General features: G+C 70.0%; 41 protein-coding genes and 1 pseudogene (1 of these 42 running past the window's edge). 23 read left to right on the top strand and 19 right to left on the bottom strand.

All coding sequences use genetic code 11. From position 1 onward, the window contains the following. The 3 genes from aspS to bla form a co-directional block, all read right to left on the bottom strand. A protein-coding gene (gene aspS, locus ABE487_RS13370) for an aspartate--tRNA ligase (RefSeq protein ID WP_346447253.1) crosses the window boundary here: on the bottom strand, positions 1-1,424 show its 5' portion. 337 nt of this gene lie to the left of the window's left edge; only the first 1,424 of its 1,761 coding nucleotides appear in the window; the start codon lies at positions 1,422-1,424; its stop codon lies beyond the left edge, outside the window. A gap of 121 nt (positions 1,425-1,545) precedes the next feature. Further along, entirely contained in the window at positions 1,546-1,875 is a 330-nt protein-coding gene (locus tag ABE487_RS13365; protein WP_346447254.1) for a zinc ribbon domain-containing protein, read from the bottom strand. 137 nt (positions 1,876-2,012) lie between these two features. Continuing rightward, on the bottom strand, positions 2,013-2,924 hold the full coding sequence (gene bla, locus ABE487_RS13360) for a class A beta-lactamase (protein ID WP_346447255.1): 912 nt from the start codon (positions 2,922-2,924) through the stop codon (positions 2,013-2,015). A 169-nt stretch (positions 2,925-3,093) separates the two neighbouring features. Here bla and ABE487_RS13355 point away from each other — a divergent pair, with 169 nt between their 5' ends. Further along, a complete protein-coding gene (locus tag ABE487_RS13355) occupies positions 3,094-3,981 on the top strand; it encodes a LysR substrate-binding domain-containing protein (protein WP_346447256.1) in 888 nt (295 codons plus the stop codon). A gap of 27 nt (positions 3,982-4,008) precedes the next feature. Here the strand turns inward: ABE487_RS13355 and ABE487_RS13350 are convergent, their stop codons facing one another. Then, entirely contained in the window at positions 4,009-4,701 is a 693-nt protein-coding gene (locus tag ABE487_RS13350; RefSeq protein WP_346452099.1) for a hypothetical protein, read from the bottom strand. A 59-nt stretch (positions 4,702-4,760) separates the two neighbouring features. After that, entirely contained in the window at positions 4,761-6,620 is a 1,860-nt protein-coding gene (locus ABE487_RS13345; protein ID WP_346452100.1) for an ABC-F family ATP-binding cassette domain-containing protein, read from the bottom strand. Between the two features lie 154 nt (positions 6,621-6,774). On the opposite strand from ABE487_RS13345, the gene ABE487_RS13340 reads away from it, so the two are divergent. Both ABE487_RS13340 and ybaL read left to right on the top strand, forming a co-directional pair. Beyond that, complete coding sequence (locus ABE487_RS13340) at positions 6,775-9,171, top strand: TonB-dependent receptor (protein WP_346452101.1); 2,397 nt, start codon at positions 6,775-6,777, stop codon at positions 9,169-9,171. 187 nt (positions 9,172-9,358) lie between these two features. After that, a complete protein-coding gene (gene ybaL / locus ABE487_RS13335; protein ID WP_346441605.1) occupies positions 9,359-11,083 on the top strand; it encodes a YbaL family putative K(+) efflux transporter in 1,725 nt (574 codons plus the stop codon). 13 nt (positions 11,084-11,096) lie between these two features. Here the strand turns inward: ybaL and ABE487_RS13330 are convergent, their stop codons facing one another. Both ABE487_RS13330 and clpB read right to left on the bottom strand, forming a co-directional pair. Further along, on the bottom strand, positions 11,097-11,996 hold the full coding sequence (locus tag ABE487_RS13330; RefSeq protein ID WP_346441606.1) for a TIGR01777 family oxidoreductase: 900 nt from the start codon (positions 11,994-11,996) through the stop codon (positions 11,097-11,099). Between the two features lie 226 nt (positions 11,997-12,222). Beyond that, positions 12,223-14,808, bottom strand: a complete 2,586-nt coding sequence (gene clpB / locus ABE487_RS13325) for an ATP-dependent chaperone ClpB (RefSeq protein ID WP_346452102.1) — start codon at positions 14,806-14,808, stop codon at positions 12,223-12,225. 191 nt (positions 14,809-14,999) lie between these two features. Here clpB and ABE487_RS13320 point away from each other — a divergent pair, with 191 nt between their 5' ends. Genes ABE487_RS13320 through otsA form a run of 4 tightly spaced genes read left to right on the top strand, consistent with a single transcriptional unit; the run spans position 15,000 to position 19,741 of the window. After that, on the top strand, positions 15,000-15,725 hold the full coding sequence (locus tag ABE487_RS13320; protein WP_346452103.1) for a glutathione S-transferase: 726 nt from the start codon (positions 15,000-15,002) through the stop codon (positions 15,723-15,725). 52 nt (positions 15,726-15,777) lie between these two features. After that, the gene (gene otsB / locus ABE487_RS13315; RefSeq protein WP_346452104.1) at positions 15,778-16,587 is read left to right on the top strand and encodes a trehalose-phosphatase; all 810 of its coding nucleotides are present in this window, start codon (positions 15,778-15,780) and stop codon (positions 16,585-16,587) included. After that, complete coding sequence (locus tag ABE487_RS13310; RefSeq protein WP_346452105.1) at positions 16,584-18,374, top strand: glycoside hydrolase family 15 protein; 1,791 nt, start codon at positions 16,584-16,586, stop codon at positions 18,372-18,374. Before otsB ends, ABE487_RS13310 begins: the two co-directional genes overlap by 4 nt. Continuing rightward, positions 18,371-19,741 carry an alpha,alpha-trehalose-phosphate synthase (UDP-forming) gene (otsA, locus tag ABE487_RS13305; RefSeq protein ID WP_346452106.1) on the top strand — a complete coding sequence of 457 codons (1,371 nt, stop codon included), beginning with the start codon at positions 18,371-18,373 and terminating at the stop codon, positions 19,739-19,741. Before ABE487_RS13310 ends, otsA begins: the two co-directional genes overlap by 4 nt. 111 nt (positions 19,742-19,852) lie before the next feature. On the opposite strand, the gene gloA is transcribed toward otsA, so the two are convergent. From gloA to ABE487_RS13285, 4 genes are all read right to left on the bottom strand, one after another. Beyond that, the gene (gloA, locus tag ABE487_RS13300; protein ID WP_346452107.1) at positions 19,853-20,386 is read right to left on the bottom strand and encodes a lactoylglutathione lyase; all 534 of its coding nucleotides are present in this window, start codon (positions 20,384-20,386) and stop codon (positions 19,853-19,855) included. 111 nt (positions 20,387-20,497) lie between these two features. Continuing rightward, the gene (locus ABE487_RS13295; RefSeq protein ID WP_346452108.1) at positions 20,498-21,052 is read right to left on the bottom strand and encodes a DUF4166 domain-containing protein; all 555 of its coding nucleotides are present in this window, start codon (positions 21,050-21,052) and stop codon (positions 20,498-20,500) included. Positions 21,053-21,105: 53 nt separating this feature from the next. Then, complete coding sequence (locus ABE487_RS13290; protein WP_346441613.1) at positions 21,106-22,722, bottom strand: hypothetical protein; 1,617 nt, start codon at positions 22,720-22,722, stop codon at positions 21,106-21,108. 255 nt (positions 22,723-22,977) lie between these two features. Further along, a complete protein-coding gene (locus ABE487_RS13285) occupies positions 22,978-23,457 on the bottom strand; it encodes a DUF3574 domain-containing protein (RefSeq protein WP_346447266.1) in 480 nt (159 codons plus the stop codon). A 239-nt stretch (positions 23,458-23,696) separates the two neighbouring features. Between ABE487_RS13285 and ABE487_RS13280 the strand changes: the two genes are divergently transcribed. Continuing rightward, positions 23,697-26,141, top strand: coding sequence for a TonB-dependent receptor (locus ABE487_RS13280; protein WP_346441615.1), 2,445 nt, complete (start codon positions 23,697-23,699; stop codon positions 26,139-26,141). A gap of 27 nt (positions 26,142-26,168) precedes the next feature. On the opposite strand, the gene pgeF is transcribed toward ABE487_RS13280, so the two are convergent. Both pgeF and rluD read right to left on the bottom strand, forming a co-directional pair. Then, the gene (gene pgeF, locus ABE487_RS13275; RefSeq protein ID WP_346441616.1) at positions 26,169-26,957 is read right to left on the bottom strand and encodes a peptidoglycan editing factor PgeF; all 789 of its coding nucleotides are present in this window, start codon (positions 26,955-26,957) and stop codon (positions 26,169-26,171) included. Then, positions 26,954-27,943, bottom strand: a complete 990-nt coding sequence (gene rluD / locus ABE487_RS13270) for a 23S rRNA pseudouridine(1911/1915/1917) synthase RluD (protein ID WP_346452109.1) — start codon at positions 27,941-27,943, stop codon at positions 26,954-26,956. The genes pgeF and rluD overlap by 4 nt, the downstream gene beginning before the upstream one ends. An 88-nt stretch (positions 27,944-28,031) precedes the next feature. Here rluD and ABE487_RS13265 point away from each other — a divergent pair, with 88 nt between their 5' ends. From ABE487_RS13265 to galE, 7 genes and pseudogenes are all read left to right on the top strand, one after another. Further along, positions 28,032-28,889: an outer membrane protein assembly factor BamD gene (locus ABE487_RS13265; protein WP_346441618.1), complete on the top strand. Its 858-nt coding sequence runs from the start codon at positions 28,032-28,034 to the stop codon at positions 28,887-28,889. 68 nt (positions 28,890-28,957) lie between these two features. After that, a complete protein-coding gene (locus ABE487_RS13260) occupies positions 28,958-29,884 on the top strand; it encodes a lauroyl acyltransferase (protein WP_346452110.1) in 927 nt (308 codons plus the stop codon). Continuing rightward, the gene (locus ABE487_RS13255; RefSeq protein ID WP_346452111.1) at positions 29,881-30,447 is read left to right on the top strand and encodes a PH domain-containing protein; all 567 of its coding nucleotides are present in this window, start codon (positions 29,881-29,883) and stop codon (positions 30,445-30,447) included. The genes ABE487_RS13260 and ABE487_RS13255 overlap by 4 nt, the downstream gene beginning before the upstream one ends. Then, on the top strand, positions 30,434-31,981 hold the full coding sequence (locus ABE487_RS13250) for a PH domain-containing protein (protein ID WP_346452112.1): 1,548 nt from the start codon (positions 30,434-30,436) through the stop codon (positions 31,979-31,981). Before ABE487_RS13255 ends, ABE487_RS13250 begins: the two co-directional genes overlap by 14 nt. Positions 31,982-32,155: 174 nt before the next feature. Continuing rightward, positions 32,156-34,195: pseudogene (locus ABE487_RS13245) on the top strand (TonB-dependent receptor); the annotation flags it as partial. Positions 34,196-34,199: 4 nt separating this feature from the next. Then, positions 34,200-35,333: a PepSY-associated TM helix domain-containing protein gene (locus ABE487_RS13240; protein ID WP_346452113.1), complete on the top strand. Its 1,134-nt coding sequence runs from the start codon at positions 34,200-34,202 to the stop codon at positions 35,331-35,333. Between the two features lie 208 nt (positions 35,334-35,541). After that, entirely contained in the window at positions 35,542-36,519 is a 978-nt protein-coding gene (gene galE / locus ABE487_RS13235; RefSeq protein ID WP_346452907.1) for a UDP-glucose 4-epimerase GalE, read from the top strand. A 77-nt stretch (positions 36,520-36,596) separates the two neighbouring features. On the opposite strand, the gene ABE487_RS13230 is transcribed toward galE, so the two are convergent. The 5 genes from ABE487_RS13230 to def form a co-directional block, all read right to left on the bottom strand. Then, a complete protein-coding gene (locus ABE487_RS13230) occupies positions 36,597-37,748 on the bottom strand; it encodes a glycosyltransferase (RefSeq protein ID WP_346452115.1) in 1,152 nt (383 codons plus the stop codon). After that, positions 37,739-38,740 (bottom strand): glycosyltransferase family 2 protein, encoded by a 1,002-nt coding sequence (locus tag ABE487_RS13225; protein ID WP_346441625.1) that lies wholly within the window; start codon positions 38,738-38,740, stop codon positions 37,739-37,741. Before ABE487_RS13225 ends, ABE487_RS13230 begins: the two co-directional genes overlap by 10 nt. A 105-nt stretch (positions 38,741-38,845) precedes the next feature. Further along, positions 38,846-40,141, bottom strand: coding sequence for a 16S rRNA (cytosine(967)-C(5))-methyltransferase RsmB (gene rsmB / locus ABE487_RS13220; protein ID WP_346441626.1), 1,296 nt, complete (start codon positions 40,139-40,141; stop codon positions 38,846-38,848). A gap of 1 nt (position 40,142) precedes the next feature. After that, positions 40,143-41,087, bottom strand: coding sequence for a methionyl-tRNA formyltransferase (fmt, locus tag ABE487_RS13215; RefSeq protein WP_346441627.1), 945 nt, complete (start codon positions 41,085-41,087; stop codon positions 40,143-40,145). A 112-nt stretch (positions 41,088-41,199) separates the two neighbouring features. After that, on the bottom strand, positions 41,200-41,715 hold the full coding sequence (gene def / locus ABE487_RS13210) for a peptide deformylase (protein ID WP_346441628.1): 516 nt from the start codon (positions 41,713-41,715) through the stop codon (positions 41,200-41,202). Between the two features lie 131 nt (positions 41,716-41,846). On the opposite strand from def, the gene ABE487_RS13205 reads away from it, so the two are divergent. From ABE487_RS13205 to ABE487_RS13170, 8 genes are all read left to right on the top strand, one after another. Next, complete coding sequence (locus ABE487_RS13205; RefSeq protein ID WP_346441629.1) at positions 41,847-43,010, top strand: LysM domain-containing protein; 1,164 nt, start codon at positions 41,847-41,849, stop codon at positions 43,008-43,010. A gap of 109 nt (positions 43,011-43,119) precedes the next feature. Further along, positions 43,120-44,256, top strand: a complete 1,137-nt coding sequence (gene dprA / locus ABE487_RS13200) for a DNA-processing protein DprA (RefSeq protein ID WP_346441630.1) — start codon at positions 43,120-43,122, stop codon at positions 44,254-44,256. Between the two features lie 33 nt (positions 44,257-44,289). Beyond that, positions 44,290-44,763 carry a DUF494 family protein gene (locus ABE487_RS13195; protein WP_241944127.1) on the top strand — a complete coding sequence of 158 codons (474 nt, stop codon included), beginning with the start codon at positions 44,290-44,292 and terminating at the stop codon, positions 44,761-44,763. Between the two features lie 356 nt (positions 44,764-45,119). Further along, positions 45,120-46,094 carry an RDD family protein gene (locus ABE487_RS13190; RefSeq protein WP_346452116.1) on the top strand — a complete coding sequence of 325 codons (975 nt, stop codon included), beginning with the start codon at positions 45,120-45,122 and terminating at the stop codon, positions 46,092-46,094. Between the two features lie 147 nt (positions 46,095-46,241). After that, positions 46,242-48,809, top strand: a complete 2,568-nt coding sequence (locus tag ABE487_RS13185; RefSeq protein WP_346452117.1) for a DNA topoisomerase I — start codon at positions 46,242-46,244, stop codon at positions 48,807-48,809. Positions 48,810-48,828: 19 nt separating this feature from the next. After that, positions 48,829-49,398 carry a Sua5/YciO/YrdC/YwlC family protein gene (locus ABE487_RS13180; protein WP_346441634.1) on the top strand — a complete coding sequence of 190 codons (570 nt, stop codon included), beginning with the start codon at positions 48,829-48,831 and terminating at the stop codon, positions 49,396-49,398. 207 nt (positions 49,399-49,605) lie between these two features. Next, positions 49,606-54,063 carry a glutamate synthase large subunit gene (gltB, locus tag ABE487_RS13175; protein WP_346452120.1) on the top strand — a complete coding sequence of 1,486 codons (4,458 nt, stop codon included), beginning with the start codon at positions 49,606-49,608 and terminating at the stop codon, positions 54,061-54,063. A 64-nt stretch (positions 54,064-54,127) separates the two neighbouring features. Further along, positions 54,128-55,621 carry an FAD-dependent oxidoreductase gene (locus tag ABE487_RS13170; protein WP_346452118.1) on the top strand — a complete coding sequence of 498 codons (1,494 nt, stop codon included), beginning with the start codon at positions 54,128-54,130 and terminating at the stop codon, positions 55,619-55,621. 98 nt (positions 55,622-55,719) lie between these two features. Here ABE487_RS13170 and ABE487_RS13165 read toward each other — a convergent pair whose 3' ends face one another. Beyond that, positions 55,720-57,579, bottom strand: a complete 1,860-nt coding sequence (locus ABE487_RS13165) for a TonB-dependent receptor (protein WP_346452119.1) — start codon at positions 57,577-57,579, stop codon at positions 55,720-55,722. Between the last annotated feature and the right edge of the window lie 92 nt (positions 57,580-57,671).

The following is a 57,671-nucleotide window of genomic DNA, read 5'->3' as shown; positions in this document are numbered from 1 at the left end:
ATGTCGTAGCCGCGCGAGACCGCGGTCGCCGCATTGGTCCGCAGGTCGGCCTCATCATCGACCGCAGGCGCGGTGAAGGGATGATGCAAGGCGACGTAGCGCTGCGCCTCGTCGTCCCATTCGAACATCGGGAAATCGGTCACCCACAGCGGCTTCCAGCCCTCGGCCACCAGGTCGAAGTCCTTGCCGGCCTTGAGCCGGACCGCGCCCATGAAGTCGCTGACGGTCGTGTACTTGCCCGCGCCGAAGAACACCAGATCGCCGTTGCCGGCACCGACATGCGACACCAGCCCGGCGAACGCGGCCTCATCGAAGAACTTCTGGATCGGCGAGCTGATTTCGCCGGACTCGGCGATCTTGATGTACGCCAGGCCCTTGGCGCCGTACTTGCCCGCATGCGCGGCGTACTCGTCGATCTGCTTGCGGCTCAGCGACGCGCCGCCGGGGATGCGCAGCGCGCAGACACGGCCGTTGACCTCGTTGGCCGGGCCGGCGAACACCGCAAAGCCGCAGTCCTTGACCAGGTCGGCGACGTCGACCAGTTCCAGTGCGATGCGCAGGTCCGGCTTGTCGGAGCCGTAGCGGCGCATGGCCTCGGCCCAGGTCATGCGCGGGAACTGTGCGTCGAGTTCGACGCCGGCGACCTCACGGAACACATCGCGGATCATCGCCTCGACCGTGTCCTGCACGTCGCGCTCGGACACCCACGCGAACTCCATGTCGAGCTGGGTGAACTCCAGTTGGCGATCGGCGCGCAGCGCCTCGTCGCGGAAGCAGCGCGCCACCTGATAGTAGCGGTCGAAGCCGGACATCATCAGGATCTGCTTGAACAACTGCGGCGACTGCGGCAGCGCATAGAACTCGCCCGGATGCATGCGTGCGGGCACCAGGAAGTCGCGTGCGCCTTCGGGCGTCGCCTTGGTCAGGATCGGGGTCTCGATGTCCTGGAAGCCGCGCGCGTCGAGCCAATGGCGCAGCGCGCTGACCAGCTTGGTGCGCGTGCGCATGCGGCGCTGCATCTGCGGATGACGCAGATCCAGGTAGCGGTACTTGAGTCGCGTGTCTTCGCCGGGGTTCTCGTGATGATGGAACGGCAGCGGCTCGGCCTTGTTCAACACCTCGATGGTCTGCGCGACGATCTCGACCTGGCCGGTCCGGATCTTCGGATTGACCGAGTGCCGGCGGCGGACGACACCAGTGATGCGCAGGCAGTCCTCGTAACCCACCTGCTCGGCCCGGGCCAGCACGTCCGCGTTGCCCGGCTCGTCCGACGGTTCGGCGACGACCTGGACGATCCCCTCGTGATCGCGCAGATCGATGAAGCAGACGCCGCCGAGGTTGCGGGCGACATCGGCCCAGCCGCACAGGGTGACGGTCTGGTCGATCAGCGCCTCGTCGACGAGGCCGCAGAAATGGGTACGCATGGACACTCCGAACGCGGAAAGACACGGGATACGGGCCGCCCGGCGGGCGGAACCCGATAGTGTAAGGCGTGCGCGGCAGTGCGCGCGCGCCTGCGTTCGCAGCGACGCCGGCCGCGCGGCCTCAGTCGGCCGCGGCGGCGGGCTTGGCGGCCGGCTTGGCCTCTACCTTGGGCGCTTCCGACTTGGCCGCCGGCGCCGGGCTCGCGGCGGCCTCGCCCGCGGGCTTGGCCGACTCGCCGCCTTCGGCCAGGTTGCGCTTCTTGTCGCCGTCCTTCTTGAAGTCGGTTTCGTACCACCCGCTGCCCGCCAGGCGGAACGCAGGCGCGGTGAGCTGACGCTTGACGGCCGCAGCGTCGCAGGCCGGACAGGTCTCGGGATCGGGATCGGAGAGCTTCTGCAGGCGGTCGAAGCTGTGGCCGCAGTCGGCGCAGCGGAAGGCGTAGATCGGCATGATGGAAAGAAGGCAACCTTGACTGGGCGTGGACATGGGGGCGCCGGCGACCGGATCAAGTCCGCCGCATGCGACCGTGGCGCGTTCGCGCCGCTGCCCGACGCCGCGCCTCTCGGTTACCTCGTTCGCGCGCGACGCTACGCACCGCGCGCGTAGGCAAGGGCCAACTCGCTGGCGCGACGGACCACGGCATCGCGGGCCGCGCCGTCGAGCGCCGAGCCCTGCAGATAGCAGGCCAGCAGCCACGGCCGCCCGCCATCGGCGGGCCACAGCACGCCGATGTCGTTGCTGATGCCGCTCGCGCCTCCGGTCTTGTCGCCGACCCGCCAGCCTGCGGGGGCGGCGGCGCGGATGCGTGCATCGCCCGTGCGGTTGCCGATCAGCCAGTCGGTCAACTGCAGACGCGAAGCCGGTGACAGCACGTCGCCGAGCACGAACCGCTGCAGATTGCCGGCCATCGCCTGCGGGCTGGTCGTGTCGCGCGGATCGCCGACCGCGAACACGTTGGCGAGCGGCTCGTTGCGGGCGCAGACCGTCACCGCATCGCCGGCGGCGCGCAGGAACGCGGTGAGCCCGACCGGGCCATCGACCAGCGGCAGCAGCAAGTTCGCCGCCGGGTTGTCGCTCCAGACCATCGTGGCCTGGCACAGGTCGCGCACGGTGAGGTCGCGCCCGACATGCCGGCCGGTCACCGGCGCATGCTCAAGCATGTCGGCCTCACGCACCGCGAGCCGCTGGTCCAGCGACAGCGTGCCGCGATCGACCCGTGCGAGCACCGCCGAGGCCAGCAGGGCCTTGAAGGTGCTGGCCATCGGGAAGCGCTCGTCGACCCGGTGCCCGAACTGCACACCCCAGGCGCCGTCGCGCAGCAGCGCCACGCCGAGCCGGCCACCGCTGGCCGCTTCGAGCGCGGCCAGGTCCGGCGCCGCGGCGATCGCGTCGGGTCTCGTGCCCGCCCCCGCGGCGCGCGCCTGGGCCGGCAATGCGGCCATCGGCAGCGACAGAGCGGACAGGCCGGCGAGTTTCAACAGCGCGCGTCGCGATGCCATCGGGCAATCTCCGAGATTGGGTGAGCGCCGATTCTCGTGCCCGCGCGGCGGCGGCCACCAGCGCGAAGAATCGGGGGCAGCCATGAGCCATATCGATGGCGGAATGGCGATTTGCCCCAATCAGCGCCCGGAATGCGATCATCGATCGATCCCGCTCACCCCTGCCGCCATGTCGCGTCCGCCGCTGCCACTCAACGCGTTGCGCGCTTTCGAGGCCGCAGCGCGCCATCAGAACTTCACCCGCGCCGCGCTCGAGCTGTGCGTCAGCCAGGCCGCTCTCAGCCACCAGATCCGCAGCCTGGAAGATCGCCTGGGGGTGCGCCTGTTCCATCGCCTGCCGCGCGGCGTCGCGCTGACCGACGAGGCGAGCGCGCTGTACCCGGTCCTCAACGACGCCTTCGACCGCATCGCCACCGCGGTCCAGCGTGCCGGCGGCACCGCCGAGCGCCAGGTTCTGAGCCTGGGGGTCGTCGGCACTTTCGCCACCGGTTGGCTGCTGCCGCGGTTGCCGGCGTTCGAGGCCGCGCATCCGGAACTCGAACTGCGCCTGCAGACCCACAACAACCGCATCGACCTGGCCAGCGAAGGTCTGGATGCCGCGGTGCGCTTTGGCGACGGCGACTGGCAGGGCCAGGCCTGCATGCCGATCGTCGACACACTGTTTGCGCCGGTCTGCGCGCCTGCATTGGCACGCCGGCTGGCGAGCCCGCGCGACCTGGATCGCACGACGCTGCTGCGCTCCTACCGCGGCGACGAGTGGCCGCGCTGGCTGCAGGCGGCCGGCGCCGGCACGCTGGACGCGCGCGGGCCGGTCTTCGATTCGTCGCTGGCGCTCGCCAGTGCCGCAGCGGCCGGCGCCGGCGTGGCGCTGCTGCCGCTGGCGATGTTCGAACGCGAACTGCGCGAAGGCCGGCTGGTGCAGCCCTTCGACACCGGTATCGCGCTGGGCCGCTATTGGCTGACCCAGCTGCGCTCACGGCCGGAACCGGCGCCGCTGCGCCAGTTCCGCACCTGGCTGCAGGCACAGCGGGCGCTCACGCCAGCGCCTGCGCCCTGACCCGCCGCTATCGCGGTGTGCCGGCGGTCAGTAACCCCAGGGCGTCGGCGGGGCCGCGACGGTCTTGGTCAGGTCGAACTCGACCTGGAACTTGCGCCCGCCGGGGCGGGTGAGTTCGTAGACGAACCGCTCGCCGGGATGGATTTCCATCGCCCAGGTGTTGGTGACCGAGTCGTTCAGGCCTTCCTTCTCGAACAGCGCGATCGACTCGGCATCGACCGGGAATTCCTGGCGCTGGTCGGTGCCGGCATTCTGGGTCTCGCCGCCGTACATCGTCACCGGGTCCTCGCTGCCATCGGGCTTGCGATGGTCGTGCTTGAGCCGGAGGCCGTGCTCGGTGCGGGTCAGGATCCAGGTGCGCGAATGGTCGTCGCCGACATGGAAAGGAATCCGCAGTTCGTGCGTCTTGTCGCTGCAGCCGCGCACATGCATCACCAGCTCTTTGCCCTCGAACGGATCGGGCGCGGCGTCGGCGGCCGGCGCCGGCTCGTTGGCGACGATACGGCCAGCGAAGGCCTCGCCGCAGTGGCGCGCGATCGCCGCCAGGAACGCGTCGGCGGGCACGTGCTCGCGCGCGGCAGCTTCGGCGGCGGCCGCAGCGGCGGCGTCGGCGGTCGGATTGGCCGGCGGCGGACGGGTGTCGGCGGCCGGTTCGGTGTTACCGCAGGCGGCGAGCACGAGGGCGGCGGCCAGGGCGGTCGGAATCAGGAGTCGGTTCATCGCGCAACCCTACCCGCCCATGCCGCGCAACGGCAACCCGGGGTTGCCCGGGTTGCCGATCAAGCGTCGTAGAGGGCCAGCAGCTCGGCCTCGGCCGTCTCCAGCTCGTCGCGCAGCGCGGCCTGGCGCTGGCCCAGCTCGGCCACGCGCGGGCCGTCGGCATAGGTGGCCGGGTCGGCCAGCGTCGCGTCGATCCGGGCCAGTTCTGCCGCAAGGTCGGAGACCCGCGTCTCCACCTTCTGCAGCCGATGCGGATTGACCTTGGGACGCGGCGCCGGCGAGGCCGGCGGTGCCTCGGCGACGGGCGTGGCGGCCGGGGTGCGCAGCTCGCCGGCATTGCCGCGCGCGCGCAGCCACGCCGCGTATTCGTCGAGGTCGCCATCGAAGGGCACGACCTTGCCATCGGCGACGCGCCAATAGATGTCGCTGACCAGGCCGATGAGGTGGCGATCGTGCGAGACCAGCACGATCGCGCCGGGAAAGTCGCTCAGCGCCTCGGCCAGCGCCTCGCGCATCTCCAGGTCGAGATGGTTGGTCGGCTCGTCGAGCAACAGCACGTTGGGCTGCAGCCAGGCGATCAGTGCCAGCGCCAGTCGCGCGCGCTCGCCGCCCGAGAAGCCGTCGATGCTCTCGAACGCGCGGTCGCCAGGAAAGCTCCATTTGCCCAGGAAGTCGCGGAAGGCCTGGGTGGCGACATTGGGCGAGAGTTCGCGCAGGTGGTCGATCGGCGACGTGCCGGCGACCAAGGATTCGACCGTATGCTGGGCGAAGTAGCCGATGCGCAGGTCCGGATGCGCGTAGCGCTCGCCGGCCAGCAGCGGCAGGTCGCCGACCAGCGACTTGACCAGGGTGGATTTGCCGGCGCCGTTGGGGCCCAGCAGGCCGATGCGGTCGCCGGCCTCCAGGCCGAACCCCACCTTGTCCAGAATCACCACCTGCCCGTCGGCCGACCGATACCCGCAGACGCCGTCGTTGATGCGCAGCAGCGCATGCGGCAGCTTCAGCGGCTGCGGGAAGTCGATCCGCACCTCGCGCTCGGCGCGCACCGCTTCGGTGTCGGCGAGCTTGGCCAGGCGCTTGACCCGCGACTGCGCCTGCTTGGCTTTCGCCGCACTGGCCTTGAAGCGGTCGATGAACTTCTGCAGATGCGCGCGCTCGGCCTGGGTCTTCTCGTGGGTGATCTGCTGCAGGCGCAACTGCTCGGCGCGCTGGCGCTCGAACGCGGTGAAGTTGCCGGTGTAGAGCTTCGCGCCGCCGCCATGCAGGTGCAGGGTGTGGGTGCAGACGTTGTCGAGGAACTCACGGTCGTGGCTGATCAGCAGCAGCGTGCCGGGATACTTGAGCAACCACTGCTCCAGCCACAGCACCGCGTCGAGGTCGAGGTGGTTGGTCGGCTCGTCGAGCAGCAGCAGGTCGCTGGGCGTCATCAGCGCGCGCGCCAGGTTCAGGCGCACGCGCCAGCCGCCGGAGAACGTGGCGACCGCGCGCTGATGGGTCTCGGCCGGAAAGCCCAGACCGTGGAGCAGCTTGCCGGCGCGTGCCGAGGCGTCGTAGGCGCCGAGCTCGGCCATGCGCACGTGGGCCTCGGCCACGGCCTCCCAGTCCTCGGCGGCCATCGCATCGGCCTCGGCCTTGAGCACGCCGGCGACCGCGGCATCGCCGCCCAGCACGAACTCGATCGCCGGGTCGGGCAGCGACGGCAGTTCCTGGGCGATGCTCGCCACGCGCAGCCGGTTGGGCAGGTCGAGGTCGCCGCGGTCGGCTTCCACTTCGCCGCGCACGGCCGCGAACAGCGACGACTTGCCGGCGCCATTGCGGCCGACCACACCGGCGCGCCAGCCCGAATGCAGAGTGAGGTCGACGTCGGACAGCAGCAGGCGTTCGCCGCGCCGCAGGGCGAAATTCTTGAAAGAGATCATCCGCCGATTTTACAGGAGCCGGGGCCTCGGCCCGCCGAGGCCCGCGATCGTCCCAAAAAGGGAACAATCGAAACCTATTCCTGGCCGCATTGACGCCCGTGAAACGCGCCTGTTAAATCGGCATTAACACCGCCCCCCACGCCCGAGGTTCGTCATGCCCCGCCATCGCCTCACCCTTGCCCTGCTCGCCGCATTGCTGCCCGCCGCTCCCGCCGCGCTCGCGCAGGACGTCGACGCCCAGACACGCACCTCCACCCTCGACACGCTGATCGTCACCGGCACCCGGGTCAGCGACCGCACGGTCGCCGAATCGCAGTCGCCGATCGACATCATCACTGCCGAGTCGCTGCAGGCCACCGGCACCACCGAACTGGCGACCGCACTGGCACGCGCGCTGCCGTCGCTGAACTTCCCGCGGCCGGCGCTGGTGGACGGCTCCTCGGCGATCCGCCCGGCGCAGTTGCGCGGCCTCTCGCCCGACCAGGTGCTGGTGCTGGTCAACGGCAAGCGCCGCCACGCCTCCTCGCTGCTCAATCTCAACGGCACGATCGGCCGTGGCTCGGCGCCAGTCGACCTCAACACGATCCCGGTCTCTGCGATCGAGCGCGTGGAGGTGCTGCGCGACGGTGCCTCGGCCCAGTACGGCTCGGACGCGATCGCCGGTGTGGTCAACATCGTGCTCAAGGGCGCCTCGCAGGGCGGCAGCCTGGCGGTGAGCCTGGGCCAGTACTCGGCCGGCGACGGCACCCAGCACCAGATCGCCGGCGACACCGGCCTGGCGCTGGGCGAGCGCGGTTTCCTGCACCTGTCGGCCCAGGTCGGCCAGCAGGAGGCGACCAATCGTGCCCGCCCATTCACCGGCACACCCGGGCCGACCCAGCCCGCGCTCGGGCAGAAGGCATTCGTGATCGGCGAGCCCGAAGTCGACTTCGGCGCCGTCGGCTTCAACACCGACATCGCCCTGACCGATGCGATCAGCCTCTACGGCTTCGGGACCGCCAGCAACCGCGATGTCACCTCGTTCGCGTTCTTCCGCGCCCCGACCAACCCGACCCAGAACATCCGCAGCATCCACCCCGACGGCTTTCTGCCCGAAATCAACAACATCTCCAAGGACCGCTCGATCGTCGCCGGCCTCAAGGGCCACACCGCCAGCGAATGGAACTGGGACCTGAGCTACAACTACGGCTACAACCGGCTGGAGTTCTATACCCGCAACACGCTCAACGCGAGCCTGGGGCCCGATTCGCCGACCTCGTTCTACGACGGCGCGCTGGAGACCACGCAGAACATCGTCAATTTCGACATCAGCCGGCAGTTCGACTGGGGCCTGGCCTATCCGGTGACGCTGGCCTTCGGTGCCGAGGGCCGCAACGAGAAGTGGAACCAGTCGCCGGGCGAGCCGGGCTCGTACATCGATGCGGGCGCGGGCGTACCCGGCGCGGCGGCCGGCGCGCAAGGCTTCGGCGGCTTCGCGCCCGGCATCGCCGGGGCCTACGACCGCGACAGCCACGCGGTCTACGCGAATCTGGAGGCCGATCTGACCGAGAAATTCTCCGCCGGCTTGGCCGCGCGCTGGGAGGACTACGACGATTTCGGCAGCCAGTTGTCTGGCAAGCTGTCGGCGCGCTACGCGTTCACTGATGCGGTCGCGCTGCGCGGCACGGTGTCGAGCGGCTTCCGCGCACCGTCGCTGGCCCAGCAGTACTTCCAGACCGTGAGCACGGTGTTCCTGCCGGGCATCACCACGCCGTTCGAGATCCGCACATTCCCGGCCAGCAGCGCGGTCGCGCAGGCCTTCGGCGCCGAGCCGCTCAAGCCCGAGGAATCGCTGTCCTACAGCCTGGGCCTGGTGCTGCAGCCGGTCGACAATCTCTATGTCACGGTCGATGCCTACCAGATCGACGTCGACGACCGCATCGCGCTGTCGTCGAACCTGACCGGCAATGCGGTGCGGGCGCTGCTTGAATCGCAAGGCATCTTCGGCGTCAACGGTGGCCGCTACTTCACCAACGCCATCGACACCCGCACCCGCGGCGTTGACGTCGTCGGGACCTACCGCTGGGACCTGGCGGCCGGCAGCCTCGACCTGACCGCCGGCTACAACCATTCCAAGACCGAGATCACCCGGATCGCCGACAACCCGGCGGCGCTCGAGGCGATCGGTGTGGACCTGGAGCGCATCGACCGCGTCGAGGCCGGCCGCATCGAGCAGGGCTTCCCGCGCAACAAGCTGCTGCTGGCCGGGACCTGGAACGCCGCCGACTGGGGCTTCTCGCTGTCGACCACCCGCTACGGCAGCGTGCGCACCACGCCCAACAACCCGGCGCTGGACCAGAAGTACGGGGCCAAGTGGCTGGTCGACGTGTCGGCGACCTACAAGCCCGGCGAGAACTGGGCCCTGACGCTGGGCGCCGACAACGTGCTCAACGAGTACCCCGACGAGAACATCTTCGGCAACTCGACCAACGGGCAGTTCCCGTACAGCAACCTGTCGCCGTTCGGTTTCGGCGGCGCATTCGGCTACGCCAAGATCGCCTACACCTGGTGATGCCCCGCCCGGCGCCGGCGTGGCGCCGGGCCTCCAGCGCGCTGTCGTCGTGTGGGCGACGGCGCACCGATGTCTGCCGTCGAGACCGTGACGGCACGCCTCGCCACGCCCGCATGCCTGCGGGCGCGGGTTGCCTGGATACGGATGCGTCGGCGACACTGCAATACTTGTCCCCCACACTTCGCCGATGCCGCACAACACCGACCTGATCAACATCGTCGCCGTCGGCCTGGGCATGGCCTTCGTGTTCGGCGCGCTCGCCAACCGGCTCCGGCTCTCGCCGCTGGTGGGCTATCTGGTCGCAGGCATCCTCGTCGGGCCGTTCACGCCCGGCTTCGTCGCCGACCAGGCGCTGGCCGACCAGTTGGCCGAGATCGGCGTGATGCTGCTGATGTTCGGCGTCGGCCTGCACTTCTCGCTCAAGGACCTGCTCGACGTGAAGTCGATCGCGATCCCGGGCGCGTTGACCCAGATCACCGTGGCCACCCTGCTGGGCTGGGGGCTGGCGGCGCTGATGGGCTGGCCGACCGTCCAGGGCATCGTGTTCGGTTTCGCGCTGGCGACCGCCAGCACCGTGGTGCTGCTGCGGGCGATGGAGGAACGCCGGCTGCTCGACACCACGCGCGGCAAGATCGCGGTCGGCTGGCTGATCGTCGAGGACCTGGCATGCGTGATCGCACTGGTGCTGATGCCGGTGCTGGCCGACGTGATGCACAGCACCGGCGGCGAGGAGACCACGGTCGGCTCGGTGCTGTTGAGCGTGGGTTGGACGCTGCTCAAGGTCGCGATGTTCGTCGCGGTGATGCTGCTGGTCGGACGCCGGGTGATCCCATGGGTCCTGGAGCGCATCGCCGGCACCGGCTCGCGCGAGCTGTTCACGCTATCGGTGCTCGCGATCGCGCTGGGCGTGGCCTTCGGCTCGGCGGCGATCTTCAGTGTGTCGTTCGCGCTCGGCGCGTTCTTCGCCGGCATGCTGCTCAACGAGTCGGAACTCAGCCACAAGGCCGCGAACGACTCCCTGCCGCTGCGCGACGCGTTTGCGGTGCTGTTCTTCGTCTCGGTCGGCATGCTGTTCGACCCGCGCATCCTGCTGGTGCACCCCTGGCAGGTGCTGGCGACGGCGCTGATCATCATCTTCGGCAAGTCGGCGGCCGCGTTCCTGATCGTGCGCGCGTTCAAGCACCCGACCAGTACGGCCCTGACGATCTCCGCCAGTCTGGCGCAGATCGGCGAGTTCGCCTTCATCATCGCCGGGTTGGGCGTGGCGCTGGACATCCTGCCGCCCGATGGCCGCTCGCTGGTGCTCGCCGGCGCGCTGATCTCGATCATGGCCAACCCGCTGATCTTCGGCCTGCTCGATAGCTGGCAGGCGCGTCGCGCAGCCGCCACCGCGGCGTCGGCGCCCGAGCCCGCGCAGCCGGTCCAGGCGATTCCGGCCGACCTGCGCGGCCACGCGATCCTGGTCGGCTACGGGCGTGTCGGCCGGCAGTTGGCCGAACTGCTGCAGCAGCGCGAGGTGCCGCTGGTGATCATCGAAGACGACGCGGACCTGGTGCGCAAGGCGCGCGACCGCGGCCTGCTGGTGGTGCGCGGCAACGTCGCCTCCGAACCGGTGATGCGCGACGCCGCCCCCGAGCGCGCGGCGCTGGCGATCTTCGCGATTCCCCAGGCGCTGGAGGCCGGTGAGGCGATCGAGCGCATGAAGGCCATCAATCCGGGCATCACCGTGCTGGCGCGCGCGCACAGCGATGGCGAGGTCCGCCATCTGCTCGAGCACGGCGCAGACGGCGCGGTGCTGGCCGAGCGCGAACTGGCCTATTCGCTGGCCGAGATGGTCATGTCGACGCCGCCGTTCCGCCCGGTGCGCCCGGGCAGCGACGCGGCCACACCGCCGGCGCCGCAGCCGGGCTGAGCGCGCCGCAGGATCAGCGCAGTTCGGCGTCGAGGTAAGGCGCCAGGCGCGGCCACGCGAATTCGAAGCCGGACGCCAGCAAGCGCGCCGGCAGCACACGCTGCCCGTCCACCAGCAGCGTGGCCATCTCGCCCAGGCCCAGCGCCAGCGCGCGGGCCGGTACCGCCAGCAGCACCGGACGCCGCAGGGCATCGGCCAGTGCGCGCGTGAAACCGGTGTTGTCCACGGGCTCGGGCGCCGTGAGATTGAACACGCCGACCGGCGCCTGCGGCTCGCCACGCAGATGCGCCTGCAGCAACGCCCGAACCGCCGACACCCAATCCTCCCGTGCGATCCAGCTCAGCATCTGGCGGCCGTCTCCAAGCCGGGCCCCAAGGCCGAGCCGGAACGGCGGCAGCAGCCGCTGCAACATGCCGCCGTCGGGATGCAACACCACGCCGGTCCGCAGCCGCACCACCGGCACGCGATCCTCGGCGGCGCGGGCGGCGATTTCCCAGTCCTCGCACAGCCGATGCTGGAACTCATCGTGTGGCGCGCTGTCCTCGTCCAGCGGCAGATCGCCCTGGGCACCGTACCAGCCCACCGCCGAGCCACTGAGCAGCACCTTCGGCGGGACATGCGCCGAGCCGATCCAGTCGACGAGCACGCGCGTGGGAATCAGGCGACTGTCGCGCAGCGCCTGCTTGCGCGCCGCGCTCCAGCGACGCTCGGCGATGCCCGCGCCGGCCAGATTGACGACCGCATCGAAACGGTCGTCCGACCACAATGCAGCGTAATCGCGGACCTCGACACCGTCCGGGGCCGGTGTCGACGCCCGGCGCGAGAGCCAGGTCACGCGCGCGCCGTCGCGCTGCAGGGCGCGGGTCAATGCGCTGCCGAGAAAACCGCTGCCGCCGGTGATCAGGATGTGCATGCGAGGGCCCCTGCCGCGTTGCCTGAATGCTGCCGCAGAAACGGGGAAGCGGGCGTCAAGGCAGGGGCGCTTGGACGGATCGGACGATGGCGTCCGGGGAAGGCCCCCCACCCGGCGCGCTTACGCGCGCCGACCTCCCCCTCGGGCGGGGGAGGTGTCCGTATTCGCTCGCGCCGAGACCACGCGACAGGTGGAGAGGTGCAGGCTGCGGGCGCGCCAGCGGGGGTCAGGCCTTTGCGAAGCCCAGTTCGCCGCCAGCGACGTCGACTGCGATCGTGTCGCCGCTGGCGAACTCACCGGCGAGGATGCGCGAGGCCAGCGGGTTCTCGAGCTGCTGCTGGATCGCACGCTTGAGCGGACGTGCGCCATAGACCGGGTCGAAGCCGACGTTGCCCAGCAGGTCGAAGGCCGCATCCGAGACCTCGATGCGCAGCCCGCGCTCGGCCAGGCGCTTTTCCAGCCCGCGCATCTGGATCTTCGCGATCTCGCGGATCTGCGCCTTGCGCAGCGGGTGGAACACGACGATGTCGTCGAGCCGGTTGATGAATTCGGGCCGGAAATGCGCCTGCACCACGCCCATCACCGCCGCCTTCATCTGCGTATAGGCCTCGGCCGAGTCGTCGCCGGCGAGTTCCTGGATCTGGTGCGAGCCGAGGTTGGAGGTCATCACGATCACCGCGTTGCGGAAATCCACCGTGCGTCCCTGGCCATCGGTCAGGCGGCCATCGTCGAGCACCTGCAGCAGGATGTTGAAGACGTCGGGATGTGCCTTCTCGACCTCGTCGAGCAGGATCACGCTGTAGGGCCGGCGGCGTACCGCCTCGGTCAGGTAACCGCCTTCCTCGTAGCCGACGTAGCCCGGAGGCGCGCCGATCAGCCGAGCGACCGAATGCTTCTCCATGAACTCGCTCATGTCGATGCGCACCATCGCGTCCTGGCTGTCGAACAGGAACTCGGCCAGGGCCTTGCACAGCTCGGTCTTGCCCACGCCGGTCGGGCCCAGGAACAGGAACGAGCCGGTCGGCCGATCGGGATCGGACAGACCGGCCCGCGAACGGCGCACCGAATCGGAGACGACCTTGATCGCCTCTTCCTGGCCGACCACGCGCGCATGCAACTGCGACTCCATCGCCAGCAGCTTCTCGCGCTCGCCCTCGAGCATCTTGCTGACCGGAATGCCGGTCCAGCGCGCGACGACCTGCGCGATCTCCTCGGCGGTGACCTTGTCCTGCAGCAACTGGAAGCCGTGGGTTTCGGCCTCCTGGGCGGCCTTGAGCTGCTTCTCCAACTCCGGGATGCGCCCGTACTGGATCTCACTCATGCGCGCATAGTCCTGCGTGCGCTGGGCCGATTCGAGGTCGAGCTTGGCGGCCTCGATCTGCTCCTTGATCTTGGTCGCCCCCTGCACGGTGGCCTTCTCGGCCTTCCAGATCTCCTCCAGGTCGTTGTACTCGCGCTCCAGGGTCCCGATCTCGGACTCCAGGTCGGACAGGCGCTGCCGGGACTCGGCGTCCTTTTCCTTCTTCAGCGCCTCGCGCTGGATCTTGAGCTGGATCAGCCGGCGCTCCTTGCGGTCGAGCTCCTCGGGCTTGGAATCGATCTCCATGCGGATGCGGCTGGCCGCCTCGTCCATCAGGTCGATGGCCTTGTCGGGCAGTTGGCGATCGGCGATGTAGCGGTTGGACAGCGTCGCCGCGGCCACGATCGCCGGATCGGTGATCTCCACGCCGTGATGCACGGCGTAGCGCTCCTTGAGGCCGCGCAGGATCGCGATCGTGTCCTCGACGCTGGGCTCGCCGACGAACACCTTCTGGAAGCGGCGCTCGAGCGCGGCGTCCTTTTCGACGTACTTGCGGTACTCGTCGAGCGTGGTCGCGCCGATGCAGTGCAGCTCGCCGCGGGCGAGCGCGGGCTTGAGCATGTTGCCCGCGTCCATCGCGCCGTCGGCCTTGCCGGCACCGACCATCGTGTGCAGTTCGTCGATGAACAGGATGATCTGGCCCTCGTTCTTGGCCAGGTCGCTGAGGACGCCCTTCAGGCGCTCCTCGAACTCGCCGCGGTACTTGGCCCCGGCGATCAGTGCGCCCATGTCGAGCGAAAGCACGCGCTTGCCGCGCAGGCCTTCGGGCACTTCATTGTTGATGATGCGCTGGGCCAGGCCTTCGACGATCGCGGTCTTGCCCACGCCCGGCTCGCCGATCAGCACCGGGTTGTTCTTCGTGCGCCGCTGCAGCACCTGCACCGTGCGCCGGATCTCCTCGTCGCGCCCGACCACCGGGTCGAGCTTGCCGCTCTCGGCGCGCGCGGTCAGGTCGATCGTGTACTTCTCCAGCGCCTGGCGCGCGTCCTCGGCGTTCTCGTCCTGGACGCTCTCGCCGCCGCGGACCTTCGCGATCGCGGCCTCGAGCCGGGCCTTGTCCGCGCCGGCCGCCTTCAGCGCCTTCCCCGCGTCGCCGCCATCGTCGAGCGCGGCGAGCACGAACAGCTCGGAGGCGATGAAGGCATCGCCGCGCTGCTGGGCGAGCTTGTCGGTGACGTTGAGCAGGCGCGAGAGGTCGTTGCCGACCGACAACTGGCCGGCCTGCCCGGTCACCTTGGGCATGCGCTCGAGCGCCTCGGTCAGCCGCTCGCGCAGCACCGGCACGTTGACGCCGGCCTGGCCCAACAGCGGCCGGGTGCCGCCGCCCTGCTGATCGAGCAGCGCCAGCAGCAGGTGCGCCGGCTCGATGAAGTTGTGGTCGCGGCCCACGGCCAGCGACTGCGCATCGGCCAGCGCCTGCTGGAAACGCGACGTGAGCTTGTCCATCCGCATGACGGGAATCCTCGAAGAGAGAAGGCCGGCGCCTGCCGGCGATGTCCTCCAGATGCGGGCGAAGCGAGCGGTTGCAAGCGCCCGCCCCCGCAGAGCGCGCCCCGGCAGGCGCCGAGCCATCGGGCGTCCTCACCCGGCACTTGCGCGGTGGCCGGCAGGATGCGGACTGATCCCGCCCGGAGCCCGCCCGCATGCAGTACCGCCTCTACTACTGGAACGGCATCCAGGGGCGCGGCGAGTTCGTGCGCCTGGCGCTGGAGGACGCGGGCGCCGACTACATCGACGTGGTGCGTGAGCAGGGCGACACTGCGATGACATCGTTCCTGGCCGGCCGCGCGATCGGCCTGCGCCCGTTCGCTCCCCCATTCCTGGAGGCTGACGACCAGGTCATCGCCCAGGTCGCCGCGATCCTGTATGTCCTCGGGCCGCGGCTGGACCTGGTGCCCGACGACGCCGCGCGCCGGCTGCAGGCGCTGCAACTGCAGCTCACGATCGCCGACCTGGTGACCGAGGTCCACGACAGCCACCACCCGATCGCCAGCGCGGCGTACTACGAGGACCAGAAGGACGCCGCTGCGCGTCGGGCGGCCGACCTGCGCCAGCACCGCCTGCCGAAGTTCCTCGGCTACTTCGAAGCCTTACTCGGGCAGGCCGGCGGCGCGCACGTGCTTGGACGCCATTGCTATGTCGACCTGTCGCTGTTCCAACTGCTGCGCGGCCTCGACTACGCCTTTCCCGAGGCGATGGCGTCGCTGTCGCCAACGCTGCCGCGGCTGCGCGCGCTCGAGGCCCGGATCGCCGAGCGTCCGAACATCGCCGCCTATCTGGCCTCGACACGCCGGCTGCCGTTCAACACGCAAGGGATCTTCCGCCACTACCCGGAACTCGACGGCGCAATTACCCCTTTGGACACGTGACACGCCACACGGATTCACATCGGTTTATCGCCGCACACGCGATCATGCTGCAATGCGCCAATCACTGGAAGCCGCCACACCCTCGCCCTCATCTTCCGCACCGCATCGCGGACCACCGCCGCCACCGGCCGACGACTGGGCGCTGTTTCTCGACGTCGACGGTTGTCTGTTGCCATTCGCAGAACGACCCGACGCGGTCTCGGTACCTCCGCCCCTGCTCGCGCGCCTGAGTGCGTTGCGCGCCTCGCTGGGCGGCGCGCTGGCTCTGGTCAGCGGACGCAGCCTGGCAACGCTCGATCATTTGTTCGCGCCCGAGTGGTTCACGGCCGCAGGCCTGCACGGCGTCGAGCGGCGGTGCGCGGACGGCGCCACCCACGGCGCGCCGTCGCCCGCCGCGCTCGCGGCGATCCGCGACGAGGCCGTTGTCGTCGCTCGCAGCTATCCTGGCGCGGTGATCGAAGACAAAGGCGCGGCGCTCGGCCTGCACTGGCGCGCCGCGCCGCAGGCGGAGATCGCGCTGCGCGGCTTCGCCGAGGCGATGCTGCCGCGGCTGCCCGGCTATCAACTCCAACCCGGCGACCACGTCGTCGAACTGCGCCCCGAGCACGCCGACAAGGGCAGTGCGATCCTTGCCTTCCTTGAAGAGCCGCCGTTCGCCGGCCGCCGCCCGGTGTTCGCCGGCGACGACCTGACCGACGAGACGGGCTTCGCCGCGGTCAACGCCCGCGGCGGCATCAGCGTCCTGGTCGGCGACCGCACCGCGTCGGCCGCCCAGTTCGCGCTGGCCGACCCGGCCCAGGTCCACCGCTGGCTCGGCGTGCCCGCCCCGCTTCCCGCCCTGCCTACGGAGATCTCCCGATGACGCCAGCCGACACCGCCACCCTCGACCTGGGCCTCGTCGGCAACGGCAGCTTCGGCGCGCTGTTCGACGCCAGGGGCCGGTTGGTCTGGTCGTGCCTGCCGGCCTTCGACGGCGATCCGGCGTTCTGTGCGCTGCTCTCGCCCAAAACCGGCCACGGCGATTGGTCGATCGAGCTCGACGACTTCGCGCGCAGCGAGCAGCGCTACATCGAGAACACCGCGATCCTGCGCACCGTGCTCTACGACCGCCATGGCGCTTCGATCGAGATCCTCGACTTCGCGCCGCGCTGGCGCCAGCACGGGCGGTTCTACCGCCCGGTCATGTTGACGCGCCGGGTCCGCCTGCTCTCGGGCAGCCCGCGCATCCGCGTGCTGCTGCGTCCGCTCGCCGACTGGGGTGCGCGTACGCCCGAGAGCACCTGGGGCAGCAACCACATCCGGTTCCTGCTTCGGGACTTCGCGCTGCGCGCGACCACCGACATGCCGATCCGGCTGCTGCGCGAGGGCCTGCCGTTCGTGCTCGATCGCGACCTGCACTTCGTGATGGGCCCGGACGAAACACTGACCCAGCCGATCGCCGAGTTCGTCCGCGACGCCCTGCATCGCACCACCGATTACTGGCGCGAGTGGGTGCGCTACCTGTCGATCCCGCTCGACTTCCAGGAGGCGGTGATCCGCAGCGCGATCACCCTCAAGCTGTGCCAGTACGAGGACAGCGGCGGCATCATCGCCGCGATGACCACCTCGATCCCCGAGGCACCGGGCACTGCGCGCAACTGGGACTACCGCTACTGCTGGCTGCGCGACGCGGCGTTCGTCGTACGCACGCTCAATCGCCTGGGCGCGACCCGGACGATGGAGGAGTACATCCGCTACATCTTCAACCTGGCGGTTAGCGACGACGGCGACATGCAGCCGGTCTACGGCATCGACTACGCGCACGAGCTGACCGAGGAGGAGATGCCGGCGCTGGCCGGCTACCGCGGCATGGGCCCGGTGCGCCGCGGCAACCTGGCCTATGTGCAGCGCCAGCACGATACCTACGGCAGTGTCGTGCTGGCCTCGGCCCAATTGTTCTTCGACCGCCGCCTCGAGCATCCAGGCGATACAGCGACGTTCGCCAAGCTCGAACCGCTGGGCGACCTGGCCTGGAAGCTCTACGACCAGCCCGATGCCGGCCTGTGGGAATTCCGCGGCAAGGCCCACGTGCACACCTATTCCAGCGCGATGTGTTGGGCGGCCTCCGACCGGCTGGCGCGGATCGCGGTGCAGCTCGGCCTGGACGCGCGCGCCACGCACTGGCGCAAGCGCGCTGACACGATGCGCACCCGCATCCTGGCCGAGGCCTGGAATGGAGAACTCGGTCACTTCGCCGACGCCTTCGGCGGCGATCGCCTCGACGCCTCGCTGCTGCTGCTCGCCGACCTGGGCTTCGTATCGCCCGAGGATCCGCGCTTTGTCGCCACCGTCGATGCGATCGGGCGAACGCTGCGCCACGGCGACGGCCTGTTCCGCTACGTCGTGCCCGACGATTTCGGTGCACCGGAGACCAGTTTCACGATCTGCACGTTCTGGTACATCGACGCACTCGCCTCGATCGGACGCCAACACGAGGCGCGCAGCCTGTTCGAGACCATGCTCGCACGTCGCAACCACCTGGGCCTGTTGTCGGAGGACATGTCGTTCGAGGATGGCGAGGCCTGGGGCAACTTCCCGCAGACCTACTCGCATGTGGGCCTGATCATGGCGGCGATGCGGCTGTCGCGTTCCTGGCAGGAGGCAGCATGAGCCGCCTGGTCGTCGTCTCCAACCGGGTGGCGCTGCCGGACTCGGACCAGAACGGCGGCCTAGCAACCGCGCTCGACGCCGCGCTCAAGGAGGCCGGCGGCCTGTGGTTCGGCTGGAGCGGCAAGGTCGCGCGCGCACACTCGGGGGAACTGCACCGCGCCACCCACGACAACATCGACTACCTGACGATCGATCTGTCGCGCGAGGACTACGAGGGCTACTACAACGGCTTCTCCAACCGCACGCTGTGGCCGCTGCTGCATTTCCGGCTGGACCTGGTCGACTACAACGCGATGACCCAGGCCGCCTACCGCGGCGTCAATGCGCTGTTCGCCGAGAAGCTGGCCAAGGAGATCCGCGACGAGGACATCGTCTGGGTCCACGACTATCACCTGCTGCCACTGGCGCAGGAACTGCGCCGGCGCGGCGTGCGCGCGCGCATCGGTTTCTTCCTGCATGTGCCGTTTCCGTCGGCCGACATCGTCGCCGGGCTGCCGCACCACGAGAAGACGTTCGGTGCACTGGCGGCCTACGACCTGGTCGGCTTCCAGACCGAACGCGACCTGGAGCGGTTCCAGGACTACATCCGCCTGTTCCGCGGCGGCAGCGTGGCAGCGCGCGGGACGCTGCGCGACCACGACGGGCGCAGCTTCCAGGCCGACGCCTTCCCGATCGGCATCGACGCCTCGGCGATCGCGACGCTGGCGGCCAACGCCTCACGCAACCCGGCCGTGCGCCGGATGCAGGCCAGCCTCACCGGTCGCGTGCTGGCGATCGGCGTGGACCGCCTCGACTATTCCAAGGGCCTGCCCGAGCGCTTCCGCGCCTTCGAGCGCGTGCTCGACAAGCACACCGACCTGCGCGGACAGCTGACCTATCTGCAGATCGCCCCGGTCTCGCGCGGTGGTGTCGCCAGCTACCGCGCCCTGCGCCGCGAACTGGAGCAGTACGCCGGCCACATCAACGGCGCCCATGCCGACCCCGACTGGACGCCGATGCGCTACGTCAATCGCACCTACCCGCACGCGACGCTGGCCGGCTTCTACCGCCTGGCGCGCATCGGCCTGGTCACCCCACTGCGCGACGGCATGAACCTGGTTGCCAAGGAATACGTCGCGTCCCAGGATCCCCAGGACCCCGGCGCGCTGGTGCTGTCGATCTTCGCCGGCGCCGCACGCGAGCTCGACGGGGCCCTGCTGATCAACCCCTTCGACAGCGACGGCGTCGCCGATGCGATCGCCGCCGCGTTGAAGATGCCGCTGGACGAACGCCGCGAACGCTGGCAATCGATGATGCAGCGCATCTCCAGCTACGACATCCACGCCTGGCGCCGCGACTTTCTCGACCGACTCCAACAGACCCGCTAACCCGGGTCCAAAACCGGGGTCAGAGTCGCTTTTCCTGCGAGTTGGTCGACGCCCTCAGGCGTTGCCGCGTGAAAAGCGACTCTGACCCCGGTTTTGGGAGCCCGGCTTGGTTCAAAGAGGGGCGGGCTGGATGATCTCGACCCAGTAGCCGTCCGGGTCCTTGATGAAGGCGATCGAGCGCATACTGCCGTCGCTCAGCCGCTTCTGGAACGGGACCTCCAGCGCCTCGAATCGCGCGCAGGCGGCGCGGATATCGGGCACGCTGACGCAGATATGGCCGAAGCCGCGCGGGTCGCGATTGCCGTCGTGGTAGACCGGGCCGTCCTGGTGTTCGGTGCCGTGGTTGTGGGTCAACTCGAGCACGCCGCGCTGCTGCGCCAGCCACTGACGGCGCGCTTCGTCGTCGTCGGGGAGGGCCTCGGCGTCGTCGATCAGCACCAGGAAGTACAGCGAGAACTTCGCCTCGGGGAAATCCACCTTGCGCGCGAGGGTGAAGCCGAGTACGCGGGTGTAGAAGTCCAGCGATGCGACCGGATCCTTGACCCGCAGCATCGTGTGGTTGAAGACGAACTCGCACGTCGCGCGATCGCGTTCGGCGGCGACACCGGGGACCTGGGCGAGTGCGGCACGGGTCTGTGCGGTCATGGCACGGCTTTTCCGAAATGGCGGGTGCGCCATTATCGGTGATCGGCGACTCGCCTGCGGGCATGACGCGCAACGCTGCGTCGCGGCCCCATGCGCCCGCCCCGGCCGCCATCACCCCTCGCCGGTCTCCGGTTGCAGCCAGCCGCGAGCGCGGAAGACCGGGCCGACCAATGGCAGCACCGCTTCGACCTCGAACACACAGCGCCCGTCGTCCTCGCGCTCGTTGCCGCGCACGTCCGCCAGCAGGCGCGCCGGCAGCGGCAGCACGCCGAGCACGCGCGCCCCGACCACGTTCCAGTACAGCGTCCCGTCGTGGTGGTGCAGCACGCAGCGTAGGTGCAGGGCGCCACGGCGCAGCCGCAATTGGCCGTCGCGATGCCACAGCCGCCAACGCGCCTGGCCTCGTCGCGGCGTGGTGTCCAGTTCGCGCAGCCAGATCTCCCCGCGTGGCCCGGTCGTGCAGTCCAGGGTCAGCGCCGCGTCCGTGGCAGCGCCCGGCACGGCAGCCAGGCGCGCGCACAGTCGCGCCAGGCGTCCCCGACTGCGCTCGATCGTCATCGCGCCGACATGCCGCGCATGCCCGCGCGCGCCATGCAGCGTACGCAGCGCATCGGGCATCCGGAAGAACGCGGCGCCGAGCAGGGTCTGGAACAGCGTCGGCACCATCGCGCGGCCTGGAACGGATCGGGCGCGCAGAATAGCGCTTGCGCGCCCGGCGATCAGCCCGGATCGACAGCCGCGGGCGGTCGTCGCTGCAGGCCGAGCAGACCGAACGCCACCGCCAGGGCCGCATACGCGGCCGCGAACTGGAATGCGATCGCCTGGCGCAGCCCCTCCAGCTGCCAAGGCAGGACCAGCGCACCGGCCGGGTGCACCGAATGGATCACCCCGAACAGGGTCGCAACCGCGGCCAGCAGCAGTGTCGCCACGGCAGTGGCCGGGCGCCAATCGACCAGCGCGACCAGGGTCGTCGCCCACAGCATCGCGGTGATGATGAAGCCGTTGCCGAGCACGACGATGGTCGCCATCTCCGGCAGTCCGTGGCCGGCATCGAGCTGCGCGTACAGCGCAGCCATGCGTTCGGGATCGATCCACGCCGGATTGCCGAACTTGATGTTGAGCAGGTAGGCGATGGCCGGCAGGAAAGCCAGCGACACTGCGATCGCGTGCTCGCGCCTCGTGCTGTGAAACGCCTGCACGGTGATGTCGATGCCGACGAACACGATGATCGGTGCCAGCACCGCCACCGGCAGCCACTGCACCAACCCCGAGACCAGCCCGAGCACGCCGCCCAGGCCGATGAACAGTCCGGTCAGCAGCGTGTAACCGCTGCGTGCCCCCATGTGCTTGTAAGCAGGCTGGCCGATATAGGGCGTGGTCTGCGCGACCCCACCACAGACGCCGGCGACCAGCGTGGACACCGCCTCCACCAGCAAGACATCGCGCGTGCGGTAGTCATCGCCGGCCGCGCGCGCACTTTCGCTGACGTTGATCCCGCCGACCACCATCAGCAGGCCGAACGGCAGCAGCAGCGACAGGTACGGCAGTGTGGTCGGCAGTCCGGTGACGAAGCCCAGGTTCGGCCACGGCCAGGCGGGTGCAGGCCAGGTGACGTCGGGCACGGCGAACCCCGGCGACAGGCCCGACAGCCCGAGCCCGTAGTACAGCACCAGCCCGACCAGCAGCGCGAACGGCACACCCGGCAGGCGGAACGGCACCGGTCCGCGGGCGACGAGCACGTACAGCAGCAGCCCCAGTGTCGCAAAGCCCGCGACGGGCGAGCGCAGGGTCTCGATCAGTGGCAGGAAGCCGAGCAACATCAACGCCGCACCGCCGATCGAGCCCAGCAGCGCTGCGCGCGGCACGACCCGGGTGATCCAGTCGCCGGCAAACGACAGCAAGCATTTCAGTACGCCCATGACGACCAGCGACGCCATGCCGAGCTGCCAGGTCGCGATGCCGGCGGCCTCGGCGTCCATGCCCTGCTGGCGGAACGCGAGAAACGCAGGACCGAGCACCAGCAGCGCCATGCCAATGCTGGTCGGCGCGTCGAGGCCGAGTGGCATCGCGGTGACATCGTCGCGGCCGCTACGTTGCGCCAGACGCCGCGCCATCGCCGTGTACATCAGGTTGCCGACCAGCACGCCGAACGCGGTGCCCGGGAACATGCGTCCGAACACGATGTCGGCCGGCACCCCGAAAATCCCGACCAGCGCCGCGGCGATGAACCCCAGAATCGAGAGGTTATCGACGACGAGGCCGAAGAAGCCGTTGATGTCGCCGGGGACGAACCAGCGGGGCCGGGCGTCAGGGGGCGTGCGCGGGGAAGAAGCCATACGGATTCCGGTATTGGACATCGATCCCGGCGTTTCTGCGAAGGCCGGACGTGACAGCACCAGGCGTCACACGCGACGGCGCCGCGCCTCCCGCCGATTGCCCACCTCGGCGCGCCGCGAGCCATCGGGCGGGACGATCTTCAGCACTTCGCAGCGCGCCGGCGAGTGCCGGCGCGAATCGTTGAAGGATGGAGCGGCGCAGATGACAGATGCGCTCGAGCGACATGGCGGGATCTGGGGACGGAGGAGATGGGGTCAGAACGACACGTCGGCATGCAACTGCGAGCGCAGCACCGACAAGTGTCCGGTCTCGCGCTTCCACGCCAACCGGATCGCCTCGATCGACGCCGCGGCTTCCGGGGTATCGGCATGCAGGACCACCAGCTCCTTGGAGCGCAGCCGGCTGGGCGTGTTGCTGCCCGGCGGCAGCCACTGGCCGTAGACGTCGACGACGCTCAGACCGGCCGGGAACCGGGGCGAGACCTCGCGATCGAGGAAATCCAGCCAGCGCCGCTCGGCGGCGGCCGTCTCATCGGCGTCGGCCTCCCAACGCCCGGTGGCGAAATACAGTTCGGTGCGCAGCCAGCCGCGGCCCTCCGCGGGGCGCGTCGCATCGCCCTGATAGGCGGCAGTCACGCCCTGCCTTGGCGCGCCGGCAGGCACGGGGGCGCTCGCGCAGGCAACCAGCGACAACGCGACGAGCAACGGAACGGTGGAGCGCAACTCAGACGGCATGGCGATCGGCATCGACGAAGGAAGAGCGCCATCCTAGGCACTGGCGCGTCCGCAATTGTTGCGGCGCCGCAACACTGTATCGCTTTATGCAGATGGACGCATGGATCGTACGACGGGCCTAATGCGGCCCTGGCCGTCGCTGCACGCACGGCCATCGGCGCCGGGCCTCGCGCGCGTCCCTCTCCCCGCCCGCGACGGCTCCGGAGCCACCCCTTACCCGCCCCGCGCCAGGAGTCCGCATGCGTCGTCCGTCCGTCCGTCGTCCCCCCGCCCCGCTGGCCCTGGCGATCGCGTGTGTGATCTGCGCGCCGGCCGCCGCGCAGACGGCCGACGCCGATGGCGCCACGCGGCTCGACGCGGTGATCGTCACCGGCACCCGCGCCGCCGACCGCACCGTGCTCGAATCGACCTCGCCGATCGACGTGCTCGACGCGCAGGACCTGCGCCGGGCGGGCGTGGCCGGCGGCGAGTTGGGCAGCGCGCTGCAGACACTGCTGCCGTCGTTCAACTTTCCGCGCCAGTCCAACTCCGGCGGCGCCGATCACGTGCGCGCCGCGCAACTGCGCGGCCTTTCGCCCGATCAGGTGCTGGTGCTGATCAACGGCAAGCGCAGGCACACCTCGGCACTGGTGAGCACCGGCTCGAAGATCGGTCGCGGCGCCACACCGGTGGACTTCAACGCGATCCCGGTTTCAGCGATCGCGCGCATCGAGGTCCTGCGCGACGGCGCCGGCGCGCAGTACGGGTCGGACGCGGTCGCAGGCGTGGTCAATGTGATTCTCGACGACGCGGCAGATGGCGGTGCGTTCGAGGCCAGCTATGGCCTGCACCACACCGACCTGGCGCCGATCGGGCGCACGCTCACCGACGGCCAGACCAGCTTTGTCAGCGCCAAGGTCGGCACCGCGCTCGGCGACGAGGGCTTCCTGCGCGTGGGCCTGGAGGCCCGCAACCGCGAGGCCACCAACCGCGCGGGCTTCGACCAGGTGCCGCCGTGGGACCAGACGGAGGCCAACCTCACGGTGCAGGGTCGGCGCAACTACCACCTGGGCGATGGCGCGTCGCAGGATCTCAACGGCTGGTTCAACACCGAAGTGCCGATCGGCGAGACGGCGACGCTGTATGGCTTCGGCACCTACCACCAGCGCGATACCGAAGGCGCGAACTACTACCGCTACCCCGACGGCAAGGCGAACTGGCCGCAGGTCTATCCCGACGGCTTCCGGCCGGTCTCGATCGGCGAAAATCTCGATATCGGCGCGGTCGCGGGCGTGCGCGGCCAGTGGGGCGAGTGGCAGGTCGACGCCAGCCTCAATCACGGCCGCAACGAGTTCACGTACCGCCTGCGCGACTCGATCAACGCTTCGCTCGGGCCCGGCAGCCCGACGCGCTTCCGCACTGGCGACTACGCGTTCTCGCAGCGCCTGCTCAACCTCGACCTCAGCCGCGGCTTCGAGACGTTCACCGACTACCACACCGTCGCCGCGGGCCTGGAACTGCGCACCGAGCGCTACGAGACCGGCGCCGGCGACCCGGCGAGCTATGCGGTCGGCCCGTACGCCGACCGGCCGGCCGGCTCGCAGGCCGGCGGCGGGCTGACGCCGCAGGACGAGGCCGACCTCGACCGCGACGTCGCCAGCCTCTACGCCAGCCTGGCCAGCAGCTTCGGCGAGCGCCTGGCGACCGATGTCGCGGTGCGCTACGAGAACTACGACGACTTCGGCGGCGAACTGACCGGGCGGCTGGCCGCGCGCTACGAGTTCGCGCCGGCGTTCGCGCTGCGCGGCGCGCTGTCGAACAACGTCCGCGCGCCGGCGCTGGCGCAGACCGGCTACGAGTCCACCAGCACCGGCTACAACGCCGCTGGCCAGATCGTGCAGGGCCGGCTGCTGTCGGTGAACAACCCGATCGCGCGCGCACTGGGCGCGACCGACCTGTCGCCGGAGACGTCGATCAACGCCAGTCTGGGCTTCACCAGCCGCATCGGCCGGCGCTTCGACATGGCCCTGGACCTGTTCCAGATCGAGATCGACGACCGCATCGCGCTGTCGGAAGCGATCACCGGCGATGCGTTGACCGCGTTCGTCGATGCCAACTTCGATGTCGCGCGGATCCAGAGCGCGCAGTTCTTCGTCAACGCCGCCGACACCCGGACCCGCGGTGCCGAGCTGGTCGCCAATTGGCGCGACGCGCTCGCCGGCGGCCAACTGCACCTGACCGGGGCCTGGAGCTACGCCAAGACCGAGCTGCGCAACATCGTCGCCACGCCGCAGCAACTCGCCGCGCTGGACCCGGACTACGTGCTGTTCGGCGTCGAGGAGCGCAACACGCTGACCGACGCCGCGCCGCGCACCCGCGGCCAGTTCACCGCGACCTGGCGCGACGACCGCTGGAACCTGCTCGCGCGCGTTCAGCGCCACGGCAGCGCCAAACGGGTGTTCAACTTCGGCGGCGGCCATGAGCCCGAGCAGGTCTACGGCGCGCAATGGCAGCTCGACGCCGAGGTCGAACTGCGCCTGGCCCAGCGCTGGACGCTTGCGCTGGGCGGCCAGAACATCACCGACGAGTACCCGGACCTGTCGAACGAGGACATCTTCTACTTCGGCAACCTGCCCTACGACGTGCTCTCGCCCATCGGCAGCAACGGCGCCTATTGGTACACCCGCGTGCGCTACACGTTCTGACCCGACCGCGCCGTTGCTGAGCGTGCGTCACGCCGCGGGCGGCGGCCCATCGATCCAGGCCAGCGTCGCGATCCGGCCGCTACGGCCGTCTCGCCGGTGGGAGAAGAACGCGGACGGTTCGGAGATCGTGCAGCGTCCGCCCCCGTGCAGCGCGCCGGGCCGCAGGCCGGCAGCGATCAGCCGGCGGCGCGCCAGCGCGAACAGGTCGACCCGCCAGTGTCCAGGCCGGGTGGCGACGAAGGCCGCCGCCGTGCCCGCGTCCGGCCCCACGAAGGCGTCGTACACCTCGGCCCCGACTTCATAGGCCTGCGGCCCCGCCGCCGGCCCCAGCCAGGCGCGCACGCGGTCGGGCGGCGTGCGCATCGCGCCGAGCGTGCGCTCGAGCACCCCGGCCGCCAGGCCGCGCCAGCCCGCGTGCGCGGCGGCGACCTCGCGGCCATCGTCGGCGGCGAACACCACCGGCAGGCAGTCGGCGGTCAGGATCGCCAGCACGGTGCCGGGCACCGAGGTCACCGCCGCATCGGCTTCAGGCTCGGCGTCGGGCGAGGCAGCGCCCGCGCCCGGCGCGTCGAAACGCAGCACTGTGGTGCCATGCACCTGCCGCAGCCAGTGCGGCGGCGACGGCAGCGCGAGCAGCCGCACCAGCGCGGCGCGGTTGCGGTCGACGACCGCCGGGTCGTCGCCGTCGGGCGAATAGCGGTTGCCCAGATTGAACTGGTCGAACGGCGGCGGTGACGCGCCGGCGCCATGGCGCAGCGTGGTCCCGGCGCGCACGCCCGGCGGCGCGGGCCAATCGGCGGGCAGCCAGGCGCTCATCGGCGCGCCAGGTCGCCGTGCGCTGCGGCATCGGCACGCAACGCCTTGAGCAGGGCCTGCATGTCGGCCGGCAGCGGTGCGCTGCAGCGCACGGCCTCGCCGGTCGTGGGATGGCGGAACGCCAGCGTCTCGGCATGCAGCGCCTGACGGCGGAAGCCGCGCAGCATCGACGCGGTCTCCTCCGACGCGCCCTTGGGCAGCTTCAGCGCACCGCCGTACAGCGGGTCGCCGAGGATCGGATGGCGCAGATGCGCCATATGCACGCGGATCTGGTGGGTGCGGCCGGTCTCGAGCCGGCACTCGAGCGCGGTGTGCGCGCGGAACCGCTCGCGCAGGCGATAGTGAGTGACCGCCTCACGGCCATCCTCGCGCACGGCCATGCGCAGGCGATCGCGCGGGTGCCGGTCGATCGGCGCATCGGCCGTACCGCCCGAGACCAGCGCGCCGACCACGACCGCCAGGTACTGGCGGTGCACGTCGCGCGCCGAGAGCTGCTCGACCAGCGCGTTATGCGCCTCGAGCGTGCGCGCGACGACCATCACCCCCGAGGTGTCCTTGTCCAGCCGGTGGACGATGCCCGCGCGCGGCAGCGCGGTCAGCGACGGGTCGCGGAACAGCAACGCGTTGACCAGCGTGCCATCGGGGTTGCCGGCGCCCGGATGCACGACCAGGCCGGCGGGCTTGTCGATCACGAACACCTGGTCGTCCTCGTACAGCACCGACAAGGGGATGTCCTGCGGCAGCGCCTCGGTCTGGACGTCGAGGACGACGTTCAGGCGGACGATCTCGCCGCCGACGACCGGGTCGCGCGGGCGCGGCACGGCGCCGTCGAGCAGGACATCGCCGGCCTTGATCCAGGTGGTGAGGCGGGAGCGCGAGAACTGCGGGAACAGTTCGGCCAGGACCGCGTCGAATCGGCGTCCCGCGGCGGCATCGGGCACCTTGGCGGTGCGCTGGTCGGGAAGGTCGCTGGAGGCTGGCTGCATTGGACGGCTCGGATTCAGGCGTGGGCGACGGGCACGGGGCCCGGACTGGTATTATCCGCGCTTCGTGCCCCGACCGCCCATTGCCTCCATGACCCCACGCCTTGCATTGACGACCCGCGCCCTGGTGTGCCTGCTGCTGGCCGTGCTGGTCGCCACCGGCTGTTCCCGCGGCAAGACCAAGGACGACGAGAACGAGGGCGTGCCGGTCACCGAGCTCTACGACAAGGGCCACGCGTCGATGCGCATGGGCAACTGGAGCAACGCGGCGACGACGTTCCGCCGCCTGGTCGCGCAGTACCCCTATGGGCCGCACACCGAGCAGGCGCTGATCGAGATCGCCTACGCGCAGTACAAGATGGGCAACAACGAGGAAGCGATCTCCAGCATCGACCGCTTCATCCGCACGTATCCCACGCACCGCAACATCGCCTACCTGTACTACCTGCGCGGGCTGGTGAACTCCAACCGCGACACGGTGTTCCTGCAGCGTGTGTGGAGCCTGGACAGCAGCCGCCGCGACCTGGCCTCGCCCAACCAGGCCTACGCCGACTTCAACACCGTCACCGAGCGCTTCCCCAACAGCCGCTATGCCGCCGACGCGCGCCAGCGCATGGTCGCGCTGCGCAATCTGTTCGCGCGCCACGAGATCGAGACCTCGCTGTACTACCTGCGCCGCGGCGCGTACGTCGCCGCGACCGAGCGGGCGACCTATCTGCTGGAGACCTATCCGCAGAGCGAGTACCAGAACGACGCCATCGCCGTGCTCGCGCTCGCCTACGACCGGCTCGGCAACGACACCCTCTCGGCCGACGCGCGCCGTGTGCTGGAGCGCAACGAACCCGATCACCCGTATCTGACCGGCTCCTGGCCGAACGAGCCCTGGCGCATCCGTCGCCTCAACCCGTTCGCGACCGAGCGCACTGCGATCGACAGCGACCGCGACTGACGACACCACGCCGCCCCCCAGGGCGGCGTTCTTCGTTCGGGTCGGGCCCAGGCGCTTAAACTCCCCGGATGCCCGTCTTCCTCGCCCGCCTGCTGTACCTGCTCGCCACGCTGGTCGGTCTGCTGCCGCACATCGTGCAGCGCGTGATCGCTGCAGCTTCTGCAGTCCTCGGCCGCACGTTCGCGATCCGCGAAAGCCGCGTCGCGCTGCGCAACCTCGAACTCGCCTATCCCGAGCTCTCGCCCGATGAGCGCAAGGCACTTTGGCATGCGGTGCTGCGCACCACCGCGCTGCAGACGCTCGAGACACTACGGCTGTGGACACGACATCCGGCGCGCAACCTGCGCATGATCCGCGAGCAGCACGGCGTCGGGTTGTTCGATGCCGCGCTCGCCTCGGGCCGGGGCCTGATCGTCGTCGCGCCGCACTACGGCAACTGGGAGCTGCTCAACCAGTGGCTGGCCGCGCGCACGTCAATCTCGATCCTCTACCGCGCCCCCGAATCGGCAGTCGGCGAAGCCTTCCTGCGGCTGGTGCGTGCGCGCGTCGGCGACGCTACCCGCGTGACCCAGGTGCGCGCCGAGGGTCCGGCGGTGCGCCAGTTGTGGAAGACGCTGCGCGACGGCGGCGTGGCCGGGATCCTGCCCGATCAGCAGCCCAAGGCCGGCGACGGCGAGTTCGTGCCGTTCTTCGGTCTGCCGGCGCTGACGATGACGCTGGTGCCGCGGCTGGCCGAACGCACCGGCGCGACCGTGCTCTACGCCTACTGCGAGCGCCTCGGCGATGGCCCCGGGTTCGCACTGCGCATCGAACCGGCGCCCGAGGGTATCGCCGATGCCGACGTGCCGCGCGCCACCGCTGCGCTCAACGTCGGCGTCGAGCACATCGCCCGACGCGACCCGGCGCAGTACCAGTGGACCTACAAGCGCTACAAGGCGCGGCCGTCGGGTTCGCACGACGACAACCCCTATCTCGATCTGGAGCGCCGCCGATGACCCTGCCGACCGAGGGCCGCGACGACGCAGCGGCCGCGCCGTCGCCGCCGACATCCGTCGCAGAGCCCGCCCCCCCGGTCGACGTTGGCGTCTGGCAGCCGCTGCCGGTTCCCGCACGCACGCTATCGACGATCACCGCGCTGATCGGCACGCTGCTGCCGCTGGCGGCCCTGCTGGTGCCGGGACTGCTCACGTTCGGACGCTCGCCGCTCTCGCTGGCGGCACACGCTGGCGCGCTGGTGCTGCTGCCGGCATGGACGGTGTGGATCGCACGGCGGCGCTGGCTGCGCACGCGCTGGCGGCTCGACGACGACGGCCTGGGCATCCGCCGCGGGCACCTGTGGCGCAGCGACGTGCGCGTGCCGGGCAACCGCGTGCAGCACCTGGACATCCGGCGCGGCCCACTGGAGCGCGCGTTCGGCCTGTCGACGCTGACCGTGCACACGGCCGGCACCCGCAACAGCGCGGTAGCGCTGTCGGGCTTGGCGCACGCCCAGGCCGAGCGGTTGCGCGATGCGCTGGCCGCACGCGCGGCGCGTGACGACGACCATGACGACGCCTGAGCCGCCGCCGTTGCCGCCGCTTCCCCCTGCGGCGAGGCCCGACGATGCCGAGCGCCGGCTGCATCCGGCCTCATGGCTGTTCGTGCTGTTGCAGAACCTGCGCCAGTTCATCGTGCCGCTGATCGTGCTGCTGGTCGCCGGCCGGCGCGCCGACGACGGCCCGGCGTGGCTGCCGCTGATCGGCATCGGCGCGCTGGTCGCGGTGTCGGTGTGGCAGTACCTGACGTTCCGCTACCGCATTGCCGATGATCGCTTGGTCGTGCGCAGCGGGCTGCTCGAGCGCAGCGTGCGCCAGATCCCCTATTCGCGCATCCACAACGTCGCGGTCCACCAGTCGCTGCTGCATCGCCTGGTCGGCGTGGCCGAGGTCCGGCTCGAGTCGGCCGGCGGCACCCGTCCCGAGGCGCAGATGCGGGTGCTGCGCCTGCCCGACGCGCTGGCGCTGGAGCAACTGATCCGCGACCGTGGCCGGAGCGATCCGGGCGCGCCGCAGCCGGCATCGATGGCTGCGCCCGGCGACACGCTGCTCGCGCTGTCGACGGCCGAGGTCGTCAAGCTCGGGTTGATCTCCAATCGCGGCATGATCGTCGTCGCCGGTGCGCTGGCGCTCGCGTTCCAGGCGCTGCCCGACCGCACCGCCGGCCGCTGGCTCTTTGAGGGCGGGCGCGAGGCCTTCGGCTACGCCAACACCTTCGCCGCAACCTGGATGGCGAAGACCCTGGTGCTGGCCGGCGCAGTGGCACTGGCGCTGCTGGCGATCCGCGCGTTCTCGGTGGTGCTGGCGCTGGTGCGCTACCACGGCTTCCGGCTGCAGCGGCAGGGACGGCGGCTGACCGTCGAGCGCGGCCTGCTGAGCCGGTCGCGCAGTTCGGTGCCGCGCCGGCGCATCCAGGCCTGGACGCTGCGCGAAGGCGTGCTGCATCGATTGTTCGCGCGGCGCACGCTGGAGATCGACACGGCCAGTGCGCGCGGCAGCGATGGCCAGGGGCAGCAGGACGGCCGCGTGCTCGATGCGCTGGCGCCGATCGCGACGGCCGCGGCCTGCGACGCGATCGTCCGCGATGTTGCGGCGCTCGCCAGTTGGCCGCCGACGCACTGGCGGCCGCTGCATCGCCGGGCCTGGCTGCGGCTGGCGCTCGGCGCGTGGCTGCCGACCACCGTGCTGTGCGGGGTACTGGGCTGGTTCTTCGGCCGCTGGGGCCTGCTCGGCCTGCTGTGGCTGCCGTGGTCGGCGTTCGTCGCGCATCGACATGCGGCCCGCGCCGGCTACGCGATCGATACCGCGATGGTCGCCGTACGCGAGGGGTGGTGGCGTCGGCACTGGCGCTTTGCCGAGATCGGCAAGCTGCAGGCGGTGGAGCTGCGTCAGTCGCCGATGGACCGATGGACCGGCATGGCCTCGCTGTGGCTCGACACCGCCGGCGCGCAGCCCCTGGCACCGCAGCTGCGGGTGCGCTTCGTTCCGCTTGCCGAGGCCGAACGCCTGCATGCGGCGCTGTCGCGCGAGATCGCCCGGCGACCGCTGCGCTGGTAGCGCGTTGTTGCAGGTCGTTTAAATGAGAATGAATGTCATTTATAATGGGCGACTGCATTCTGTTACCTCAGGCGCCCCATGCTTTCATCCTCCTCGCTCCGCCCATTGGCCAAGTGGCTGATCGCCGCCCTGACCGCGCCGTCCATCGCCGTTGCGGCCGAGCCGCCGCAGGCCACCGATCTCGACGCGGTGCGCGTCGTCGGCCGCGCACAAGCGCTCTATCGCAGCGACGACGCTGCGGTCGCGACCCGTACCGGCACGCCGCTGTCGCAGGTCCCGGTCTCTGTCCAGGTGTTGCCGCGCGAGCTGATCGACGACCAGGCGGCCTACGAGGTCACCGACCTGTACCGCAGCATCAGCGGGGTGAGTTTCTTCAGCTACGCCGGCGTCACCTTGCGCGGCTTCCGCCAGGAGAACGTGCTCTACGACGGGCTGCGTGGCGACCCCTACGCGGGCTTCTCGGTACCGCAGTTGTTCAACATCGAGCGGCTGGAAGTGCTCAAGGGACCGGCCGGCGCGCTCTACGGCGGCGGCGAGCCCGGCGGCATCATCAATTACGTGACCCGCAAGCCGCAACGCCGCGCATTGCGCCGGGTCGAACTGGCGGCCGGCAATGCCGCCTTCGCTGCCGGTTCGCTCGAGGCGACCGGCCCGCTGTCCGACCGTGTGCGCTACCGGGTTGGCGTGCACGCCGACGGTGACGAGGGCGTGCGCTGGAACGCCGACAGCGAGAGCCGGATCGGCGACGCGTCGCTCGCCTTCGACATCGGCGACACCGGCGAACTGACGCTGCAGGTGACCGACATCGAGCAGAACCTGGGCGGCAACCGCCTGCGTGGCGTGCCAGTCGACGACGATGGTGTTTTCCTGACCGATCGCCGCTGGAACCACAACGAGGCCACGGACTTCCTGGACATGGACGCGCGGGTAGCGCTGGTGCAGTACCGCGCCTCGCCGTCGGCGGACTGGGACGTGGACCTGGCGGCGCGCTGGTTCGAGAACAGCGAGCACCAGATCTACCACGAGCCGATGGGACTGATCGACCGCGACGGCGACGGCCGCGCCGAATGGATGACCCGGCAGTTGCGCAACCAATGGCGCGACAACACCGGACTCACCTTGGCCGGCAACGCGGTCTGGCGCTTTTCGACCGGCACGCTCGGCCACACGCTGCTGTTCGGGGCGGACGGCTACCGCCTGGATGCCGACTTCGCCGCCCAGACCGCCAACAGCGCCGACCTGCGTCGCGGTGCCGGCCCGGTGCCGGGCATCGACCTGCGCGCGCCCAGGTACGGACGCAGTTCGTACCTCGACTACGGCCTCGACGCCCTGCCCTGGCGCAACACCCGCACGCGCGGGCTGCGTTACGGCGGCTACGTCCAGGACGAGATCGCGATCACACCGCGCTGGCAGGTGCTCGCCGGGCTGCGCTGGGACGGCTTCGAGGACGAGAACCGCATCGGCAGCAGCCGGATCAAGGGGAGCGACCTGAGCTGGCGACTGGGCAGCACGGTGACGCTGCGCGAAGGCATCAACGCCTATGCCAATGTCGCCAGCGGCTTCCTCCCGCAGGCCACGTCCAACCAGGACCCGGCGGCCGGCGGCCCGTTCGATGCCGAGCGCAGCCGCCAATGGGAGGCCGGCCTCAAGACCGCGCTCGCCGACGGCCGCCTGACGCTCGGCACCGCGCTCTACCGCATCGAGCGCAGCAATATCGTGCAGGCCACGGGGGGCGTGGTCGATGGCGTCAACCAACTCGCACCGCTGGGCCTGGTGCGCAGCGAAGGCGTTGAGGTCGACCTGCTCGCCGACTTGACCGCGCATTGGGTGCTCAACATCGCCTACGCCTACAACGACGCGCGGGTGATCGACGCCGGCAGCAACGGCATCACCAACGCTTCCGGGGACCGCTTCGCCAACGCGCCGCGCAACAAGCTGGGGCTCTGGACCCGGTACGACCTGCCGGCACTGGCCTCTGCGGTCGGCTTCGGCCTGGACCACACCGGCGAACGCCTGAGCATGGACGGCCAGCGGGTCAAACCCTATACCGTCTTCGACCTGAGCTGGCAGACGCACTGGCAGCGCTGGAAGTTCCAGGCCAACGTCAAGAACCTCTTCGACAAGGTCTATGCGGCCAGCGGCTTCACCGAACGCACCGGGCATTTCCCCGGCGAGCCGCGACGGCTGTACCTGCAGGCCGCATACACGTTCTGAGCCGATGCCCGCCGACGCGCCCGCCCACCGCCAGCGCCCGCCCGCCGCAACGAAGAAGGCCAGCGGCCGACGGCTGTGGTTCGACCTGCACAGCTGGGTCGGACTCAAGCTGTCGCTGCTGATGGGCTTCGTGTGCCTGACCGGCACCTTGGCGACGGTATCGCAGGAAATCGACTGGCTGATCTTCCCCGAGGCGCGGGTGGCCCCGTCCACGCAGCACGCGAGCTGGGGGACGCTGGTGGCCGCGGTGCAGCGCAGCTATCCGGCGTGGACGCTCGAATCGCTGGCCGCGCCGCACGCGTCGCGCTTCGCTGCCCGCGCGGTGATGCGCCTGCCCGATGGCGAGCGCCGCTTCGTCTGGGTCGACCCGGCCACCGGCCGGGTGACCGGCGACACGCCCTGGTTCAATGCCCAGCGAATCCTGCGCAATACCCATCGCCATCTGATGCTGCCGTTGAAGATCGGTGTGCCACTGGTGGCGGCGCTGTCGCTGCCACTGCTGCTCTCGCTGGCCACGAGCCTGGTCATCTACAAGCGCTGGTGGCGCGGGTTCGGGACCTGGCCGCGCGGCGACCGGCCGCGCCGGCTGTGGGGCGATGTGCATCGTCTTGCCGGTGTCTGGAGCCTGTGGTTCATCGCACTGATCGGGCTGACCGGAGCCTGGTACCTGGTCGAATCGCTCGGCGGCGATGCCGGACCTGCGGCGAAGATCGCGCTGCCCGAGGTCCCCGCCGCGGCGCCCGCCGATCCGGCAGCGATCGACCACGCGATCGCCGACGCGGCGCGGCGCTGGCCGCAGTTGCAGATCCGCGGCGTGCACGAGGTCTCGTCTGCATCGCTGCTGGTCGACGGCCAGGCGCAGGCCTGGCTGGTCCGCGACCGCGCGAACGCGATCGGCTTCGATCTGCGCCACGGCACGGTCGCCGGCCTGCGCGACGGCCGCGACATGGGCCTGCACCAGCGCATCGCCGAACTGGCCGACCCCTTGCACTTTGGCACCTTCGGCGGCTGGCCGGTGCGCTGGCTGTGGTGCGTGTTCGGCGCGATGCTGACCGCGCTGTGCGCAACCGGTGTCTACCTCTACGGCCTGCGTGTGGCCGACGCCCTGCGCGCTGCGCAGCGCCGGAGGCCGGCGTGACGCCGCCCGGCCCCTGGCGGACCGCCTGGCGCGGGATGGGACGCTGGCGCTGGGCGTGGCTGGCGTTGCTGGCGCTGTGGCTGGCGATGCTCAGTGCCGCACTCTGGGCCTGACACGTCCGATTGCCATCCCGGTCGCCTCGACCCGAGCCGGTATCATGCGGCACATCGACCCGGCGCGCCCCGACGCCTTTTCCCCGAGCGACCCCATGTCCATCCTGATCTGCGGCGGTGCCGGCTACATCGGTAGCCATATGGCCAAATGGCTCCACGCGCGCGGAATCCCGGTCACGATCCTCGACAATCTGTCGACCGGTCATCGCGAAGCAACGCGTCATGTCCGGTTGATCGAAGCCGATCTGGCCGACCCCGCCGGACTCGATGCAGCGTTCGAACAGGGCCCTTTCGACGCCGTCATGCACTTCTGCGCAAGCTCGCTGGTCGGCGATTCGGTACGTCATCCTCTCGACTACTACGACAACAACGTCGTCGGCACCCTCAACCTCCTGCGCGCAATGCGCTACCACGGCATTGGACGGCTCGTGTTCTCGTCAACGGCCGCGGTGTTCGGCGAGCCCGTGCACGCGCGGATCGATGAGTCGCACCCGACCCTGCCGATCAATCCCTACGGAGCCAGCAAACTCATGGTCGAGCGTATCCTGCGCGACGTCGCCCAAGCCCATGGGCTGCGCTCGGTCGCACTGCGCTACTTCAATGCCGCAGGCGCAAGTCCGGACGGGACCATCGGCGAAGCCCATGCGCACGAGACCCACCTCATCCCCAACGCGATCGCTGCCGCGCGCGGCGGCAATCGCCTGTGCATCTTCGGCGACGACTGGCCGACGCCCGATGGAACCTGTGTACGCGACTACATCCATGTCGACGACCTGGCCAAGGCCCACTGGCAAGCGCTGGACTACATGGATGCGCACGCCGGCGCGCACGCGTTCAATCTTGGCAATGGCCAGGGCTTCTCGGTGCGCGAGGTTGTGGCGGCGGTGGAAAGAGTCGGTGGCCTCCCGGTGCCGATCGACATCGTCGCACGACGTCCGGGCGATCCGGCGGTGCTCGTGGCGGCCAGCGCGCTTGCGCAGCGTGAGTTGGGCTGGCAACCCGACTACACCCGACTCGAAGACATCGTGGCCACCGCATGGCGCTGGCATGATGGTCCGGGCTTTGCGTCCTGACAACGCCCTGCAGCCGCGGCCGCGGCTCGCGCATATCATCCCGCTACCCGGTCCTGCATGCCGATGATCGGAACGGCTTATCCGCCGCTGTCTTGCGTCGTTTGCACGGTGTCACTGGCAGCCAGCGCGATGAAAAGAGCCTGGTAGCGCGCGTTCATCCGCTCGCGACCGTACGCCTCGAACGCCCGCGCTCGTCCCGCCGCTCCAAGGCGACCGGCCCAGGCATCGTCGCGCAACAGGCGCTCGAGCGCGTCGGCCAGCGCGACGGGATCGGCGTGTGCGACGAGCACACCATCATGTCCGTCATCGATGACCTCGCGCACGCCCGGGACCGCGCTGCCAACCACCGCGCATCCGGCCGCCATGCCCTCGATCAACGCCAGCGGCATGCCTTCGTAGTGCGTGCTCAGCACCGCAATGCGATGACCCAGCAAAAGTTCGGGAACATTGCGACACAGACCGAGAAAGCGGACTTGGCCATCGAGTTCCAACTCGCCGGCCAGTCCTTGCAACAATTGGCGGTAGCGCGGCTTGCCGGCGCCAGCGAGCAGCACGGGGGGCTGCAGCCCTCGTTCGCGCAACAGCGCGACTGCACGCAGAAGCGTGGCGTGGTCCTTCTGCTTGGACAGTCGCGAGACCATGACGATTCCGGGCACCCGGTCTGTGATCGGATGCGTCGGCGCATCGCGAAACGGCGCCAGTGAAATGCCGTTCTCGATGACGATGGTGCGCTCGGGTGGCATGCCCATCTCCAGCAGCACCTGACGCACGCCTTCCGAGCAACCCACGATTCGCGACGTGCGCTGCGCCAGCCAGCGAGTCTGCGCGCGCCGCCAGGCGCTGTAGCGCTCGCGGGTGTTGTGTTCAACATGAACCAGGTGCGGCACGCGCGCGAGCAGGCCGGCATAGCGACCCCACAGATGCTCGCTGAACCCATGGGCGACCAGCACGTCGGGACGGAACCGCTTACAAACCGCCAACAACGCCCAGATGGTCGCGGCATGTGACCAGCCGGGCACGACCTCGAGCGGCAATCCTGCCGCTTGCAACTCCGCGATCCGCGCCGGGTCGGTACGTCGCTTGCGACGCAACACCAACAGCGGGACCACCTGATCCTCTACGCGGGCTGCGTTCACCAGTTGGATGGCGACCTGAGTTGCCCCGCCCGAGAAGCCGCCGGTGACGAAATGAAGGACTCGCACGGGAGCGGCTACCGTCGTCACATCCATCCGCGCGACACCAAGCTGTGCTGGGCACGCGCCGCGCGCAGCCACCATCCGCGTAGCCGGCAAACCGCCAAGGCATGACCTGGTCCTTTGGGAAACAGACGGCGTAGTGCCTGCTTACAATCCTGCTCCAGCACGCGGTCCTCCTTCGGCACCTTACGTGCCAGCGATGAGAACGTACGGAGATTGAAGTAATCGATGGCCAACTCGGCTTCATGCCCAAGCCCGCCCGGCAGGCTCGTCAGGTCGGCATGCAGCTCGCACAACGAAGCGAGCAGATCACGAGTCTTTCGCGCCTCCATCGTGGCCATGATGCTTCCGCCACGCTGCCGGTAACCGATCCAGGGCTGGGCCACGTGCGTCCAGGTCCGGACCCCCGCAATCAGTTGTCCCAGCACCGCCATGTCTTCGAAGGTCCGCCCTTCCGGAAAGTGCACACGCTGCCAGACCTCGCGTCGGGCGATCTTCGACCATACATGTAACTGCCTGCTTTCCAAAATGCCGGTCACGAGCGTATCCCGATCGACGCCGGACGATCCGCGCGACGGACCGGAAAATGCACTGCGATGCAACTCGCCACGCAACCGGTGACGTAGCCCGAAATTTTGTCGCAGTAGCCTGTAATCGCACAACACCAGGTCCGGCGACGTGTCGACCGCCAACCGCAGGGAGTGCAGGCTCCCAGGCAGGATCACGTCATCCGAATCCAGGAGCCACACATAGCGGCCACGCGCATGCGCCAGCAATGTGTTGCGCGCCGCCGAAAGGCCGCGATTGCGCTCGTGCGTCACTACCGCAACCCGCGTGGGATAGCGCGCCGCCAGTTCGGCCGCAATTGCCGCACACCCGTCGGGCGATGCGTCGTCGCACAGGATGACCTCGATACCGCCGATGGCATCAGGATCCTGAGCGAGTACCGACTCGATACTCTCCCGAAGGTAGGCCTCGACGTTGTAGAACGGTACGAGGACGCTCAACCAAGGGCGATTCGACATGCGCAGTGTCCGGCGAGAGAACGTGTCAGATCAAAATTGGCTCGGTCGCATTGACGATATCTCCGCCGCCGCACCGTGCCTACGCTTAGATTCGATCAGCGCAGATTAGCGCCTCTTAAGCCGCGCATAGAAGAAGCCGTCCATACCGTCCTCACCGGGTAGGCGCTGGTGACCTGCACCGGTATCGCGGCCGAAGCCCGCGTCCAGCGGCTGCACCGCGAAGTCGGGATGTCGGGCCAGGAACGCCTCGACCTGCGCGGCGTTCTCGCGCCGCAGGATCGAACAGGTCGCGTACAGCAGTACGCCGCCGGGCGCGACCGTCGGCGCCAATGCGTCGAGCAGACGCGCCTGCAGCGCGACCAAGGCTTCCAGATCGGACGCGCGCCGGTGCAGCAGCACATCGGGCTGGCGACGCACGACGCCGGTCGCCGAGCACGGCGCATCGAGCAGCACCGCATCGAATGGCGTGCCGTCCCACCAACGCCCCACCTCGAGCGCGTCGACCGCGCGCAGCGTGGCCTGCTCGCCCACGCCGAGCCGGGCGAAGGTCGCGGCGATCCGCGCCACGCGCGGCGCGGCGACATCGAGCGCGGTCAGCCGCAGGGCCGGATCGCGCTCGAGCAGGTGCGCACTCTTGCCACCGGGCGCGGCGCAGGCGTCGAGCACGCGCGCGCCCGCGGCCGGTGCCAGCGCGGCGGCGACCTGCTGGGCCGAGCCGTCCTGGACCGAGAACAGACCGTCGGTGAAGCCGGGCAATGCGGCCACCGCGAACGGCGCATCCACCCGCAGCGCATCCGGCAGCCCTGGAGACGCGACCGCCTCGACGCCCGCCTCGGCCAGCGCGGCGATGCAGGCCGCGGGCGTGCTGCGCCGACGGTTGACCCGCAGCCAGGTCGGTGCCTGCGACGCGCTGGCCTCGAGGATCGCTTCCCAGGCATCCGGCCAGTCCTCGCGCACCTGGGCCAGCAGCCAGGCCGGCCAGCCATCGCCGGGCGCCGGCGGTGGCAGGCCGTCGCGCTGGGCGCGGCGCAGCAGCGCATTGACGAGCCCGGCCTGGTGGCTGCGGCCCATCGCGCGCGCAGCCTCGACGGTCGCCGACAGCGCGGCATGCGCCGGCAAGCCGAGCGGGTCGAGCTGGGCGAAGCCGACATGCAGCAACGCACGCAGCGACGCGTCGCGACGCGGCAGCGGACGCGGGATCCACGCCGCGAGCGCACGATCGTAGCGGGCGGCGCCGCGCAGCGCGCCGAAGCAGATCGCCTCGAGCAATGCGCGGTCGCGCGGATCGGCGAGCGTCGGCAGCGCCGTGGCCAACGCGGCCTTGAGCGAGGTGCCGCGGTGCGCGACCGCATCGAGCACCTGTGCGGCCTGCACGCGGACCGTGGCGCCGGGGGCGCCCATGTCAGGCCTGGCCCGCCGGGGCGGCGACCAGCGCCTTGAGGTCCTGGCGGGCGTTGAGATAGTCGGCCGCAGCGACGACCTTGCCGCCGGCGCGCTGCAACCGCAGTACGCGCAGCGCGCCGTCGCCGCAAGCGATATCGAGCCCGTCGCGGCCGGCTGCCAGCAAGGTGCCCGGTACGCGGTCGTGGGCGAGCGGCAACGCCTGCGCCGCATGCACGCGCACGCGCTCACCGGCGAGTTCGGCCTCGGCGATCGGCCAGGGGTCGAACGCACGCACGGTGTCGGCCAGTGCGCGCGCCGGGCGCGTCCAGTCGAGCCGGGCCTCGGCCTTGTCGAGCTTGTGGGCGTAGGTCGCGCCGGCCTCGGCCTGCACTTCGGGCACCGGCCGGATGCCGGCACGCAGCAGGCCCAGGCCGTCGGCGAGCACCTGCGCACCGAGCTCGGCCAGGCGATCGTGCAGGCGGCCGCCGGTGTCGTCGGGCGCGATCGGCGTCGATTGCCGCAGCAGCACCGGCCCGGTGTCCAGCCCCTTCTCCATCTGCATCAGGCACACGCCGGTCTGGGCGTCGCCGGCCTGGATCGCGCGCTGGATCGGCGCGGCACCCCGCCAGCGCGGCAACAGCGAGGCATGGACGTTCCAGCATCCCAGGCGCGGAATGTCGAGCACCGCTTGCGGCAGCAGCAGGCCGTAGGCGACGACGACCATCAGGTCGGGCTCAAGCGCCCGCAGCGCATCGAGCACCTCGCCGCCGCGCAACCGCTCGGGCTGACGCACAACCAGCCCGCGCTCGAGCGCTGTCTGCTTGACTGGCGAGGCCGTCAGCGCGCGCCCGCGCCCGGCCGGGCGATCGGGCTGGGTGTAGACGGCCACGACCTCACGCCGCGCATCGGCAGCGAGCAGCGAGGGCACGGCGAAGTCCGGGGTGCCGGCGAAGACGATTCTCATGGGACGGGAATGGAGATCCGGGGAGCGTGGAGTCTGGAGTCGGGAATCGAACCCGGCGGGCTCGGAGAAACGGATGACGGGCTCGACGCTGCGAATCCCCGCCCCCGCCTGCTTACTCCCGGCCCTTGCGCAGCTTCTCGAGCTTCTTGAGCGCCCGATCGCGCTTGAGCGGCGAGAGATAGTCGATGAACAGCTTGCCGTCGAGGTGGTCGATCTCGTGCTGCACACAGGTCGCCAACAGGCCGTCGACGGTCAGCTCGAACGCCTTGCCGTGGCGGTCGAAGGCCTCCACGACGATGCCGTCGGCGCGGGTCACGTCGGCGAACACGCCCGGAATCGACAGGCAGCCCTCGGTATGCACCCGCAGGTCGGCCGAGCGGTCGCGGATCGTCGGATTGACGAACACCAGCGGCTGGTCGCGCGTCTCGGTGACGTCGATGACCATGAAACGCTCGTAGGTATCGACCTGGGTCGAGGCCAGCCCGATCCCCGGCGCCTCGTACATGGTCTGGAACATGTCGTCGAGCAGGCGCTGGAACGCCGGGTCGGCGAAACGGTCGGCGGGCACGGGCGCTGCGACCTTGCGCAGGCCGGTGTCGGGGTATTCGAGGATCGGGAGCAGGGCCATGGATTGGACGGCGTAGGCGGCAGCGCGCAGGCGGAAGCCGGGCATTGTAACGCGGCGCGCAGTTGCTTCCGTTTCGCGGTTTCAGGCTATATTGCGGCGCTGCAAGGGGAGAAACCCAAGGGGAGCTGTAGATGGCCGGCACGCTCGAACGCCTTTCCCGAACGCTCCGCACGGTGTGTGCCGTCGCGCTGCTGACCGTGACCACGTATGCCACGGCCCAGCAACTGCGCGGCGATCATCCCGACACGTATGTCGTGGTGCGTGGCGACACGCTATGGGACATCGCAGGCCGCTTCCTCGACCGTCCGTGGCTATGGCCGGAGATCTGGCAGGCCAACCCGCAGATCGCCAACCCGCATCTGATCTACCCGGGCGACGTGATCAGCCTGGCCTACCTGGACCGGGTCACCGCAACCGTGCGCCCGGGTCCGCGCACGACCGCGCAGGCGCCGATCGATGCGGTCTCGCTGTCGGACATCGAGCCGTTCCTGAAGAACCGCAGCATCGTCTTCAACTTCGACCACCTGCCCTACGTGCTCGGCAGCGAAGGCACCCGCCTGCGCGGCAGCATCGACCGCGACATCTACGTCAAGGGCCTGGAGAACGCGCTGCCCGGCCAACGCTACGCGGTGCAGCGACCGGCGACCGAGTTCTACGGTGCCCGGCGCGCGCGCGACCTCAACTACCGCGGCAAGCGCGTCGCCGGCGAAAGCCACCTGTGGCGGCAAACGCTGCCCCGCCTGCGCGGCCAGGATGCGTTCCTGGGCGTGGAGATGGTCCAACTGGGCGTGGGCACCGTGGTCTCGGGGCCCACCGAGGACACCGACGCCACCACGATCGCGCTCGACGGCGGCGGCTTCGAGGCCCGCCCGGGCGACCGCGTGGTGCCGGTCGACCCGCAGCCCTACGACCTGCAGTTCTTCCCGCACGCGCCGGCCGCCGACACGATCGCCGCCGACGTGCAGGTGCTCGCGGTCGCCGACACGCTCATCACCGGTGGCCCGCGCGACGTGATCGCGATCTCGGCCGGCCGCGCGTCGGGCATCGACAACGGCACGGTGTTCTCGATCTGGAACAGCGGCGATTACATCGTCGACCGCGTGCGCCATCCCAACACCTCGCGCATCGACGCCGCGCCCGACCGCGGCTCGCGCCGCGACCGGCTGCCCGACGAGTACGCCGCGCATGCGATGGTGTTCCGGACGTTCGACCATGTCAGCTACGCGCTGGTCATGGAAGGCACCAAGCCAGTCCAGATCGGCGACCGTCTCAAGCACCCTGACGCGACCCACTGACCCGCGCTGCGGGGTCATGCGCCCAGCACCGTCGCGCGCGGGCGTTTCCGACCCGCACACGGGGCATGCGCCGACGGCCAGCGCGCCCAGGCCGGCCTAGCCTGGGCACATGCCCGACACCGCCCCTACCGATGCCGACGCGCTGCTGCGGCTGATCCATGCCGGCGGCCCGCTGGCGCCGCGGCGCGAGCTGCTCGACCGCCACGGCGGGCCTGCAGCCGCACTCGCCGCCGGCGCCGACGCCTGGCGCGAAGCCGGCCTGGACCCGGCGCAATGCCGTGCACTGCGCACGCCCGATCCCGATTGGCGCCGCTCGCGCGCCTGGCTGCAGTCCGCGCCGAGGCGCCACCTCGTGGGCTGGCACGCGCCCGACTACCCGGCGCTGCTGCGGCGCGCGCCCGGCCCACCCTTGGCGCTGTTCGTCGATGGCGATCCCACCCTGCTTTGGCATCCGGGGGTCGCCGTGGTCGGCAGTCGCGCGCCGACCGCGGCCGGGCTGGACACCGCCGCCGCATTCGCCCGGCGGTTCGCTGCGCAGGGGCTGGCGGTGTTCAGCGGCCTGGCCGGCGGCATCGACGCCGCCGCCCACCTGGCCGCGCTCCAGGCGGGCGGCGTCACGGTGGCGGTGCTCGGCAGCGGCATCGACCAACCCTACCCGCGTTGCAATGCCGGCCTGCACGCGCGGATCGCGGTCGAAGGCGCGGTAGTCAGCGAGTACCCGCCCGGCACGCCCGCGCGCCGCGCACAGTTCCCCAGCCGCAACCGCATCGTCGCCAGCCTTGCGCTCGGCACCCTGGTCGTCGAAGCAGCCTACCGCTCGGGCGCCTTGATCACCGCACGCCTGGCCGGCGAGGCCGGTCGCGAGGTGTTCGCGATCCCCGGTTCGATCCGCAACCCCAAGGCCCGCGGCTGTCATCGCCTGCTGCGCGACGGGGCGATGCTGGTCGAGTCGCCGGATGAGGTGAGCGCCGCGCTCGGCCCGGTCGCCGCCGACCTCGCCGATGCCTTGCGCGGGCGCCTGGCCGCCCCCATCGAAGACGAGGCGGCGGCCCCGGCGCCCGCCGTTCCGTCCTCAGACCCCGACTACAACCGCTTGTGGCAGGCCCTGAGCCACGACCCAAGCGGTATGGATGAACTGATCGCCCGCACCGGATTGACGGTCGCACGTGCGTCGGCCATGCTCCTGGCCATGGAGCTGGATGGACGCCTCGACGTCGCGCACGGTCGCTATTGCCGAAAGTCCTGAATGACGCGCCTCTTGGGGCGCAGGCCGGGGAATATGAAAGAAAGCATCCTGGATGTCCTGCTCTATCTGTTCGAGCACTACTTCACCGAGGACGCGGACCTGGTCCGCGACCGCGACTCGCTGCAGAGCGGTCTGCTGCAGGCTGGATTCAGCCCAGCGGAGACCAGCAAGGCCTTCGACTGGCTCGACGCCCTGGCCGAGCAGCGCCCTGCCGTGTCGGAGGTCCGCGCGAACGGGCCCACCCGCGTGTATTCGGCCCCCGAGATCGACCGGCTGGACGTCGAGGGCCGCGGCTTTCTGATGTTCCTCGAGCAGCACGGCGTGCTCGATGCCGACCAGCGCGAACTGGTGCTCGACCGCGTGATGGCGCTCGACCAGGACGAACTCGACCTCGACGACCTCAAATGGGTCGTGCTGATGGTGCTGTTCAACCAGCCCGGCAGCGAGGCGGCCTACGCCTGGATGGAAACCCAGATGTTCATCGACGAACCCGAGCCGGTGCACTGATCCGGCCGCATGCCTGACCACCCGCGATCACCCGGTCCCGTTGCGCTGCCGCGCAACGGGGACGAATCGCGCTGCACGGGTTAGCATGCCGCCCACGACGCCCGTGCGGCCGGCCAGGCCAGCGGCCATCGCGTTGCAGGGGCAGGCGGTCCGCAAGGCCGAGTCGCACCGGCTCCATGGGCTCCCGACATCGGGCACGCGCCGCGTGTGCCGATGCCTCGCCTGCCGCAACACGGTGTCGCTGATGGTCTGACGGCGGCACGCTGGCGCAGGCCGCGTGCGATGCGTGGCTGCAGCATCGTGCCCCTTCGTCTTGCCGCAGCCGCGGCATCGCTCCCCGCACAGGATCCGCCCCGATGACCGACTGGTTCTACGCCGACACCACGCATGCCCGCCGGGGACCGGTCCCGGCCACCGAACTGCTGCGCCTGTACCAGGCACGCCAGATCGACGACAGGACCCTGGTGTGGCGCGATGGCCTGGCCGAGTGGGTGCCGCTGGACGCGGTGCGCGGTGAGTTCGCCAGTGCCGCCTCCCCGGCCCCCGCGGCATCGGAATGGACCCTCGAGGCGCTGGCGCCCGCGGAAGCGAACGTCGAGGGGGCCCCGGCGCCTGGCGATGCCTGGCGCCCGGTCACCGAGAGCGCGCATACCACCGCAGTCGCTCCTGCCGGCGCCATGGCCAGCGCCTCGCCCTACGCGCCACCGACCGCCCCGGTGGCCGGCGCCGCTGCAGTGGTGCGCGGCGGCCCCGTGTTCTACGCAGGCTTCTGGAAGCGGGTCGCAGCCTATCTGATCGACGGTCTGGTCGTGGGCATCATCGGCATGGTGATCGGCGGGATCGCCCTCGCCGTGCTCGGCGGCATTCTCGCCGTCGGCGGCTCAGGCTCGGCCGGGAGCATCGGGTTCGTGCTGGTCCAGGTCCTGTCCAACCTGCTGTCGATCGCCATTGGCGCGCTCTATTACGCCTGGTTCCACGCCTCGAACATGATGGCCACACCGGGCAAGATGGCAGTGGGCATCAAGGTCGTCCGCTCCAACGGCGAGCGCATTTCGCTGCTGCGCGGCATCGGCCGCTATTTTTCGACCATCCTCAGCGCACTGATCCTGATGATCGGCTTCCTGATGATTGTCTTCACCGAGCGCAGGCAGTCGTTGCACGACATCATTTGCGACACCGTGGTGGTCGACAAGTGGGCCTTCACCGACCGGCCCGACTTGCAGCACGATGGCCTGGGAACGGTGGCGATCGTCGTGCTGGCGATCTTCGGCGCCCTGTTCGGACTGGGGCTGGTCGCGATCGTGGCCGCCCTTTTGTTCGCTTCGATGTGAACCCCGGCAGGGCTCGCGCTTGACAGCCCTGCCCGCCCGTGATTCCACTATAAAAGCAACCGACCGCCCGGGGCCCCGCCCCGGGCGGCGGCGTCTTCACACCTTTCGGGGCGCCGGTCCAACGGCGCACCCACGGATGTCGCCCCCATGGCCAAACACCTCCTCATCGTCGAGTCGCCCGCCAAGGCCAAGACGATCAACAAGTACCTCGGCAACGACTTCCAGGTCCTGGCGTCCTACGGCCATGTGCGCGATCTGATCCCCAAGGAAGGCGCGGTCGACCCCGACCACGGCTTCGCGATGCGCTACGACCTGATCGAGAAGAACGAAAAGCACGTCGAGGCGATCGCCAAGGCCGCGCGCGGCGCGCAGGACATCTTTCTGGCGACCGACCCGGACCGCGAGGGCGAGGCGATCAGTTGGCACATCGCCGAGATCCTCAAAGAGCGCGGGCTGCTCGAGGACCGGTCGCTGCAGCGCGTGGTGTTCACCGAGATCACGCCGCGGGCGATCAAGGAGGCCATGCAGAAGCCCCGCTCGATCGCCGGCGACCTCGTCGATGCCCAGCAGGCGCGCCGCGCACTCGACTATCTGGTCGGCTTCAATCTCTCGCCGGTGCTGTGGCGCAAGGTGCAGCGCGGGCTGTCGGCCGGCCGGGTGCAATCGCCGGCGCTGCGACTGATCGTCGAGCGCGAAGAGGAGATCGAGGCCTTCATCGCGCGCGAGTACTGGTCGATCGAAGCCGCGTGTGCGCATCCCTCGCAGAGCTTCACCGCGCGGCTGGCCAAGCTCGACGGGCAGAAGTTCGAGCAGTTCACGATCACCGACGGCGACACCGCCGAGGCCGCCCGCGCGCGCATCCAGGCCGCCGCGCAGGGCGCGCTGCACGTCACCGACGTCGGCGCCAAGGAACGCAAGCGCCGCCCGGCGCCGCCGTTCACGACCTCGACGCTGCAGCAGGAAGCCTCGCGCAAGCTCGGCTTCACCACGCGCAAGACCATGCAGATCGCGCAGAAACTCTACGAGGGCGTGGCGCTCGGCGAGGAGGGCACGATCGGCCTGATCACCTACATGCGTACCGACTCGGTGAATCTGTCGCAGGACGCGCTGGTGGACATCCGCGACGTGATCGCGCGCGACTACGGCACCGCGTCCCTGCCCGACCAGCCCAATACCTATCAGACCAAGTCCAAGAACGCGCAGGAGGCCCACGAGGCGGTGCGTCCGACCTCGGCGCTGCGCACGCCTTCGCAGGTCGCGCGCCACCTGACCGACGACGAGCGCCGCCTCTACGAGCTGATCTGGAAGCGCGCGGTGGCCTCGCAGATGATTCCGGCCACGCTCAACACCGTGTCCGTCGACCTGGCCGCCGGCAGCGAGCACAGCTTCCGCGCCTCGGGCACGACGGTCGTGGTGCCGGGCTTTCTGGCGGTCTACGAGGAGGGCAAGGACACCAAGGGCAAGGATGACGACGACGAGGGCCGCAAGCTGCCGCAGATGAAGCCGGGCGACCGCGTGCCGCTCGACCGCATCCTCGCCGAGCAGCACTTCACGCAGCCGCCGCCGCGCTTCACCGAAGCCGCGCTGGTCAAGGCGCTCGAGGAGTACGGGATCGGCCGCCCGTCGACGTACACCTCGATCATCCAGACCCTGCTGTTCCGCAAGTATGTCGAGATGGAAGGCCGCAGCTTCCGGCCCAGCGATGTCGGCCGTGCGGTGTCGAAGTTCCTGTCCAGCCACTTCACCCGCTACGTGGACTACGACTTCACCGCCAAGCTTGAGGACGAGCTCGATGCGGTCAGCCGCGGCGAGGAGGACTGGATCCCGCTGATGGAGAAGTTCTGGGGGCCGTTCAAGGAGCTGGTGGTCGAGAAGACCGAGTCGGTCGACCGCACCGAGGCCACCGGCGCGCGCGAGCTGGGCACCGACCCCAAGACCGGCAAGCCGGTCAGCGTACGGCTGGGCCGCTTCGGGCCGTACGCGGCGATCGGCAGCACCGCCGAGGACGCCGAGGACAAGCCCAAGTTCGCCTCGTTGCGCCCCGGCCAGAGCATGCACACGATCACGCTCGAGCAGGCGCTCGAGCTGTTCCTGATGCCGCGCATCCTCGGCGAGGACAAGGGCGAGCAGGTCAGCGTGGGCATCGGCCGTTTCGGTCCCTTCGCCAAGCGCGGCAGCACCTACGCCTCGCTGAAGAAGGAGGACGATCCGTACAAGATCGACCTGACGCGCGCGGTGTTCCTGATCGAGGAGAAGGAGGAGATCGCGCGCAACCGGATCATCAAATCCTTCGATGGCAGCGACATCCAGGTACTCAACGGCCGTTTCGGGCCGTACATCAGCGACGGCAAGCTCAACGGCAAGATCCCCAAGGACCGCGAGCCCGCGTCGCTGACGTTCGAGGAGGTCACCCGCCTGCTCGAGGAAACCGGCAAGCCGGTGCGCAAGGGGTTCGGCGCCAAAAAGGCCGCCGCCAAGAAAGTCGCGACGAAGAAGGCCGCGCCCGACAAGAGCCCGGCTGCGAAGAAGGCCGCGACCAAGAAGGCACCTGCGAAGAAAGCCGCCAAGAAGACCGCGAAAAAAGCGACGAAGAAGGTCGCCAAACAGGCGGTCGCGGCGCCTGAGCCGGCCAAGTCGCTGCTGACGCCGGCCAAGGTCGCGCCGGGCAAGAAGCGCGTGGTCAAGGCCGCGGCCGACGACGCCGCGCCGTTCTGACGCGCGGCCGGCATCGCGCATGTCCGCCCTCGCGCGTCTGGACATCGCCGCCGCGGCCGCCGTGCTCGCGCGCGGCGGTGTGATCGCCTACCCCACCGAAGGCGTGTGGGGGTTGGGCTGCGCGCCGTTCGACGCGGCCGCCGTGGGTCGCCTGCTCCAGATCAAGCGCCGGCCGGTCGACAAGGGGGTCATCTTGATCGCCGGGGAAACGGCGCAGTTGGCCGACATCGCCGACTGGCCCCGGCTCGCGCCCGAGCGCCGCGACGCGGTGCTCGCTTCCTGGCCGGGCCCCAACACCTGGATCGTGCCGGCGTTGCCCGGCGTTCCGGACTGGCTGACCGGTGACCATGCCGGCATCGCGGTACGCGTCAGCGCCCATCCGGGCGTCATCGCGCTGTGCGCCGCCTTCGGTGGGCCGCTGGTATCGACCAGCGCCAACCTCTCGGGCGAGCCGGCCGTGCACGAGGCCTCCGCGCTCGACCCGCGATTGCTGGCGCAGATCGACGGTGTGGCCGACGGGGAGACCGGCGGACGCCGCGCGCCGTCGACGATCCGCGACGCCGCCACTGGACGGGTGCTGCGCGGCTGACGGCCGCGGCCCGGATCGACCTGCATCGGGGCTGGTGCCGCGTCGCAATGGTTGCATCGGAAACGTCTGAAGTGCTGCGAATAGCGTATTGCCGCACTGCACAAACTGTGCTCTATTCGATGGCCCGACGTGGATGCGTTGCGAGATCTCCACACGCTCCGATCCCCACGCCGGCTCTGCTCCCCTGACCGGACGGCAATGACGACGATGCGGGAATCCCCGGTGCGTGGGCTGTACGACCCCGCTGACGAACGCGACGCCTGTGGCTTCGGCCTGATCTCGACGATCGGCGGCGCGCCCGCGCGCGAGATTGTCGACGGCGCACTGCAGGCGCTGTCGCGCATGGCCCATCGCGGCGGCATCGCCGCAGACGGCCTGTCGGGCGACGGCTGCGGCGTGCTGCTGGTCGGCGTCGAGGCCTTCGTGCGCACGCTCGCCGCCGAAAGCGGGTTCGTCGTCACCGGCTCTCGAATCGCTGCCGGCATGGTGTTCCTGCCGCACGACGCGGCCGCCGCCGCGCAGTGCCGAGAGACCCTGTCCGCGCAGTTGGCGGCACTGGACGTGCGCACGCTCGGCTGGCGCGAGGTGCCGCTCGACACTGCCGCACTCGGCCGCCTGGCGCTGTCGTCGCTGCCGCAGGTGGCGCAGGTGTTCGTCGAAGCCGATGACGACGATGCGCCGGCGTTCGAGCGCGCGCTGTACCTGGCGCGCCGCCGCGCCGAGCAGGCGCTGCGCGACGTGGCCGACTTCTACGTCGTCGGCTTGACGCCCGGCCTGCTCGGCTACAAGGGCATGGTGCTGCCGAGCCACCTGACCCAGTTGTTCCCGGACCTGGCCCGGCCGGACCTGGCCGCGGTCACGGTGGTGTTCCACCAGCGCTTTTCGACCAACACGCTGCCGCGCTGGCCGCTGGCGCACCCGTTCCGGCGGCTGGCGCACAACGGCGAGATCAACAGCATCGAAGGCAACCGGCGCTGGGCCCAGGCGCGCCGCGGGGTCTGGGCATCGCCGCTGCTCGACATCGGCGAGTTCGAGGCGCCGGTCACGATGCATGGCTCCGATTCGCAGAGCCTCGACAACATGCTCGAGTGGCTGCTGCTCGGCGGCATGGACCTGCTGCAGGCGATGCGCATCCTGATGCCGCCGGCAACCCAGTCGCTGGAGTACAAGGACGCCGACCTCGCCGCGTTCTATGAGTACTACGCGATCAACTCCGAACCGTGGGACGGGCCGGCCGGCGTGGTGATGTGCGACGGCCGGTATGCGGCCTGCACCCTCGACCGCAACGGCCTGCGCCCGGCGCGCTGGACGCTCTCGCACGACGGCATCTTCGTGATCGCCTCCGAGACCGGTGTGTGGGACGTCGCGCCCGAGCGGGTCAAGGCCAAGGGCAAACTCGGGCCGGGCGAGATGATCGCGATCGATCTGGCCGCCGGCACATTGCTCGACAACGACGCGATCGACTCCGTCAACCGCGCGCGCGCGCCATACAAGCAGTGGCTCAAGCGCGGCATGAGCTATCTGCACACCGAACTGATCGACCCGGCGCTGGCCGCCGAGCCCTTCCCCGCCGACACCCTGCTGGCGTTCCAGAAGCTGTTCCAGCTCACCCGCGAGGAACAGGAATCGGTGTTGCGCCCGCTGGCGCAGACCGAACAGGAAGGGATCGGCTCGATGGGCGACGACGTGCCGATGGCGGCGATCAGCCAGCGCGTGCGCCCGCTCTACGACGGCTTCCGCCAGGCCTTCGCCCAGGTCACCAACCCGCCGATCGATCCGCTGCGCGAGGGCGGGGTCATGACCCTGGCCACGCAGATCGGGCGCGAGGGCAACCTGTTCCTCGACCGCGCCGAGAACGTGCACCACGTGCTGCTGAACTCGCCGGTGCTCTCGCAGCGCAAGCTCAGGCAGTTGCTCGCGCTGCCGCGCTTCGAGCACGCCAACCGACTGCTGCACCTGTACTTCGGCCAGGACGAAACGCTCGAGGCCGCCCTGCACCGGCTGTGCGCCGAGGCCGAAACGGCGGTGCGCGAGGGTGTGGAGATCCTGCTGCTGAGCGATCGTTATCCCAAGCGCGGCACCGCACCGGTGCACGCGCTGCTGGCGACCGGCGCGATCCACCTGCACCTGGTGCGCATGGGACTGCGCTGCGACGCCAACCTGCTGGTGGAGACCGGCACCGCGCGCGATCCCCACCATTTCGCCTGCCTGATCGGCTTTGGCGCGACCGCGGTCTATCCCTACCTTGCCTACCAGACCCTGCATGGACTGGCGCGGCGCGGCGTGATCCCGACCCAGAGCGGCGACGAGATGCTGCAACTGGGTCGCAGCTACCGCCGCGGCGTGCGCAAGGGCCTGCTGAAGATTCTGTCGAAGATGGGCATCGGCAGTATCGCCAGCTATCGCGGCGCGCAGTTGTTCGAGATCGTCGGACTCGATGCGGAAGTCGTCGCGCTGTGCTTCGAGGGCACGCCATCCCGCATCGGCGGCGCTGGCTTCGCGCGCCTGGAGGCCGACGCCTGGGCGCTGGCCGCGCAAGGCTGGGACGATACCGCGCTGCCCGAACCCGGCGGCCTGCTGCACTACGTGCACGGCGGCGAGTACCACCAGTTCAATCCCGACGTGGTGCAAGCGCTGCAGCGCGCGGTCGCCACCGGCGCGCGCGAGGACTGGCGTCGCTACGCGGGCCTCGTCGACACCCGGCCCCCGGCCGCGCTGCGCGACCTGCTGCGCCCGCGCGCGGCGGCCATGCCGGTACCGCTCGACGAGGTCGAACCGGTCTCGGCAATCGTGCGCCGATTCGACTCGGCGGCGATGAGCCTGGGCGCGTTGTCGCCCGAGGCGCACGAGGCGTTGGCGATCGCGATGAACCGGCTGGGCGGACGCAGCAACTCCGGCGAGGGCGGCGAGGACCCGGCGCGCTACGGCAGCGAGCGGCGCAGCAAGATCAAGCAGATCGCTTCGGGCCGCTTCGGCGTGACGCCCGAGTACCTGATCAACGCCGAGGTGCTGCAGATCAAGGTCGCGCAGGGCGCCAAGCCCGGTGAGGGCGGCCAGTTGCCGGGCAGCAAGGTCGACGCGTTGATCGCGCGCCTGCGTTATGCCAAGCCGGGCATCGGCCTGATCTCGCCGCCGCCGCACCACGACATCTACTCGATCGAGGACCTGGCGCAGTTGATTTTCGACCTGCGCCAGGTCAACCCGCAGGCGCTGATCTCGGTCAAGCTGGTCAGCCATGCCGGGGTCGGCACGATCGCCGCCGGCGTGGTCAAGGCCGGCGCCGACCTGATCACGATCTCCGGCCACGACGGCGGTACCGGTGCCAGCCCGCTGGGCTCGATCCGCTACGCCGGCGCGCCGTGGGAACTGGGCCTGTCGGAGGCGCGCCAGGCGCTGCAGTTCAACGACATGCGCGACCGCGTACTGCTGCAGACCGACGGCGGGCTCAAGACCGGCCTGGACGTGATCAAGGCCGCGCTGCTGGGCGCCGACACGTTCGGCTTCGGCACCGCGCCGATGATCGCGCTGGGCTGCAAGTACCTGCGCATCTGCCACCTCAACAACTGCGCCACCGGCGTGGCGACCCAGGATCCGCGGCTGCGCGAACACCACTACAAGGGCCTGCCCGAGCGCGTGGAGGTGTTCTTCCGCAATGTCGCCGAGGACGTGCGCGAGCACCTGGCGGCGCTGGGCGCGCGCGCGCTCGACGAGATCGTCGGCCGCACCGACCTGCTCGAGCAGCACCTGCGCCGCACCCGCGACCACGTCGACATCGACCTGTCGATGCTGCTGCGCCGCGATCCCGACAAGCCGCTTGGCTACTGCGGTGCCCCGGCGCTGCAGGCGCCGCCCGACGGTCTGGCGGCCGCGCTGGACGCGCGCGTGTCCAAGGCGATCGCACGCGGCGACGGTGGCAGCTATGACTTCGAGATTCGCAACACCGACCGCAGCATCGGCACGCGCCTGTCGGGCGCGATCGCGCGCGTGCACGGCAACACCGGCATGGCCGACCGGCCGCTGACGCTGCGCCTGCGCGGCACCGCCGGCCAGAGCCTGGGCGCGTTCAATGCGGGCGGCCTGCACCTCGAACTGGAGGGCGAAGCCAACGACTACGTCGGCAAGGGCATGGCCGGTGGCCGGATCGTGTTGCGTCCACCGGCCGGCAGCGCGTTCGAGTCGCGGCTCACGCCGATCCTCGGCAACACCTGTCTGTATGGCGCGACCGGTGGCGAACTGTACGCTGCGGGCCGCGCGGGCGAGCGCTTCGGCGTGCGCAACTCGGGCGCGGTCGCAGTGATCGAAGGCGCCGGCGACCATTGCTGCGAGTACATGACCGGCGGCGCGGTCGCGGTGCTGGGTCGCACCGGCCTGAACTTCGGCGCCGGCTTCACCGGCGGCATCGCCTACGTGCTCGACCTCGATCGCGACTTCGTCGACCGCTACAACCACGAGTTGATCGACATCCTGCGGGTGACACCAGAAGCCTTCGACAACTACCGCTCGCACCTGCGCGATTTGATCGAGACCCACGCCCGCCTGACCGGCAGCGCCTGGAGCGCCCGCATCCTCGACGAGTTCCGCGACTTCGTCGGCAAGTTCTGGCTGGTCAAGCCCAAGGCCGCGAGCCTGGCGGCACTCGCCGAAGACCTGAGGCGGGCGGCATGAGGTCCGTGTTGCGCACATCCGCCTTTACGATCCGCTTCGCATCTCGCGCAACGGAGTCCACCTGATGACCAAGCGCGATGTGTTTCGGTTCCTCAAGGAGCCGCGCGAGATGCCGGGCAAAGTGCCGCTGACGCTGCGCACGGCCGGCGACTGGAACGAGCTCTATGGCGGCTTCGGGCCGAGCGAGGCCGCGCACCAGGCCGATCGCTGTCTCGATTGCGGCAACCCGTACTGCGAAGCCAAGTGCCCGGTGCACAACTACATCCCCAACTGGCTGAAGCTGGTGCAGGAAGGGCGCGTGCACGAGGCCGCGGCGCTGTGCCACGAGACCAACCCGCTGCCGGAGATGTGCGGCCGCGTGTGCCCCCAGGACCGGCTGTGCGAGGGCGCGTGCACGCTCAACGACGGCTTCGGCGCGGTGACCATCGGTGCAGTCGAGAAGTACATCGTCGATACCGCATTCGCCCAGGGCTGGCGGCCGGACCTGTCGAAGGTCGTGGCCACCGGCCGGCGGGTCGCGGTGATCGGTGCCGGGCCCGCCGGGCTGGCCTGCGCCGACCGGTTGGCGCGCGCCGGCATCGAGGCGGTCGTGTTCGACCGCTACGAGCAGATCGGCGGCCTGCTGCAGTTCGGCATCCCCAGCTTCAAGCTCGACAAGGCCGTCATCGCCACCCGGCGCGCCGTGCTCGAGGGCATGGGCGTGACGTTCCGGCTCGGCGTGGAGATCGGCCGCGACATCGCGCTCGACGCACTGCTGGAAGACTTCGATGCGGTGTTCCTGGGCACCGGCGCCTACCGCTACACCGATGGTGGACTGCCCGGCCAGGACCTGCCGGGCGTGCTGCCGGCGCTGCCGTTCCTGGTGCACAACGGCCGCCTGGTCACTGGCGGCGACACCTGGGGCCGGCCGATCGCCGGCTGGGAGGACACGCTCACGCTGCCGAAACTGACCGGCAAGCGCGTGGTCGTGCTCGGCGGCGGCGACACCGGCATGGACTGTGTGCGCTCGGCCGTCCGACTGGGCGCGGCCAGCGTCACCTGTGCCTACCGTCGCGACGAAGCCAACATGCCCGGCTCGGCGCGCGAAGTCGCCAACGCCCGCGAGGAAGGCGTGCGCTTCCTGTTCAACCGCCAGCCGCTGGCAATCGAAGCCGATGCGGACGGCAACGCGGCCGGCGTGCGCATGGTCGAGACCCGGCTCGGCGACCCGGACGCGAACGGCCGCCGTGCCGCCGTTCCGGTCGCGGGCAGCGAATCGACGCTGGCCGCCGACGTGGTGATCATCGCCTTCGGCTTTTCGCCGGCCGTGCCGGCCTGGCTCGACCCGCATGGCGTCGAGGCCCAGGCACCGGGCAGCGGGCGTATCCGCGTCGGCGGCGAGCGTCGGCTGCCGTATCAGACCGCGCATGAGCGCGTATTCGCCGGTGGCGATGCGGTGCGCGGCGCCGACCTGGTGGTCACCGCGGTGCAGGAAGGCCGCGACGCAGCCGCAAGCATCGCGCGCATGCTGCGCCGACGGGCCGCCGACACGACGCGGGCCGCGCTCGACGCCATCTGATCGACGCTGCGTGCCGCTGCGCGGTTTGCGTGGGCATGCGCCGGAACGCAGAACGGGGCCCGAAGGCCCCGTTCTGTTTCCATCGATGCAGCGTGGCCTCAGAACTTCAGGCCCACTTCCACCGTCAGCGTGCGCGGAAAGTAGAAGATCCCGGCATTGCGGTTCACCGACACGTAGCCGGTGTCGAGTTGGCCGCCTTCGCCGAAGTAGTTGCTGCTGCCGTCGGGTCCGCCGTAGACGTAGCTGTCGTAGTTCTTGAAGTTGAACGCGTTGAGCAGGTTCACGCGTGCGGTCAGCCGCGTGTCGCCCCCCAGCACGAACTCCTTGGTCGCCTGCAGATCCACGGTGCGGTAGCTCCAGATGTCGCCGCCGACCAGGAACTTGCCGTTGCCCGGCGGCACGAAGCCGACAAGTTGGCAGGTCGAACCGTCCCAGCCCTGGACGCCGTAGCAGGCCACGGTGTTGATCGGGTTGGCGGTCTCGAGCACCAGCTTGGCGCCGTAGGTCACCCCCCACGGCCCGTCGACCGAGGCCGAGGCGGTGAAGCGGTGCTTGGGCTGGTTGCTCGACTTCACGAACGGGAAGTACTGCAGCCGCGCCTTGTCGAAGTAGTCGAACTGGCTGTCGTTGTCGCGGCTGTTCTGGCGCGCCTGGGTATGGGTGTAGGCGATGTTGGCGCCCCAGCCCGATTCCTTGGTGTACGGCTTGTCGGCCGCCAGCAGGATCTGCGTGCTGCGCTGCTCGACGCCGTTGTCGCCCAGGATCACGCCGCCGAAGCCCGGCGGCACGCGATCGGAGGCGCCCCACGGCGGGCTGCCGTCGGGGCTGAAGAACGCGCCGTCGGGATAGCGGTTGCCGAGCGTGTAGCCGAAGCCGTCGCGGGCGAGGATGCGCTGCACGGTGACGTCGGTCAGCCACTGCCCCACCTGGTTGCTCATGCCCAGGCTGAACTGATCGCTGTAGGGCGTCTTGAGCCGGTTGTTGAGCATGAACGCCTCGGCGGCATCGCGCGAACCGGTGATACCGGCGAGCACGTCCGCCCCGCCCAGGTAGGCCGGGTCCCAGGCGACGCAACGCGAGCCGGTGATCGCCACGCACTGGCCGGTCGCCGGATCGGCGAACTCCAGGCGCACCAGCGAGATCGAGCCCTTGTGGCGCTCGAACGCGAGGTCGCGGAACAGGTTGCGGTCGTAGGACCGGCCGGCGCCGCCGTGGATCACGTGACGCTCGTCGGCGCCCAGGTCGTAGGAGAAGCCGAAGCGCGGCGCCCACGCGTCCTTGAAGTTCTTGCGGTTGCTGCCGGTGCTGATGTAGTCGAGCGGGTTGATCGCATCGATACCGCCGTTGAGCCAGCGGTCGACCCAGCGCTGCCCCGGATTCTGCGGATCGGCGGCGTAGAGCGCATCGACGAAGGCCTTCGGGGTGACGTGGTCGGTGTAGGCCGGCACGTCCTCGTAGTCCCAGCGCACGCCGAAGTTCAGCATCAGATGCGGGTTCACCTGCCAGTCGTCCTGGATATAGAACCCGTACTGCTTGGCCGTGGTCTCCACGCGCGGGCTCAGGCCGGGGGTCGCGAACGGCGCGATGAACTCCACGCGGTAGGGCTGCGCGGCGATCTGGCCGGTGGCCGGGTCGAACTCCCACGAGAACTGCGGGTTCAGCGGCTCGCCGTCGCTCGACGCCAGCTCGATGTTGCGGTAGTTCACGCCGACCTTGACGGTGTGATCGCCGTTGAACTCGAAGCTGTTGAAGGTCAAGTCGTCCTGCAGCGACCAGCCCTTCTGGTGCTGCGACTGCAGGCTGAACCCGCTGGCCGGGCCGAGCTGCAGCAGCGTGGCCTCGGTCAGCGGCGGGCGGCGGTCGATCACGGTGTAGATGGCGCCGTTGCCGAACGAGACCGGCGTCTTGGAGTTCTGCGAGTCCTGGGTGCTGACGATCAGGGCAGACTCAACTTCCAAGTGCAACACCCGGCGGAGTGTAGGGTGTCGCGATGGGAAAACAGTACAGCCACCTGAGCGCGGAAGAGCGCGCAGTGCTTCAGGTCGAGCGC

Source organism: Luteimonas sp. TWI596, assembly GCF_039674105.1.
Taxonomy (GTDB): Bacteria; Pseudomonadota; Gammaproteobacteria; order Xanthomonadales; family Xanthomonadaceae; genus Luteimonas.
Note: the sequence above shows the minus strand (reverse complement) of the source record. Positions and strands in the feature narration are given on the sequence as shown.

Excerpts from the sequence above, each read along its gene's own strand:
- ABE487_RS13365 (WP_346447254.1), bottom strand. The coding sequence starts at position 1,875 with ATGCCGATCTACGCCTTCCGCTGCGCCGACTGCGGCCACAGCTTCGAC.
- bla (WP_346447255.1), bottom strand. The coding sequence starts at position 2,924 with ATGGCATCGCGACGCGCGCTGTTGAAACTCGCCGGCCTGTCCGCTCTG.
- ABE487_RS13355 (WP_346447256.1), top strand. The coding sequence starts at position 3,094 with ATGTCGCGTCCGCCGCTGCCACTCAACGCGTTGCGCGCTTTCGAGGCC.
- ABE487_RS13350 (WP_346452099.1), bottom strand. The coding sequence starts at position 4,701 with ATGAACCGACTCCTGATTCCGACCGCCCTGGCCGCCGCCCTCGTGCTC.
- ABE487_RS13345 (WP_346452100.1), bottom strand. The coding sequence starts at position 6,620 with ATGATCTCTTTCAAGAATTTCGCCCTGCGGCGCGGCGAACGCCTGCTG.
- ABE487_RS13340 (WP_346452101.1), top strand. The coding sequence starts at position 6,775 with ATGCCCCGCCATCGCCTCACCCTTGCCCTGCTCGCCGCATTGCTGCCC.
- ybaL (WP_346441605.1), top strand. The coding sequence starts at position 9,359 with ATGCCGCACAACACCGACCTGATCAACATCGTCGCCGTCGGCCTGGGC.
- ABE487_RS13330 (WP_346441606.1), bottom strand. The coding sequence starts at position 11,996 with ATGCACATCCTGATCACCGGCGGCAGCGGTTTTCTCGGCAGCGCATTG.
- clpB (WP_346452102.1), bottom strand. The coding sequence starts at position 14,808 with ATGCGGATGGACAAGCTCACGTCGCGTTTCCAGCAGGCGCTGGCCGAT.
- ABE487_RS13320 (WP_346452103.1), top strand. The coding sequence starts at position 15,000 with ATGCAGTACCGCCTCTACTACTGGAACGGCATCCAGGGGCGCGGCGAG.
- otsB (WP_346452104.1), top strand. The coding sequence starts at position 15,778 with ATGCGCCAATCACTGGAAGCCGCCACACCCTCGCCCTCATCTTCCGCA.
- ABE487_RS13310 (WP_346452105.1), top strand. The coding sequence starts at position 16,584 with ATGACGCCAGCCGACACCGCCACCCTCGACCTGGGCCTCGTCGGCAAC.
- otsA (WP_346452106.1), top strand. The coding sequence starts at position 18,371 with ATGAGCCGCCTGGTCGTCGTCTCCAACCGGGTGGCGCTGCCGGACTCG.
- gloA (WP_346452107.1), bottom strand. The coding sequence starts at position 20,386 with ATGACCGCACAGACCCGTGCCGCACTCGCCCAGGTCCCCGGTGTCGCC.
- ABE487_RS13295 (WP_346452108.1), bottom strand. The coding sequence starts at position 21,052 with ATGGTGCCGACGCTGTTCCAGACCCTGCTCGGCGCCGCGTTCTTCCGG.
- ABE487_RS13290 (WP_346441613.1), bottom strand. The coding sequence starts at position 22,722 with ATGGCTTCTTCCCCGCGCACGCCCCCTGACGCCCGGCCCCGCTGGTTC.
- ABE487_RS13285 (WP_346447266.1), bottom strand. The coding sequence starts at position 23,457 with ATGCCGTCTGAGTTGCGCTCCACCGTTCCGTTGCTCGTCGCGTTGTCG.
- ABE487_RS13280 (WP_346441615.1), top strand. The coding sequence starts at position 23,697 with ATGCGTCGTCCGTCCGTCCGTCGTCCCCCCGCCCCGCTGGCCCTGGCG.
- pgeF (WP_346441616.1), bottom strand. The coding sequence starts at position 26,957 with ATGAGCGCCTGGCTGCCCGCCGATTGGCCCGCGCCGCCGGGCGTGCGC.
- rluD (WP_346452109.1), bottom strand. The coding sequence starts at position 27,943 with ATGCAGCCAGCCTCCAGCGACCTTCCCGACCAGCGCACCGCCAAGGTG.
- ABE487_RS13265 (WP_346441618.1), top strand. The coding sequence starts at position 28,032 with ATGACCCCACGCCTTGCATTGACGACCCGCGCCCTGGTGTGCCTGCTG.
- ABE487_RS13260 (WP_346452110.1), top strand. The coding sequence starts at position 28,958 with ATGCCCGTCTTCCTCGCCCGCCTGCTGTACCTGCTCGCCACGCTGGTC.
- ABE487_RS13255 (WP_346452111.1), top strand. The coding sequence starts at position 29,881 with ATGACCCTGCCGACCGAGGGCCGCGACGACGCAGCGGCCGCGCCGTCG.
- ABE487_RS13250 (WP_346452112.1), top strand. The coding sequence starts at position 30,434 with ATGACGACGCCTGAGCCGCCGCCGTTGCCGCCGCTTCCCCCTGCGGCG.
- ABE487_RS13240 (WP_346452113.1), top strand. The coding sequence starts at position 34,200 with ATGCCCGCCGACGCGCCCGCCCACCGCCAGCGCCCGCCCGCCGCAACG.
- galE (WP_346452907.1), top strand. The coding sequence starts at position 35,542 with ATGTCCATCCTGATCTGCGGCGGTGCCGGCTACATCGGTAGCCATATG.
- ABE487_RS13230 (WP_346452115.1), bottom strand. The coding sequence starts at position 37,748 with ATGGATGTGACGACGGTAGCCGCTCCCGTGCGAGTCCTTCATTTCGTC.
- ABE487_RS13225 (WP_346441625.1), bottom strand. The coding sequence starts at position 38,740 with ATGTCGAATCGCCCTTGGTTGAGCGTCCTCGTACCGTTCTACAACGTC.
- rsmB (WP_346441626.1), bottom strand. The coding sequence starts at position 40,141 with ATGGGCGCCCCCGGCGCCACGGTCCGCGTGCAGGCCGCACAGGTGCTC.
- fmt (WP_346441627.1), bottom strand. The coding sequence starts at position 41,087 with ATGAGAATCGTCTTCGCCGGCACCCCGGACTTCGCCGTGCCCTCGCTG.
- def (WP_346441628.1), bottom strand. The coding sequence starts at position 41,715 with ATGGCCCTGCTCCCGATCCTCGAATACCCCGACACCGGCCTGCGCAAG.
- ABE487_RS13205 (WP_346441629.1), top strand. The coding sequence starts at position 41,847 with ATGGCCGGCACGCTCGAACGCCTTTCCCGAACGCTCCGCACGGTGTGT.
- dprA (WP_346441630.1), top strand. The coding sequence starts at position 43,120 with ATGCCCGACACCGCCCCTACCGATGCCGACGCGCTGCTGCGGCTGATC.
- ABE487_RS13195 (WP_241944127.1), top strand. The coding sequence starts at position 44,290 with ATGAAAGAAAGCATCCTGGATGTCCTGCTCTATCTGTTCGAGCACTAC.
- ABE487_RS13190 (WP_346452116.1), top strand. The coding sequence starts at position 45,120 with ATGACCGACTGGTTCTACGCCGACACCACGCATGCCCGCCGGGGACCG.
- ABE487_RS13185 (WP_346452117.1), top strand. The coding sequence starts at position 46,242 with ATGGCCAAACACCTCCTCATCGTCGAGTCGCCCGCCAAGGCCAAGACG.
- ABE487_RS13180 (WP_346441634.1), top strand. The coding sequence starts at position 48,829 with ATGTCCGCCCTCGCGCGTCTGGACATCGCCGCCGCGGCCGCCGTGCTC.
- gltB (WP_346452120.1), top strand. The coding sequence starts at position 49,606 with ATGCGGGAATCCCCGGTGCGTGGGCTGTACGACCCCGCTGACGAACGC.
- ABE487_RS13170 (WP_346452118.1), top strand. The coding sequence starts at position 54,128 with ATGACCAAGCGCGATGTGTTTCGGTTCCTCAAGGAGCCGCGCGAGATG.